Origin of the sequence: Acinetobacter sp. MYb10 (genome assembly GCF_002980175.2) — a bacterium.
Lineage (GTDB): Bacteria > Pseudomonadota > Gammaproteobacteria > Pseudomonadales > Moraxellaceae > Acinetobacter > Acinetobacter guillouiae.
Map to the genome: position 1 here is coordinate 864098 of NZ_CP058272.1, position 57671 is coordinate 921768.

The 57671-nt window shown below is 37.5% G+C and carries 51 protein-coding genes; 24 read left to right on the forward strand and 27 right to left on the reverse strand.

Annotation, left to right across the window (positions count from 1 at the left end):
- Positions 1-209: 209 nt before the first annotated feature.
- Positions 210-752 carry a DUF962 domain-containing protein gene (locus CQZ96_RS04155; protein ID WP_105712797.1) on the reverse strand — a complete coding sequence of 181 codons (543 nt, stop codon included), beginning with the start codon at positions 750-752 and terminating at the stop codon, positions 210-212.
- 332 nt (positions 753-1084) lie between these two features.
- Here CQZ96_RS04155 and CQZ96_RS04160 point away from each other — a divergent pair, with 332 nt between their 5' ends.
- Positions 1085-1786 (forward strand): Crp/Fnr family transcriptional regulator, encoded by a 702-nt coding sequence (locus CQZ96_RS04160; RefSeq protein WP_004720936.1) that lies wholly within the window; start codon positions 1085-1087, stop codon positions 1784-1786.
- 168 nt (positions 1787-1954) lie between these two features.
- Positions 1955-2362 (forward strand): hypothetical protein, encoded by a 408-nt coding sequence (locus CQZ96_RS04165; RefSeq protein WP_004720938.1) that lies wholly within the window; start codon positions 1955-1957, stop codon positions 2360-2362.
- Between the two features lie 76 nt (positions 2363-2438).
- Here CQZ96_RS04165 and CQZ96_RS04170 read toward each other — a convergent pair whose 3' ends face one another.
- Positions 2439-2921 (reverse strand): hypothetical protein, encoded by a 483-nt coding sequence (locus CQZ96_RS04170; RefSeq protein ID WP_004720940.1) that lies wholly within the window; start codon positions 2919-2921, stop codon positions 2439-2441.
- A 102-nt stretch (positions 2922-3023) separates the two neighbouring features.
- On the opposite strand from CQZ96_RS04170, the gene CQZ96_RS04175 reads away from it, so the two are divergent.
- The 6 genes from CQZ96_RS04175 to dapC all read left to right on the forward strand — a co-directional run bounded on the left by CQZ96_RS04175 (position 3024) and on the right by dapC (position 10054).
- Positions 3024-3761, forward strand: a complete 738-nt coding sequence (locus CQZ96_RS04175; protein WP_004720941.1) for an AzlC family ABC transporter permease — start codon at positions 3024-3026, stop codon at positions 3759-3761.
- 1 nt (position 3762) lies between these two features.
- On the forward strand, positions 3763-4098 hold the full coding sequence (ygaH, locus tag CQZ96_RS04180) for an L-valine transporter subunit YgaH (RefSeq protein ID WP_004720944.1): 336 nt from the start codon (positions 3763-3765) through the stop codon (positions 4096-4098).
- Positions 4099-4266: 168 nt separating this feature from the next.
- Positions 4267-4764 carry a metal-dependent hydrolase gene (locus CQZ96_RS04185; protein WP_105712798.1) on the forward strand — a complete coding sequence of 166 codons (498 nt, stop codon included), beginning with the start codon at positions 4267-4269 and terminating at the stop codon, positions 4762-4764.
- A 190-nt stretch (positions 4765-4954) separates the two neighbouring features.
- Positions 4955-6163: a formate-dependent phosphoribosylglycinamide formyltransferase gene (gene purT / locus CQZ96_RS04190; RefSeq protein ID WP_105712799.1), complete on the forward strand. Its 1209-nt coding sequence runs from the start codon at positions 4955-4957 to the stop codon at positions 6161-6163.
- Between the two features lie 26 nt (positions 6164-6189).
- On the forward strand, positions 6190-8856 hold the full coding sequence (gene glnD, locus CQZ96_RS04195) for a [protein-PII] uridylyltransferase (RefSeq protein ID WP_056510738.1): 2667 nt from the start codon (positions 6190-6192) through the stop codon (positions 8854-8856).
- A 28-nt stretch (positions 8857-8884) separates the two neighbouring features.
- A complete protein-coding gene (gene dapC / locus CQZ96_RS04200; RefSeq protein ID WP_016539515.1) occupies positions 8885-10054 on the forward strand; it encodes a succinyldiaminopimelate transaminase in 1170 nt (389 codons plus the stop codon).
- 52 nt (positions 10055-10106) lie between these two features.
- Here dapC and CQZ96_RS04205 read toward each other — a convergent pair whose 3' ends face one another.
- Positions 10107-12329, reverse strand: coding sequence for a TonB-dependent receptor (locus tag CQZ96_RS04205; protein WP_105713021.1), 2223 nt, complete (start codon positions 12327-12329; stop codon positions 10107-10109).
- Between the two features lie 413 nt (positions 12330-12742).
- Between CQZ96_RS04205 and CQZ96_RS04210 the strand changes: the two genes are divergently transcribed.
- Positions 12743-13936: an efflux RND transporter periplasmic adaptor subunit gene (locus CQZ96_RS04210; protein WP_016539514.1), complete on the forward strand. Its 1194-nt coding sequence runs from the start codon at positions 12743-12745 to the stop codon at positions 13934-13936.
- A 1-nt stretch (position 13937) separates the two neighbouring features.
- A complete protein-coding gene (locus tag CQZ96_RS04215) occupies positions 13938-17108 on the forward strand; it encodes an efflux RND transporter permease subunit (RefSeq protein ID WP_105712800.1) in 3171 nt (1056 codons plus the stop codon).
- Between the two features lie 99 nt (positions 17109-17207).
- Here CQZ96_RS04215 and CQZ96_RS04220 read toward each other — a convergent pair whose 3' ends face one another.
- The 4 genes from CQZ96_RS04220 to msrB form a co-directional block, all read right to left on the reverse strand.
- Positions 17208-17828 carry a LysE family translocator gene (locus tag CQZ96_RS04220; RefSeq protein ID WP_105712801.1) on the reverse strand — a complete coding sequence of 207 codons (621 nt, stop codon included), beginning with the start codon at positions 17826-17828 and terminating at the stop codon, positions 17208-17210.
- Between the two features lie 72 nt (positions 17829-17900).
- Positions 17901-18746 carry an AraC family transcriptional regulator gene (locus tag CQZ96_RS04225; RefSeq protein ID WP_105712802.1) on the reverse strand — a complete coding sequence of 282 codons (846 nt, stop codon included), beginning with the start codon at positions 18744-18746 and terminating at the stop codon, positions 17901-17903.
- Between the two features lie 35 nt (positions 18747-18781).
- Entirely contained in the window at positions 18782-19264 is a 483-nt protein-coding gene (locus tag CQZ96_RS04230) for a glutathione peroxidase (protein WP_004720960.1), read from the reverse strand.
- Entirely contained in the window at positions 19261-19680 is a 420-nt protein-coding gene (gene msrB, locus CQZ96_RS04235; RefSeq protein WP_004821128.1) for a peptide-methionine (R)-S-oxide reductase MsrB, read from the reverse strand. Before msrB ends, CQZ96_RS04230 begins: the two co-directional genes overlap by 4 nt.
- Positions 19681-19831: 151 nt before the next feature.
- Between msrB and CQZ96_RS04240 the strand changes: the two genes are divergently transcribed.
- Positions 19832-21067: a pyridoxal phosphate-dependent aminotransferase gene (locus CQZ96_RS04240; protein ID WP_004720962.1), complete on the forward strand. Its 1236-nt coding sequence runs from the start codon at positions 19832-19834 to the stop codon at positions 21065-21067.
- 308 nt (positions 21068-21375) lie between these two features.
- Complete coding sequence (locus CQZ96_RS04245; RefSeq protein WP_004720964.1) at positions 21376-22434, forward strand: type II asparaginase; 1059 nt, start codon at positions 21376-21378, stop codon at positions 22432-22434.
- Between the two features lie 126 nt (positions 22435-22560).
- On the opposite strand, the gene CQZ96_RS04250 is transcribed toward CQZ96_RS04245, so the two are convergent.
- Positions 22561-23907, reverse strand: coding sequence for an esterase-like activity of phytase family protein (locus CQZ96_RS04250; RefSeq protein WP_105712803.1), 1347 nt, complete (start codon positions 23905-23907; stop codon positions 22561-22563).
- 110 nt (positions 23908-24017) lie between these two features.
- Here CQZ96_RS04250 and CQZ96_RS04255 point away from each other — a divergent pair, with 110 nt between their 5' ends.
- Positions 24018-24557: a hypothetical protein gene (locus CQZ96_RS04255; protein WP_105712804.1), complete on the forward strand. Its 540-nt coding sequence runs from the start codon at positions 24018-24020 to the stop codon at positions 24555-24557.
- Positions 24558-24625: 68 nt separating this feature from the next.
- Here the strand turns inward: CQZ96_RS04255 and tsaD are convergent, their stop codons facing one another.
- Positions 24626-25642, reverse strand: a complete 1017-nt coding sequence (gene tsaD, locus CQZ96_RS04260; RefSeq protein ID WP_105712805.1) for a tRNA (adenosine(37)-N6)-threonylcarbamoyltransferase complex transferase subunit TsaD — start codon at positions 25640-25642, stop codon at positions 24626-24628.
- Between the two features lie 145 nt (positions 25643-25787).
- Here tsaD and rpsU point away from each other — a divergent pair, with 145 nt between their 5' ends.
- Positions 25788-26003 (forward strand): 30S ribosomal protein S21, encoded by a 216-nt coding sequence (gene rpsU, locus CQZ96_RS04265; protein WP_001136722.1) that lies wholly within the window; start codon positions 25788-25790, stop codon positions 26001-26003.
- A gap of 38 nt (positions 26004-26041) precedes the next feature.
- The gene (locus CQZ96_RS04270) at positions 26042-26488 is read left to right on the forward strand and encodes a GatB/YqeY domain-containing protein (RefSeq protein ID WP_105712806.1); all 447 of its coding nucleotides are present in this window, start codon (positions 26042-26044) and stop codon (positions 26486-26488) included.
- A gap of 124 nt (positions 26489-26612) precedes the next feature.
- On the opposite strand, the gene CQZ96_RS04275 is transcribed toward CQZ96_RS04270, so the two are convergent.
- The 6 genes from CQZ96_RS04275 to CQZ96_RS04300 form a co-directional block, all read right to left on the reverse strand.
- Positions 26613-27137: a GNAT family N-acetyltransferase gene (locus tag CQZ96_RS04275; protein ID WP_228722805.1), complete on the reverse strand. Its 525-nt coding sequence runs from the start codon at positions 27135-27137 to the stop codon at positions 26613-26615.
- A gap of 74 nt (positions 27138-27211) precedes the next feature.
- The gene (locus tag CQZ96_RS04280) at positions 27212-27571 is read right to left on the reverse strand and encodes a hypothetical protein (RefSeq protein ID WP_105712807.1); all 360 of its coding nucleotides are present in this window, start codon (positions 27569-27571) and stop codon (positions 27212-27214) included.
- Between the two features lie 150 nt (positions 27572-27721).
- Positions 27722-29119 (reverse strand): M48 family metalloprotease, encoded by a 1398-nt coding sequence (locus CQZ96_RS04285; protein WP_228722806.1) that lies wholly within the window; start codon positions 29117-29119, stop codon positions 27722-27724.
- Positions 29120-29291: 172 nt separating this feature from the next.
- Positions 29292-30257 carry a 2-hydroxyacid dehydrogenase gene (locus CQZ96_RS04290; protein WP_105712809.1) on the reverse strand — a complete coding sequence of 322 codons (966 nt, stop codon included), beginning with the start codon at positions 30255-30257 and terminating at the stop codon, positions 29292-29294.
- Between the two features lie 34 nt (positions 30258-30291).
- A complete protein-coding gene (locus CQZ96_RS04295) occupies positions 30292-30999 on the reverse strand; it encodes a hypothetical protein (RefSeq protein WP_105712810.1) in 708 nt (235 codons plus the stop codon).
- A 152-nt stretch (positions 31000-31151) separates the two neighbouring features.
- The gene (locus CQZ96_RS04300; protein ID WP_004720981.1) at positions 31152-31364 is read right to left on the reverse strand and encodes a hypothetical protein; all 213 of its coding nucleotides are present in this window, start codon (positions 31362-31364) and stop codon (positions 31152-31154) included.
- Positions 31365-32094: 730 nt separating this feature from the next.
- Here CQZ96_RS04300 and CQZ96_RS04305 point away from each other — a divergent pair.
- Positions 32095-33723: a long-chain-fatty-acid--CoA ligase gene (locus tag CQZ96_RS04305; protein ID WP_105712811.1), complete on the forward strand. Its 1629-nt coding sequence runs from the start codon at positions 32095-32097 to the stop codon at positions 33721-33723.
- A gap of 364 nt (positions 33724-34087) precedes the next feature.
- On the opposite strand, the gene CQZ96_RS04310 is transcribed toward CQZ96_RS04305, so the two are convergent.
- Positions 34088-38629: a translocation/assembly module TamB domain-containing protein gene (locus CQZ96_RS04310; protein ID WP_105712812.1), complete on the reverse strand. Its 4542-nt coding sequence runs from the start codon at positions 38627-38629 to the stop codon at positions 34088-34090.
- A gap of 35 nt (positions 38630-38664) precedes the next feature.
- Complete coding sequence (locus CQZ96_RS04315; RefSeq protein WP_004720989.1) at positions 38665-41409, reverse strand: autotransporter assembly complex protein TamA; 2745 nt, start codon at positions 41407-41409, stop codon at positions 38665-38667.
- A 176-nt stretch (positions 41410-41585) separates the two neighbouring features.
- Here CQZ96_RS04315 and CQZ96_RS04320 point away from each other — a divergent pair, with 176 nt between their 5' ends.
- Together CQZ96_RS04320 and coq7 are read left to right on the forward strand one after the other, a co-directional pair.
- Entirely contained in the window at positions 41586-42905 is a 1320-nt protein-coding gene (locus tag CQZ96_RS04320) for an MFS transporter (RefSeq protein ID WP_004720991.1), read from the forward strand.
- 1 nt (position 42906) lies between these two features.
- Entirely contained in the window at positions 42907-43542 is a 636-nt protein-coding gene (coq7, locus tag CQZ96_RS04325; RefSeq protein WP_004720993.1) for a 2-polyprenyl-3-methyl-6-methoxy-1,4-benzoquinone monooxygenase, read from the forward strand.
- Positions 43543-43664: 122 nt separating this feature from the next.
- Here the strand turns inward: coq7 and CQZ96_RS04330 are convergent, their stop codons facing one another.
- From CQZ96_RS04330 to CQZ96_RS04350, 5 genes are all read right to left on the reverse strand, one after another.
- A complete protein-coding gene (locus CQZ96_RS04330; RefSeq protein ID WP_105712813.1) occupies positions 43665-44189 on the reverse strand; it encodes a hypothetical protein in 525 nt (174 codons plus the stop codon).
- 27 nt (positions 44190-44216) lie between these two features.
- A complete protein-coding gene (locus CQZ96_RS04335) occupies positions 44217-44648 on the reverse strand; it encodes a 2-amino-4-hydroxy-6-hydroxymethyldihydropteridine diphosphokinase (protein WP_105712814.1) in 432 nt (143 codons plus the stop codon).
- Positions 44605-44985 carry a dihydroneopterin aldolase gene (gene folB, locus CQZ96_RS04340; protein WP_004720998.1) on the reverse strand — a complete coding sequence of 127 codons (381 nt, stop codon included), beginning with the start codon at positions 44983-44985 and terminating at the stop codon, positions 44605-44607. Before folB ends, CQZ96_RS04335 begins: the two co-directional genes overlap by 44 nt.
- A gap of 107 nt (positions 44986-45092) precedes the next feature.
- Complete coding sequence (locus CQZ96_RS04345; RefSeq protein ID WP_004721001.1) at positions 45093-46391, reverse strand: ABC1 kinase family protein; 1299 nt, start codon at positions 46389-46391, stop codon at positions 45093-45095.
- A 39-nt stretch (positions 46392-46430) separates the two neighbouring features.
- On the reverse strand, positions 46431-47213 hold the full coding sequence (locus CQZ96_RS04350) for a HesA/MoeB/ThiF family protein (protein ID WP_105712815.1): 783 nt from the start codon (positions 47211-47213) through the stop codon (positions 46431-46433).
- 298 nt (positions 47214-47511) lie between these two features.
- Between CQZ96_RS04350 and CQZ96_RS04355 the strand changes: the two genes are divergently transcribed.
- Positions 47512-47985: an Lrp/AsnC family transcriptional regulator gene (locus tag CQZ96_RS04355; RefSeq protein ID WP_004721004.1), complete on the forward strand. Its 474-nt coding sequence runs from the start codon at positions 47512-47514 to the stop codon at positions 47983-47985.
- 164 nt (positions 47986-48149) lie between these two features.
- Positions 48150-48623, forward strand: a complete 474-nt coding sequence (locus tag CQZ96_RS04360; protein ID WP_105712816.1) for a GrpB family protein — start codon at positions 48150-48152, stop codon at positions 48621-48623.
- 246 nt (positions 48624-48869) lie between these two features.
- Here the strand turns inward: CQZ96_RS04360 and CQZ96_RS04365 are convergent, their stop codons facing one another.
- The 3 genes from CQZ96_RS04365 to CQZ96_RS04375 all read right to left on the reverse strand — a co-directional run bounded on the left by CQZ96_RS04365 (position 48870) and on the right by CQZ96_RS04375 (position 52668).
- Positions 48870-50324, reverse strand: a complete 1455-nt coding sequence (locus CQZ96_RS04365; protein ID WP_004721014.1) for a hypothetical protein — start codon at positions 50322-50324, stop codon at positions 48870-48872.
- Positions 50325-51248: 924 nt separating this feature from the next.
- Positions 51249-51998 carry a YebC/PmpR family DNA-binding transcriptional regulator gene (locus CQZ96_RS04370; protein ID WP_004721018.1) on the reverse strand — a complete coding sequence of 250 codons (750 nt, stop codon included), beginning with the start codon at positions 51996-51998 and terminating at the stop codon, positions 51249-51251.
- A gap of 106 nt (positions 51999-52104) precedes the next feature.
- Positions 52105-52668, reverse strand: a complete 564-nt coding sequence (locus tag CQZ96_RS04375) for a 1-acyl-sn-glycerol-3-phosphate acyltransferase (protein WP_105712817.1) — start codon at positions 52666-52668, stop codon at positions 52105-52107.
- A 748-nt stretch (positions 52669-53416) separates the two neighbouring features.
- Between CQZ96_RS04375 and CQZ96_RS04380 the strand changes: the two genes are divergently transcribed.
- From CQZ96_RS04380 to CQZ96_RS04390, 3 genes are all read left to right on the forward strand, one after another.
- A complete protein-coding gene (locus CQZ96_RS04380; protein ID WP_105712818.1) occupies positions 53417-53845 on the forward strand; it encodes an MAPEG family protein in 429 nt (142 codons plus the stop codon).
- Positions 53846-54310: 465 nt separating this feature from the next.
- On the forward strand, positions 54311-55417 hold the full coding sequence (locus CQZ96_RS04385) for an OmpW/AlkL family protein (protein ID WP_004721026.1): 1107 nt from the start codon (positions 54311-54313) through the stop codon (positions 55415-55417).
- A gap of 211 nt (positions 55418-55628) precedes the next feature.
- Entirely contained in the window at positions 55629-55862 is a 234-nt protein-coding gene (locus CQZ96_RS04390; protein ID WP_004721027.1) for a DUF2171 domain-containing protein, read from the forward strand.
- Positions 55863-55977: 115 nt separating this feature from the next.
- Here the strand turns inward: CQZ96_RS04390 and CQZ96_RS04395 are convergent, their stop codons facing one another.
- Together CQZ96_RS04395 and CQZ96_RS04400 are read right to left on the reverse strand one after the other, a co-directional pair.
- Positions 55978-56262 (reverse strand): hypothetical protein, encoded by a 285-nt coding sequence (locus CQZ96_RS04395; RefSeq protein ID WP_004721029.1) that lies wholly within the window; start codon positions 56260-56262, stop codon positions 55978-55980.
- Positions 56263-56687: 425 nt separating this feature from the next.
- The gene (locus CQZ96_RS04400) at positions 56688-56855 is read right to left on the reverse strand and encodes a hypothetical protein (RefSeq protein WP_004721030.1); all 168 of its coding nucleotides are present in this window, start codon (positions 56853-56855) and stop codon (positions 56688-56690) included.
- Positions 56856-57163: 308 nt separating this feature from the next.
- Here CQZ96_RS04400 and CQZ96_RS04405 point away from each other — a divergent pair, with 308 nt between their 5' ends.
- Positions 57164-57310 (forward strand): hypothetical protein, encoded by a 147-nt coding sequence (locus tag CQZ96_RS04405; RefSeq protein ID WP_004721032.1) that lies wholly within the window; start codon positions 57164-57166, stop codon positions 57308-57310.
- Positions 57311-57671: the final 361 nt, after the last annotated feature.

Below are 57671 nucleotides of genomic sequence, written 5' to 3' on the forward strand. Positions count from 1 at the left end.
CCATATGACGATGCCAATGTTCAATTCTTCACTGATTAAAAAAATAAAATTTTATATTGGTTGCGCCATTTTTTTCTTTGGTTTAGTGATATTTATCAAAGAATTCTTATTCTAAAACAAACAAAAATATAGAAGTCGATACCCTTTAAGTCAGTTTAAATTACTGACTTAAAGGGTTTTATCATAAACTAGATTCTTTATCTTTCAAATTATTTCGCGTGTAAAGCGTCTAATGATTTTTCATCCATTGCAGTACGTTGCTTTCTGGCTTCTGCTAGCATTTTTTCTTGTAAATCTTTACGAAAACCCAGCAAGAATACAAACTCAGCTAAGACAAATAATGGACCAATCGCTAAACCGACTAAATCATCAACAAATGCAGGTTTTTTCTTTTCATAAAAATGCCCTACAAATTGGAATACCCATCCTACAACAAAAGTACCAATACTGATACCTAGCCAAGTTCCCATGCCTAATTGAGCAATTTTATAGGCAAATGGATAGGCTACTGCATAAATAAGCAACATTAAAAAGCCGAATAATTTATCCAGACTAAAATAATAAATCACACTTAAAACCAATAGAATCAATGCCAAAGTGATTTCAAAACCTGAAAGCATCACCCCTGCTCTAGCCGTTAGACACATGATTGAAAATACGATCATCGGAATACCAATAAAATGCGTAAATACATTTTTATGGTCTAAATGATAAGCTGCGTACTGGCTAAGAAGTTGCTCTAATCTGTTCATTTTCAGCGTCCTTGTTAATCTCTTCATTTCACTATATAAAAGCGCTAAGATAAAAGTTGTCGTCTAGCTGACAAGTTGAATTGATTTTTCATTTAAATTTGCAAAGAAGTAAATAACAACAGCTTTCACAATAAATTTATTGATACATTATGGCCAGTGACTCTGTCATATTTACGCTAAATTGCTGCCCTTAAAGGAGGATTGTAAATGGTTCTACTCAGTGCTTATCGCAACTGATTTTATCTAAGGAACTTTCTATCCTACTGACTATGCTGTTAGATATATTTGAAAATCAAAGCAAAGATTAACAATGATACATAAAAGGACATATTGTGCTGAATTCAACGGACCTTGAATTATTATCAAAGAATTTATGGTATTCACAACTGCCTATTCCTTTTCAACAATTGATTCAACAACAAGCCCATTATCAAAAATTTGAGCGTGATCAAGCGATTTTCAGATCAGGCGATCTATTTAATGGCATCTATGCGGTCTTAGATGGTCGGGTACGCTTAGGCTATATTGATATTGAAGGAAATGAATCCGTTGCTGCTATTGCAGAACCGATTATGTGGTTTGGAGAAATTTCTTTGGTGGATCAGCAACCACGTTCTCATGATGCCATTGCTGTTGGAAAATGTTTAATTTTACATCTCCCCAGCCAAGCGATTCAGAAAATTTTAAATGACTATCCGCAATATTGGTTCCATATCGCCCAATTGACCAGTCAAAAACTTCGCTTTGCTTTTTTAGAACTCATTTCAATTCAAACCCAGCATATACGACAACGATTGGCTCAGCGTTTGATGTTTATCTTAAACGGCTATGGCAATCATATCTGTATTGAAAATAACATCATTCATTTATCTCAAGAACAATTGGCATTGCTGCTCAAATGCTCACGTCAGACCATTAATCAAGAATTACATTTACTCGAACAACAAGGTGTTTTAAAAATTGCCTTTAAAAAAATAGAAATATTAGATATCAATCAATTACATTCTATTGCTCACTCACTAGGCCAACTCTAATTTAACTCATCACTTTTCCACTTTTAGACAAATATTAAATTCACCTTAAACAGCTGGAATATATAATCATTTTATAAATAAAATATACAAATTATTTATTCTACTTTGTGAAAAATACAATTATATTTTAGCGAGGCGCTAATGCCATCTCAATAAAAGTTGAAATAAATGAAAAAAATCACAACATTGCTCACAGCGGGATTATTCACTGTACTTAGCGCTTCTGCATTTGCATGCCCTAAAGGTACAACATTGGTTGGTGGTACAGGCCCAAACCATAAAGGCGGCAAATGTGTTGCGGCAAATCCAGCAGCTCAAGCGACTCAAAAAGCAACAGCTGCAAGTACAAAAGCCAAAGCTGATGCAACGCAAGCAAAAGACAAAAGTGTAGCTGCAACAAAAGCTGTTGAAGCGAAACCGAAAGAAGCAGCGACAAAGCTAAAAACTGAAACTGCTGCAAGCAAAGCAAAAGCTGAAGCAACAACCAAAGCAGTAAAAAATGACGCCGCTGCAAAATCAACTGCTGCTAAAGACAAGGCCGTGAAAACTGCATCAACCAATCCATTAAAACCTTAAGTAACACTGAACGTACTGAACATAGATCTGTATCAATAAAAAAATGGCGCATATTTGCGCCATTTTCTAGGGTCTGTTAAAAAATATTATTATTTGCTTTGGTATTGCCTAAACTTGGATTTTCAATAGCATCTTTGCACTGGGCTTTATCACGTTCATATTGCGCTTGATTTTTTTGCATTTCACCATCTTTTTCCAATGTCGATCTTGCCCAAGTATCTAAACTGGTCATGGCTTTACGACACAAAGCGTATTTACCTTCTGTCACTGAATCGGTCATTTTGACATTGATACGCCAGTCGGTACTTAATTTCCGTAAAGGTTTACGTACATTGTCTTCAATCAAATTCAATTGCTTACGGTAGACAAAGGGTTCCACCTGATTAATCAGTTTCCATGCTTCATTGGCATAGGTTGTCGCATCATTGGTTAGTTTTGGCGCAGCTTTAATTTCAACTTTTTCTTTAGGTTCAGAAGATGAATTACCACATGCTTGTAAACCTAAAACACCTAACACCAAGGTCATACTCAATAATAATTTCGACTGATTTGCGAACATAAAGTTACGCCTAAATAAACATTTCGCTACTATGCTAGTAAATTCAGGTAGAATACACAATCTTGATTTTACCTTTTGTTTTACTCTCGTTTTAGGTGTCCTGTGTCAGAGCACAATCCCTCAGTCCAAACTGCTGGCTTTTGGCAAGGCGCTAAAGACAGTCAAGCCATCATCTTTACTTATCTGCCTGTATCTTTTGCCTTTGGTGTATCTGCGACCCAATTTGGTTTTAGTGCATGGGAAGCCTTATTTCTATCTTGTTCTATGTACGCTGGTGCTAGCCAATTTCTTGTGGTTGCATTATTGGGCAGTGGCACATCTATTTGGATGACAGCACTTACAGTCATTGCACTGGATATTCGCCATGTACTTTATGGGCCAGCCTTACAAAACCTGATTCAAGACCGTTTAAACCTAAAAAAGACCGCAGTATGGGCATGGGGTTTAACCGATGAAGTTTTTGCGGCTGGAATGATTAAACTTTCCCAACGTCGTCAGGAATGGTCAGAGTCTTGGATGTTAGGACTCAGCTTGTTTAGCTGGATGTCATGGGCCTTAGGTTCATTTTTAGGTGGTTTATTTGCAGATCAAGTCAGCGACTTGCCGCAATTTTTACAAGCCGCTTTAGACTTCTTGTTACCTGCATTGTTCTTAAGCTTCTTACTGGCAGCCTTTGAGAAAAAACATACTTTTGTGGTTGCCGTATCTTTAGTGGTTTCCGCATTGGCCTGTTATTTTATCAACATGTCGGCAGCAATTTTTATTGGGATTGCATCTGGGATTTTAGCGGGATTATTTAAACATTATGTTTTAAAGCAAACTGATGAAGTGAGTATTTAAAATGGATTTACAGATTATCTTGGTGGGGATATTGGTCGGTATTGCAAATTTTGCTTCACGCTTTGGTCCATTCTATCTGCTGCAAAAAAGCCAACAACACACACAAACTCGTGGCGCAACATGGTTAAAAATTGCATTAGGCAGTATTGGAGTTGCAGCAATCAGTTCAATGTTAATTGTCGCCACTCTTCCACCATTGATCGAAACTCCAAATAAAAGTTTTGCGATGTTGGTGGGCTTTCTTGTACTCACAGGATTGTATTTTAAATTTAAAAGAATCGTTTTGGCGACACTCACAGCAGCATTGGCCTATGGCTTGGTCTATACCTATCTGTAGTTTTGTTGATTAAAGCATATTTTAATGCATCAGCAGATCAGCGTGTAAATTTAAAGTCTTTCGGATTTAAAATGCTTTCATCTAATTAATTTACAATAAAAAACCATGTGAATTAATTAGTTGTGTATGATTGCTTTCAAATAAAATATTTAAAATACGCAACTTGATATGTTTATCGCACACTTACCTTCTGGCTATATACTGGCTAAACTTTTACTCAAGAAATTTAAACAGACAAAAATCACCAATAAAGCTTTTTTTACGCTGATTATGCTTGGTGCAGTTTTTCCTGATATTGATCTATTCTATTTCTATTTATTCGATCATAGATCGGTACATCACCATAAGTATTTTTTACATTGGTTTTCATTTTGGATTCCAATCTTTCTAATCGCTTTATTTTATTTCATCCATTCAAAATACACGGCTAAACCTGCCCTGATGATCAGTCTTTTTTCGGGTGCTGCCCTGCTACATATCGGCTTGGATACTTTTGTAGGTGATGTTTGGCTTTTTGCACCGTTTATTGATCAATCCTATGTGTTTTTTGAAGTCAGCTCACGTTATCAGCCGTGGTGGCTAAACTTTATTCTGCATTGGTCGTTTTTTGTAGAATTACTGATCTGCCTCATTGCGTTGATTCTGTTGGTTCGTAAAAAGAATTGATCAAAAATTATTGATCAGTTTTCTTGCGCAAATTCAAAGCCACTTCATTTGTAGTGGCAAACCGCCTATAAGCTAAAAACTTTATAAAAAAATCTGTTAGACAATATCATTATTTTATGTCAATCAGCCCTTAACACACGCCTGAGTTCTGCTATGCTAACAGTCCATAAGACAAGCATGGAAGAATAGCATGAGCGTTACTATTGGTACCCCACTTCAATCATCTGCATTTAAAGTTTTACTGTTAGGTTCAGGAGAGCTTGGTAAAGAAGTGGTGATTTCATTACAACGACTTGGTGTTGAAGTTCACGCGGCAGACCGCTACGAAAACGCACCTGCCATGCAAGTTGCTCATTTCTCTTATGCCTTAAACATGGCAGATGCAACAGAATTAAAAGCTTTAATTGAAAAAGTAAAACCCAATCTTATTGTTCCAGAAATTGAAGCGATTGCTACTCAAGTATTAGTCGAAATCGAACAACAAAATATTGCAACCGTGATCCCTTCGGCAAAAGCAGTGAATTTAACCATGAACCGTGAAGGGATTCGTCGCTTAGCGGCGGAAGAACTTGGTTTACCCACTTCCGCTTACCGTTTTGCCAATACCTTAGAAAGCTTCCGTTCTGCATGTGATGACATTGGTTATCCGAACTTTGTTAAACCTGTAATGTCTTCCTCTGGTAAGGGGCAATCTCGTGTCAAAGAATATGCTGAAGTAGATGCAGCTTGGGAATATGCTCAAACTGGTGGTCGGGTAAATCAAGGTACAGTCATTGTTGAGTCACAAATTGACTTTGATTTTGAAATCACCTTACTCACTGTACGTTCGAAAAATCCAGAAACAGGTGAAATTGAAACCACTTATTGTGACCCAATTGGGCATCGTCAAGATTCAGGCGACTATGTAGAAAGTTGGCAGCCCCAAGCAATGACAGAAGCAGCTTTAAATGAAGCCAAACGCATTGCCAATAAAGTCACTGTAGCACTTGGTGGCTGTGGGATTTTTGGGGTAGAACTGTTTGTAAAAGGTGATAAAGTATGGTTTAGTGAAGTATCACCGCGTCCACACGATACAGGCTTAGTCACACTTGCATCACAATTCCAAAGCGAATTTGAATTACATGCACGTGCAATTCTGGGTTTACCTGTCAATACTGAACGACATAGTATTGCTGCAAGTGCTGTAATCTATGCAGGTGTAGATGCAAAGAATCTTTCATACGCTGGCTTAAATCTTGCTTTGCAAAATCCTGCGACAGACTTACGCCTGTTCGGTAAACCTGAAGGATTTAAACGTCGTCGTATGGGCGTGGCAACAGCACGTGCTGAAACAACAGACCAAGCACGTGAACTTGCACAAGAAACGGCTGCAAAAGTCACTGTTCATTTAAACAACTAGCCAATATATTTGCGGACAAGACATCCATGATCAACACCTCTCCTCTATTGGAATATGTAACTGATATACATGACATTAAAGCGATTAATCAATGGCGTAGCGATGTTGAGCAACAGTTAAATGAGGCCTATGATCATGGTACAACAATACGCGAAATTGTCCGTACCCGTTCAAATGTGGTAGATGAAGCCCTTATGTTTCTCTGGAAGCATTCAGGGCTAGATCAAACAGATCTCGGTTTATTTGCTGTTGGTGGCTATGGGCGACGCGAAATGTTGCCCTATTCCGATGTCGACATCATGATTCTTTCAGAAGAAGATCTTTCTCCTGAACAAGAACAAACGGTGACGCAATTTATTTCTACACTTTGGGATGTGGGAAATTTTAAACCGGGTGTCAGTGTACGTACCATCCGAAGTTGTTTTGAACAAGCCACCAATGATCTCACTGTGGCAACCTCGCTGATTGAAGCGCGATTAATTATTGGCAATCAACATCTGGCAAGATGGCCTCGTCGTGTCGTTTCCCAAACTTGGACAGATAAGACTTTCTTTGATGCCAAGATGGATGAACAAGCGCAACGCTATGCACAACATAACAATACTGAAAGCAATTTAGAACCCGATATTAAAAATGCACCCGGTGGTATTCGAGACATTAACCAAATTGGCTGGATTGCCAAACGGCATTTTCGGGTCAATCGTATTTACGACCTAGTTCATTTGGGTTTTATTTCTGAATTTGAATTGGGCGTCCTAGAAGAAGCTGAAAACTTTCTTTGGGAAATTCGCCATCATTTACACCGTTTAACCAAACGTGATGAAAATCGCCTATTGTTTGATTATCAACGTGATATTGCAGCTAAATTTGGCTATACACGAGAAGATGATCATCATCCAAATTATCCAATTGAACAGTTCATGAAGCGTTATTATCGTACCGCGCAACAGGTTTCGACCTTAAATGAAATGTTATTGGCTTATTTTAATGAATCGGTGATTACCCCACGCTTACCCGACTATGAACGTAAAATCGAAAATATTAACGAACATTTTAAATTGGTTGATGGCAAGCTTGCCGTTCAACAACATAAAACCTTTTCAGAAAATCCAAGCGCTATTTTAGAAATTTTCTATATCTTAGCAAATCGCCCTGAAATCGAGGGTATTCGTGCACGTACATTGCGTCTTTTGACTTTAGCGGCAAAACGTATTGATCAAGCATTTCGAGATAATCCGACCCATCAAGCATTATTCATGGCGATCATTCGCTCTCCATATCGTTTATATGAAACCATGGTGGCAATGAAACGTTATGGTGTATTAGGAAATTATATTCCTGCATTTGGGCAAATCATGGGACTGATGCAATATGACTTGTTCCATATTTATACCGTTGATGCACATACCTTACTGTTAATTCGTAATTTAAATCGTTTTAAAGAACCTGGCTTTGCCAAAGACTATCCTGTTGTCAGTTCTGTATTTCAACGCTTAGTCCGCCGTGACATCGTATTCCTTGCTGCATTATTCCATGATATTGCCAAAGGCCGTGGTGGAGATCACAGTGAACTTGGCGCTGAAGATGCAATTGAATTCTGTCTTGCGCATGGGTTTACTGAGCGCGAATGTAATCTGGTTGCTTGGCTCATCCAAAACCATTTACTGATGTCGATGACCGCACAGAAAAAAGATATTTCAGATCCAGATGTGGTGAAAGAGTTTGCTGAAAAGCTTGGTGATATGGAGCATTTAGATTATCTCTATACGCTGACGGTTGCCGATATCAATGCCACCAATCCAAAACTTTGGAATACATGGCGCTCTTCTTTGATGCGTCAACTCTATACCCATGCGCGTGATGTAATTCGTTCTGGTTTGGGTCGACCTGTTGATTATCAAATGCTGATTGAAGATACCAAATTCTCTGCAAGCGAAGTCTTGGTGGATGAGTTTCCACTCGATCAAGTTGAAAAGGTTTGGCAAGAGCTTGGGGACGAATACTTCCTTAAAGAATCCGCAGATGAAATTGCATGGCATACTCGTGCCATTTTGCAACACGGCGACAACCCTGCACCATTGGTGCTCATGCGTGCGCACCGTAAAGCAGCACAAGATGCTGTACAGATCTTTATTTATACTCAAGACCAACCCAATCTGTTTGCCACCACAGTGGCAATTTTGGATCGTATGAATCTGGATGTCCAAGATGCACGGATTATCACTGCAACCAAAGCCTTTAGTTTAGATACTTATGTGGTCTTGGATCGTTTCGGTACCTTATTAACCGATCCTGAACGTGAAGAAACAGTCAAACAGGCGTTAATTAAAGCCTTAAGCGAATCAGATAAATATCCGGGTTTGATGCAACGTCGTATTCCACGTCAACTTCGCCACTTCGATATTGAAAATACCGTGGATGTAACACTTAACGAAGCTTTGCAGCAAAATATGGTAGAAATCTCTACCCTCGATCAACCGGGCTTACTTGCACGCGTTGGTGGTTTATTTATGATGCAAGGTTTAGACATACATTCTGCTAGAATCGCCACACTGGGTGAAAAAGCAGAAGATATTTTCTTTGTCACCAAAAAAGATGGCACCCCCCTCACTGAAGCTGAGGCTGAAGTCTTTACCGCAAAATTAAAAGCGGCATTAGATGAAGCATCCAATCAAATCTGTGGGCAACATTAATCTTACTTTCTATCGTGGTAATTGTTTCATGAACTCTAGTTTGTCTTTATTACATCCTTATCCATTTGAAAAGTTAAGCCAGCTTTTTCAGGATGTAAAACCTGCAGATTTACCTTTGATCCCACTTTCAATTGGAGAACCAAAGCATCCTGCTCCTGAGTTTGTGAAGCAAGCGATCATTGATAATTTTCAGCACCTTTCAACTTATCCAAACAGTAAAGGTTTACCAGAACTTCGTGAAAGTATTGCTCAGTGGCTAACCCGTCGTTTTAAACTGAATGCGATCAGTGCCGAAGATCATGTTCTTCCAGTTACAGGTACACGTGAAGGGATTTTCTCTTTTGTACAGGCCTTGATTAATCGTGATGATGCACCTTATGTAGTAATGCCTAATCCGTTCTATCAGATTTATGAAGGTGCGACACTTTTAGCTGGTGCCAAGCCATACTTTGTCAACTGTACCGAAGACAACAATTACCTCGGTGATTTTGATGCTGTACCTGCTGAAGTTTGGGAAAAAACTGCACTTTTGTTTGTTTGTACGCCGGGAAATCCTACTGGTGCGGTACTTTCAAAAGCACAATTTAAAAAGCTCATTGCACTTTCTGACCAATATGACTTTGTGATTGCTTCTGATGAATGTTACTCAGAATTGTGGTTTGATGAAGCACCGATCGGCTTATTGGAAGTCTGTGCTGAATTAGGTCGTGACGACTATAAAAATTGTATCGTATTCCATTCTCTGTCTAAGCGTTCAAACCTACCGGGTATGCGCTCAGGTTTTGTTGCTGGGGATGCAAACTTACTTAAACCTTATTTAAAATTCCGCACTTATCACGGCGCTGCAATGCCAGTCCAACATCAATTGGCTTCAATTGTTGCTTGGAACGATGAAACACATGTTGAAGAAAATCGCAGACTGTATCGTGCCAAATTTGATTTGTTCCAAAATGAACTCGGTCATCTTTTACCATTACAAAAGCCTGATGCAGGCTTCTATTATTGGTTAAAAGTCGATCATGATGAAAACTTTGCCAAAATGTTAATGGAAAAAGCCAACATTAAAGTTTTACCGGGGCGTTATTTGTCTCGTGATACTGAACAAGGCAATCCTGGTGAAGGTCATGTTCGTATGGCATTGGTCGCAGATATTGCTCAATGTGAGCAAGTGATTCAACGTCTAAAAACCATTTTATAAAAATATACTGTTATAAAAAATGCCCCAAATTTGGGGCATTTTTTTATGGTGTTTAAAAATCAAATGCCGCACTTAACATGAATGTACGAGGTTGCCCAGCAACCAAATAGCCGTTCTCGGTATTGGAGCTACTATTGATGTTGTCGAATAGACCAACTGATGACCAATAGTTTTTATCGAAGACATTATTTACACGGAAATTAAAAGTTGTCGGTGTCTGCCCCAACTGAGTTTTATACGTCGCGCCAAGATCTAAAGTCGTCCAATCACTAACTTTCAATTTATTGTTTAAACTCGCATAAGTCGAACCTGTATAAGTAACTTGAGCATTTAAAGACACATCTTGGACTGTTGGCAATTTCCAATCAGCACCAACATTTGCTTGAAATTCTGCAACACCCACTTCCTTTTTATTATCGTAGTTAGCATTACCTGTATTTTTTTGCTTTGCATCAATCCAAGTTGCACCACCCAACACTTTTAAAGAATCCGTCAATTGACCAAAAGTATTGAGTTCAACACCACGATGTACATATTTACCCGCATCACTAAAAACACTGTTTTCAAGTACTGCACGTTGTTTATCGATATCAAACAAACTTAGGCTTGCGCCAAACTGATCATTTTCATATTTGGCACCAATTTCTTTTTGTTTAGCAACGAATGGTTTGAGTGTTGTAGTTTCTTTCGTCGTTGAATTGGTATTACTCAAACCTTTAGCTAAAGATTCAATATAATTTGCATAAACCGAAACTTCAGGCAGAATTTTATAACTTAGCCCCAAAGCAGGGGTAAACTTACTTTCATCATACCCACCTGATTTAATTGAAGTTCCATAATTATAATTTTCTTGCATGATGGTTTGATAACGTCCACCGAGCATGACTGTTAATTTATCATCTAAAGCTTTGAGGTTATCGCCAATGGCAATACTTCTTAAACGCGTCCGAGTCGTTAATTTAGGTGTATCTAAGTTATTCCCAAACAACGCATTTTGTGAATAAGCAGGTTGATCATACTGGATTGGATTATAGATATTGTTGGCTAATGTATTTTTATAGTCCATCACATAAGCATTGCGGGTGTTCTGTTGAAATGCCGATGCAGATAGCACTAAATTATGTTCAATTGAACCTGTGTTTACTTTACTACGCACACCAACTTCACCAGTATTGACCATATCTACACGCGCATTGTCAAATCGATAAATGGTTCCCGCGCCTGTTGTCTGATTGGTCAATGTCATATTTGCTAAACTGTTTTGCTCTTCGCCATGTCGAAAACCATAAGCAGCATAAGCTGTTAAATTATCTGCTAAATCATATTCAGCACGATAACTTCCGAAGACATCCTCTTCATTTGAATACGTCCATTTTTGTGCAAAGTTATCTGAGCCATCAATTGCTTTCGGAATCTCGGTAATACCCGCGCCTAAAGTCACGTTTGGACGAGTCGCTTTTAAACGATTATTCACATAACCCATATCTCCAGAAAGACGTAAACGATCACCACGGTAATCCAAACCTATAGAAGCTAAGCTTAAAGATGCTTCTTCATTATCTACAGCAGTATCACCGCCATGATATGCTGTGTTTACTCGTACGCCGAATTGTTGATCTTCACCAAAACGGCGAGAAATATCATTGGCAATATAACCGCCATTAAAGTCCGTACCTACTGTGACACGATTAAGTGGTTCGTTACTTGCACGTTTCGGCAATAAGTTAATTGCACCACCAATCCCACCATTACTTGGCATTGCTCCATTTAAAAATGAGGATGCCCCTTTTAATACTTCAACACGTTCAAACAGCTCTGCAGGAATATACTGACGTGGTAAAATTGAATATAAGCCATTATAGGCTGTGTCGTCTGAGCCCAAGTTAAAGCCACGAATATAATAATTTTCTTGGAAATTACCAAAACCGCGTCCGACACGAACACTTGGATCCGCTTTTAAAACATCCCCAACACTTTTTGCTTGTCGCTCTTGAATATATTGATTGGTATAGCTGGTTAGATTAAACGGTGTATCTATATTTTTCTGATTGCCAAATATCCCAACTTTACCACCAGAAGCCACCTGTCCTCCAGCAAATGCTGGCATTAAACCCTCTGCTGATGCATCTGCACTCGCGACTACTGTAATCGTACTCAGTTGTTTTGCATTACCATTGCTCGACTGAGACAATGAAGCATCTTGTTGTTCAGCATGCGCAATTGCAGCACTTGTCGCCACTGCCATCATCACAATTAAGGGTTTAATTTTTCGCATAGGAGGCTCTAAAACAGTCATCTAAATTAAGCCGCCATATTAAATGATAATCACTCTTACTTAAACTTACTTTCTCATTTTATAAGCATGTTTTTTTAAATAAAAAAGCAAGATCTCATGGTATTTATTTATTAAAAAATATTATAAATTGTGAATGGTCTTGTAGTTTTTATACAAAATTATGCTGATCTTGATGGTTTCTATATTAAAAACATATAAATAATTTTAACCGCTCAAGCCATCTAATAATCAAGGCCTTAAAACAACAAATATCACTAACTTCAACGGCCTCTCTATAGCAAAATTTAACCGCTTAACTTTCAAAAAATCACATTAAGCGCTGTATTGCAACTTGACCAAACATAGAGCCTTTAGAGATACTCAACTTATCTCTACTCATTTAAAAAACTAAAATGAAATCGCATGACCCAATGAAAAAAAAACGCATAAACTCAAAACTCGGGATCATTATTGCAATTATTTTTATTGTGCTAATCGTCGCTTTTATTGGATGGAAATCTTCAAATAAAAAGCAGCCTTCTCCAGAAAATGCAGCAACATCCGCTTCTAGCGCAAAACCAGCACTGACTGTAACGGTGATACAACCCGAGCTACAAAACTGGAAGCAAAACTTTACAGCCAATGGCAATATTGCTGCATGGCAAGAAGTGGTGATTGGCAGTGAACTTTCGGGGCAACGAATTACCAAAGTCAATGTCAACGTTGGAGATAGCGTACAACGTGGGCAAGTTTTGGCTGAAATTAACAGTGAAAGTATTCGTGCTGAATTGGCGACAGCAAAGGCCAATTATGCAGAAGCGAAAGCTGTGCTAGCTGATGCCAGTATCAATAATCAACGTATTCAACAACTCAAAAATACCGGTGCAATTTCACAACAAGAAGCGACAAAATACCTGACTTCTCAAAGTACAGCACAAGCCCGCTTAGATGCAGCCAAAGCCCAAATTGACAGTAATCAGCTTCGTTTAACGCAAACCCAAGTGATTGCACCCGATCATGGGGTTATTTCAGCACGTACAGCAACAGTTGGCTCATTGGCACAAACGGGACAAGAACTGTTCCGTTTGATCCGTGATAACCGTTTGGAATGGCGTGCCGAAGTAACCTCGACAGACTTATATAAACTTAAAAAAGGCATGACAGCGCATATCACCTCACCTGATCCTAGCCGTTCAGCCGTTTCAGGTAGCGTTCGGATGATTGCACCAGTCATTGACCCGCAAACACGTTATGGTTTGGTCTATGTGGATATACCTACCACTGATGCTGTTCGTATGGGTATGTTTGTCAAAGGTGAGTTTGATCTAGGCGAAAAGCCAGCACTAACAGTGCCTCAAACCGCAGTACTCTTACGTGATGGTTTCTCTTATGTGTTTATTGTCAATAAAGATAATCGAGTAACTCAACAGAAAGTCACACTTGGTCGACGTTTAAATGATCGTGTTGAAATTGTTGATTTAGCAGCAAACACTCAACTGGTTGCCTCTGGAACAGGATTCTTGTCAGATGGTGATTTAATCAAACGTGGTCAAGCGATTCCAGATACACCATTGACCAAACAACTCGTTAGCACGCAGGAGAAATAACATGAATTTCTCCGCTTGGTCGATTAAAAATCCGATTCCCGGTATCTTGCTTTTTATCATGCTTGGTTTAGCGGGTTTGATGTGTTTTCATTGGATGAAAATACAACAATTTCCCGATATTGAATTACCAATGGTCACGGTCACAGCGGCTTTACCCGGTGCAGCACCACCGCAACTGGAAACAGAAGTTGCACGTAAAATTGAGAACTCGATTGCAACTTTACAGGGACTTAAAAATCAATATACCAATATCCAAGATGGTGTAGTCACCGTAACCGCAGAGTTTCAACTGGAAAAACCACTGCAAGAAGCTGTTGATGATGTCCGTAACGCGGTTTCACAAGTACGTTCAGATTTACCTGCGGATCTTCGTGATCCAATTGTCAGTAAAATCAATCTTTCAGGTTCACCGATTCTCACCTATACCATTCAGTCCCCTCGTATGGATGAGGAAGCATTGTCTTGGTTTGTGGATTACGATGTTGCACGTGCAATGTTAAAAGTCAAAGGCGTTGGTGCGGTTTCTCGTGTAGGCGGCGTCACGCGTCAAGTTGATGTTGAATTAGATCCTGAAAAACTCTTAGCATTAAACGCCACAGCAACAGACATCACCCGACAATTACGCCTTGTTCAACAAGATGCATCTGGCGGACAAACCAAAATAGGCGGCAGTGAACAGTCTATTCGTACCATTGCCACAGTAAAAACTGCTGCTGAAATTGCAGCAATGGATATTGCCTTGAGTGATGGTCGCCATATTCGGCTGGATCAAGTTGCCAACATTCGCGACGGCATTGCTGAACGACGTTCTGCTGCACTGTTAAATGGCCACCCTGTGATTGGCTTTGAAATTACCCGCAGTAAAGGTGCAAGTGAAGTTGATGTTGAAATCGGAGTAAAAGAGGCACTTGAAACATTAAAAGCGGCGCATCCTGATATTAAAATCACTGAAGCATTTAACTTTGTAAATCCTGTGGTTGATAACTATAAAGGCTCAATGTCCTTGCTGTATGAAGGCGCACTTCTTGCAATCTTGGTGGTTTGGTTATTTTTACGAGATTGGCGTGCCACGATCATTGCGGCAACTGCCCTGCCTTTGTCCATTCTACCTGCCCTAATTGGCATGTATTACTTAGGTTTTACTTTAAATATTGTCACACTGTTAGCCATGTCGTTGGTTGTGGGAATACTGGTTGATGATGCCATTGTAGAAATTGAAAATATCATCCGGCATCTTCGAATGGGGAAAACACCTTATGAAGCGGCCATGGAGGCAGCCGATGAAATTGGTTTAGCCGTGATTGCCACCACTTTTACCTTGATTGCAGTGTTCTTACCCACTGCCTTTATGAGTGGTATTGCAGGTAAATTCTTTGTGCAATTTGGCTGGACAGCGGCTTTGGCTATTTTTGCCTCACTCTTGGTGGCACGCTTACTGACGCCTATGATGTCAGCCTATATACTTAAACCTTGGGTTGGTAAAGTTGAAAGTCATCATGACAATCAAGTATTAGATGATCAAAGCCAACCAATCAAAGATCATGGTGATCTTGAACTTCAACATGATCGTGCCAAAGATGGTCGGGTGATGCGCGCATATATGCGGATGGTCACGTGGTGTTTAAATCATCGTTGGATCACCTTAAGCAGTGCCATCATATTTTTTATTGCGTCTCTCATGCTCATCCCTTTACTCCCTACGGGCTTTGTTCCACCACCTGACACTGGGCAGACCCAAGTGCGTGTAGAGCTTCCACCAGGTTCACAATTTCCAGACACCTTAAAAGCAGCAGAATACGCCCGTAGTTTAATTAAAGATCATCCTGAAATTAAAAGTGTCTATACCACGATTGGTGGTGGTTCAGCAGGTACAGATCCTTTTGCGGGTGGTGCATCAAGTGAACCAAGAAAAGCAACCTTAACCATTCAAGTCACAGCACGTTCAGACCGCGATGCGAGTTTGCAAAAAATTGAAAATGACTTACGCCAACGTTTAGCTCCACTGCCTGGTGCACGAATTCAAGTCGGTATTGCAGGCAATAACAGCCAATACCAAATTGCGCTGTCAGGTGATGACCCTGATGTACTAATCACGACAGCACGTCAAGTAGAACGAGAAATCCGTACTATTCCAAATATTGGTAGTATTACCTCAAGCGCAGCATTGATTCGCCCTGAATTGGTGATTCGCCCTGACTTTGCAAAAGCTGCGGATTTAGGCATTACCACACAAAATATCGCTGAAACTGTGCGTATTGCCACGGCGGGAGATTTTGATCAGAACTTGGCAAAATTAAACCTTTCGCAACGACAAATTCCAATTGTCATCAAACTGCCCCTGTCTGCACGTCAAGATCAAGATCTGATTAAACGCTTGATGATTACTGGTAGTAAAGGTCCAGTGATGTTAGGCACCATTGCACAAGTTAATATTGAAAGTGGTCCTTCACAAATTGACCGTTTTAACCGTTTACGTAACATCAACTTTAATATTGAGCTCAATGATCAGCCTTTAGGCGATGTTTCGGCTGCTGTAGATAAACTTCCAACCATCAAAAACTTACCTCCGACAGTAAAACGTACCAATCTGGGTGATGCCGATGTGATGGAACAGCTCTTTGCAAGCTTTGGTTTAGCTATGCTAACAGGCGTATTGTGTATCTATGTGGTTTTAGTGCTCCTGTTTAAAGACTTCTTACAACCGATCACCATTTTAGTGGCATTGCCTTTGGCACTGGGTGGTGCGTTTGTGCTACTGCTTTTAGCAAAAAGTAGTTTTTCGATGCCAAGTTTGATTGGCTTAATCATGTTGATGGGAATTGCCAGTAAAAACTCGATTCTTTTGGTCGATTATGCAATTATCGCCCGTAATGAACGACAGTATTCACGTATGAATGCGCTCTTAGATGCCTGCCACAAGCGTGCACGCCCCATTATTATGACCACTTTAGCGATGGGTGCAGGTATGTTTCCAATTGCCTTAGGAATAGGTACAGATCCAAGTTTTAGAGCACCGATGGCAATTTCTGTAATTGGTGGACTGATTACCAGTACCTTCTTATCGTTATTGGTTATTCCTGTTGTATATACATTTATTGATGATATTCACAACATGTTATTCAAACGCAATAAAGCCAATAAATCGAACGAAGCAAGCGTATCTCATTCTTGATTTTTAAAATTGAATCAGATGACAACATAATGTAAAAGAGAATGCCTATCTAGATCTTTATTAGATAGGCATGTTTTTATTTGAGCTAATTTTATTTGATTAATTCAGCAACAAAGCCGCAGCAAATAAGCCAAAGCAAAAGGATGAAAGATAATAAATATATTTGATTTTGGTTTTAAACCAATGCATAGCTTTATTTTGAGTCATCAATCGCACCAAAAACAAGTTCCAGATCAAAACTACACTCACCATCCACAGACAGGTTAAAGTCAGTTGAACAACATTATAGTGTTGATAAATTGCCATAATAATACTGCTATAAAACAGAATATTTTTAGGATTTAATAAACTCGACTGTACCCCCAGTAAGACATATTTCATCCATGCAAAGGTTGGTTTATTTTGGTGTTCTAGATGATAATCCCCTATTAGCTTAGCTTGTTGTGCAAATATGAAACACCGATAAGACAAATAACTTAAATAAGCAATACAGCCCCATTTTACCAGCTTTAAAATTTCATCATCGAGTTTGCCAAGAAAAAACAATGAGCTCAAAATAAGACCAATCACGGCAACATTTCCCAAGACGATCCCTAAGCAAACAGCCCTCGCTGCATGTGGTCCATTTCGAAACAACGAAGTTAAAATAAGAAAAAAATCAGGGCCCGGTGAAAGCAAAGCAATGAAATGGGTGACAATCACAATAATGAACAGTTGCATTACTCGATCCAAAAAATATTTAGATAAGCTTAAATATTTTTAGAACCTATTATCTTGTAGATAATTGCGCAGTTAGAGCATGACAAACTGAGCTTGAAACTGCTTCGGTGTGATTCCAGTATGCGATTTAAACACATGATGAAAATGACTTTGGTCTGTAAATCCCAAATCATGTGCAACTTGAATAATTGCTTCTCCAGACTTCAAACGCTTTCTGGCTATATTTATTTTTTGATTTAATTGATACGCATGTGGTGTTAAGCCAAAATTATTTTTAAACAAGCGAATAATGGCATAACGACTAATCCCTAGACTTTGACTGAGATCTTCTAAAGAAAGCATCTGTTTACTGTGATTCATATCATCAATCATTGCACCCAAATGCTTTTGAAAATAATCAGACTGCTTTAATAACGTAAATTCAAAATTGGGCAATAATATTTCACTCAGGACTTCAATTAATTGTTGTTGTTTGAATAAAATCGATATGGTTGGATCAAATAACAGCTGATTTAACTGCGTAAATGCTTGGTATATATGTGAGTTTGTTAAAATTTGTGGTTTTAGCAACGGAATATGATGGGGATAAAGCTGCTCAATATCTTTGACTAATTCTGAAAAAAGTTGAGCAACCCAATGTGCATCTAGATGCATCATTTGATAACTCCATGCTTGATTTTCCAGTGGATTACATGCGTGTTCCACCTCAGCAGGAATGATTACTACGCTTCCTGTTTGAATTTGCTCTTCGCTGGCAAAATAGCTACTAAAGCGACTTATTCCACAATCCACAGCACCAATCGAAAAGGTCGGATGGCTATGTGATTTATAGCAAATACGACTTTGACATGCCCTACGTGTTTCGACATAGGGCATTTGCGGATCAGTCCAAAATTCAACTGCAGTGTCTAATTGCATCATATCCTCAGTCTTATTTTGGTCTATACAACAGGTTATTCTGCTAAAGCTTTTTCAATATCCTGTTCTATATCCTCAGGCTTCGTGGTTGGTGCATAGCGGTTAATCACTTCACCTTTCTTATTTATTAAGAATTTGGTGAAATTCCACTTAATGCCACTGCCGAGTATGCCCTTACTGTTATTGGTTAAATAACGGAATATCACATGCGCTTCAGGTCCTTTTACATTCACTTTAGCGAACATTGGAAAAGAAACACCATAATTGCGTTGGCAATAAGTGCCGATTTGCTCATTTGTACCGGGGTCTTGTCCACCGAACTGGTTACAAGGAAATCCTAAAACTTCAAGACCTTGGTCTTTATATTTCTCGTAAACCTTTTCTAATCCTGCAAATTGTGGAGTAAAGCCACATTTACTTGCAGTATTTACAATCAATAAAACTTTTCCTTCATAATCAGAAAAAGATTTATTTTCACCCTCTAACAGCTCAGCCTCAAACTGATAAATGTTGGTCATGGATACGTTTCCTCGTCGCCTTTTTCTTGTGATTTTAATTCTAAAGAAGCGGAATTTACGCAGTAGCGTAAGCCCGTTGGTTGTGGTCCATCTTCAAATACATGCCCCAAATGAGCGTCGCAATGATGGCATATAATTTCTACACGTTCCATACCATGTGAATGATCATCTTGTTCTTCTATAACAGTATTATTGATCGGTTTAAAAAAGCTCGGCCAACCACAACCACTGTCATATTTGGTTTCTGAAGAGAATAATTCTTCCCCACAACATCGACATACATAGGTTCCATGCTGCTTGGAATTCCAATACTTTCCAGTAAAGGCAGCTTCAGTGCCCTTTTGTCGAGTGATTTTAAATTCCTCTGGTGATAACTCTCTTTGCCATTCTCGGTCTGTTTTATTGAGTTTTCCCATCATTAAACTCCTTTAAATCTTTGACATTCAATGTCATGCTTCAGTACTTCCATATTTACGCTAGAGCTTGGAAAATTTCTAGCTAAATTTCAACATAGATTGTGATATTTCAGTAATCTATTTTTTTAACTCAAAATAATTGGATAAAATTATGTCCGTTTTAGGTAACACAACCCCACGTGAAATCAAGAAATCGTCAAAGCTAGAGCATGTTTGCTACGACATTCGTGGACCAGTGTTACGAGCGGCCAATGAGATGGAAGAAGCCGGTCATAAAATTATTAAATTAAATATCGGTAACCCCGCCCCGTTCGGCTTTGAAGCCCCGCAAGAAATTATCAATGATGTGGCTTTAAATTTGCCTAATGCTGTCGGTTATACAGATTCAAAAGGAATCTTCCCTGCGCGTAAAGCCATCTGTCAGTATTATCAGCAAAAAGGTATCTTGGATTTACATGTTAAAGATGTGTATATCGGGAATGGTGTATCTGAACTGATCGTTATGGCGATGCAAGGTTTATTGGATGATGGCGATGAAATGCTGGTTCCAATGCCAGATTACCCATTATGGACGGCAGCCGTAAATCTATCAGGTGGTACAGCGATTCACTATAAATGTGATGACCAAAACTACTGGTATCCTGATATGGCGGATATGGAAAGTAAAATCACCCCGAATACTCGTGGTATTGTGGTGATTAACCCAAACAATCCAACAGGTTCAGTCTATCCACGCCATGTTTTAGAACAGATTGTCGCATTGGCAAAAAAACATGATCTGATTTTATTTGCAGATGAAATTTACGACAAAATTGTGTATGACGGTATCGAACATGTCTCTGTTGCAGCATTAGCAGGAAACCATTTATGTGTTTCTTTTAATGGTTTATCTAAAGCCTATCGTATTGCAGGTTACCGTTCTGGTTGGATGGCGATTACGGGTGATAAGTCACGTGCAATGGATTACATTGAAGGCTTGGACATGCTTGCCTCTATGCGTTTATGTGCCAACCATCAAGCCCAATATGCGATTCAAACTGCTTTAGGTGGATATCAATCAATTAATGATTTGATCCGCCCAGGTGGTCGTTTATATGAACAACGCAATATTGCTTGGGAAATGCTTAACGATATTCCTGGCGTGTCGTGCGTAAAACCAGAAGGTGCAATGTATTGTTTCCCTAGGCTGGATCCTGAAATCTATCCAATTGAAGATGATGAAAAATTCATGTTAGATTTCCTCAAAGCTGAAAAAGTTTTACTGGTTCAAGGAACAGGTTTTAACTGGCCTACACCTGATCATTTCCGTGTGGTATTCCTTCCTGCAGAAAATGAATTACGTGAAGCAATGAACCGCTTAAGTCGTTTCTTGGCAAAAATGCGTTAATCTTTATAAAGTAAAGATAAGCTAAAAAAGGCATTCAAAATTGAATGCCTTTTTTAATTGCTCAATTCATCTGTACAACTAAAAACTTAGTCATTGACGTTATATTGCACAACATCTTCATTGAATGCTGAAAAAACGCACTGGCAAGCACTTTATCCAGTTTTAATAGTATGTAACTATAAATTTGAGTGATTATTTGAAAAATTACATTTTTAAATAAGTATGGGCAACAGCTCAGTATTTATATAGATTTAAAAACTGGTACAAAAAATGCTTATGACCAGAACAATGATTGAAAAGGATAGTTTATGAAAAAGACGGTTACTGCACTTACACTTGCAATTGGCATGCTTTTACCCTTTACGAGTTATGCAAAAAATAATGTCGTTGTCGTCGCAACTGGCGGTACGATCGCGGGTGCTGGAGCAAGTTCTACAAATAGCGCAACATATACTGCTGCGAAAGTTCCTGTAGATGATTTGTTGAATGCAGTTCCGCAAATTCAAAATCTTGCTAATGTTACAGGCGTACAGGCTTTACAGGTTGCTTCAGAAAGCATCACTGACAAAGAGCTTTTAACCATTGCACGTAAAGTAAATGAATTGGTTAAAAAGCCTGATGTGAATGGCGTGGTGATTACCCATGGTACAGATACTTTAGAAGAAACTGCTTATTTTCTAAGTCTTACGGTTCATACAGATAAACCAATTGTCGTTGTTGGTTCTATGCGTCCACCTTCAGCGCTTTCAGCTGACGGCCCTTTGAACCTGTATAGTGCTGTTGCGCTTGCTGCCGCAGACAGTGCCAAAGGCAAAGGCGTTTTTGTGTTAATGAATGATGATATTTTTGCAGCACGTGATGTGTCAAAGACCATCAATATTCATACCGATGCTTTTGTCAGCCAATGGGGTGCTTTAGGTACACTGGTTGAAGGTAAACCTTATTGGTTTAGAAACGTTGCAAAACGTTTTAACAATAGCTCTGAGTTTAATATTGAAAACATTCAGGGTGATGCGTTACCAATCGTTCAAATCGTTTATGGTTCAGGCAATATGCTTCCAGATGCCTATGTGGCCTATGCGAAAGCGGGTGCTAAAGCCATTATTCATGCGGGTACAGGTAATGGTTCCGTTGCCAACTATATTGTTCCGACATTAAACCAACTCCAGCAACAAGGTGTACAGATCATTCGTTCTTCACGCGTTCCACAAGGTTTTGTGTTACGTAATGCTGAACAGCCTGATGATAAATATGGTTGGGTGGTTGCTCACGATTTAAATCCGCAAAAAGCAAAACTTTTAGCTGCTTTAGCACTGACCAAAACCAAAGATGCAAAAGAAATTCAACGGATGTTCTGGGAATACTAGTTTAATATCTGAATCAAGCTTAATACTTGAATCAAGTTTAAAACCAGCACAAAGTTAATCGTAAATACATTCATTAAACCGCCAAATTAATTTGGCGGTTTAATTTTATCTTGAATGAATAAATACTTAATCTACTGTTAAATCCAATTGATCAAGGATATAAAGTGTATTGCCATCAATGATATTTTTATCGTGATCCAAATACTTTTGTTCCAATACTCCATCCGTTTCAGAAAAAGCATAATCATCATCATTGAGAAGCCCTAAATGCTGTTCATCAATCACCCATAGACCTTCAATTTTATCGTGCGGATAGTGTAAACGCGCAACCAAATCCACCACTAAGGTTTTTTCTACTGGGTAGATACCCTGTTGAGCCAGACCACTCCAGCCTGCTGTTAACACATATTGTTCTAGGGTTTGTTCCGCTATCAACAGACCGAATTGTTCATCTTGCCGAATCGTTGAACTTGGCTTTAGCTTTTCCAAATCAGTGGCATGTTGCAGATTGATTTTATAAATCCGTTTAAATGCTTGAGGATTATCTTTATAGAAATCATCATCACGTTCTGCGACTAGAAATTGCGTGGAACTCAAGGCTGTAATTGCTGTATTTGAATAGGTCTTTGCACCCCCTTCTTGTTGATACAAATACTGAGAAACGACTTTGCTTTCTAAATCAATCATCACAATACGCACAAGATCTGATTTGCTTACTGAAGCATCGGGATTGCTCATGGTGGATTGCATAATGCCCACCAGCTTTTTTTGATCGGGTGTAATGGTTAAACCTTCCATTCCTCGATTCTGGCGTCTATTGGCATATTCTTGAGGCAATAAATAACCCGATGTTCTTCGCTCATCTAAAACATAGGCATTGATACGATCAATTTCTAGCCCATCTGCATTAAAATGCACAATATGAGGACCGTATTCATCACTGACCCAAAAAGTACCATCTTTGAGTGCAACCAAACCTTCAGCATCCAATCCAAATTCATCTGTCCCTATGGCTAATTTCTTTCCATCTTGGTCATAGGCGATTTCTTTACTTGCGCCAAAATGCTGATTAGGCAAACCTGTAATATTTCTGCCCGTTGGATCTTTTAATAAAATTTCTTTTATTTTCTGAATAGTTCCATCTTTTTTTAACTCAAATAATCCAATTTTAGGGGTATAGTCAGGATCTAAAAAGATTTTGCCATGATCTTGATTAACGTTATACGTGGTGTTCGGCCCACGATCTGTAAGTGCATAGAATTGATACTTTTCTGTGGGGTGTGCTGAAATTTCTGAACCAAACCCACCACAACGAACCTCGATAAAATGGCCGGGTTTTGCACCATCAGGAATATTGCGAATGTTTAAAACCTCATAAGGTAAACGCACGCCTTGGCTAAATTTTTTATAAAGCTGAAGATCTGTGTCAATATTGTTTGGGTTGATATGCTGTTCAGAAGACAATAAGTCCATATGCCAATCTCATTTTTTAATATTCTGATTATTTTCTATCATGAAATCAGATAAACCACAGTAAAAGAAATGCGATAAACTGTATAAATACACATTCAAAGTCAGTATAAATGAAAAGATTTTTTGCCCTATCGCTGATTGTTTGTTCTGCATCACTACAATTGGCATATGCTGGGACGACGTTTAAAAAAGTTTCTGAGTGTCAGAGTGATTATTTTAATGGCGATTATTGTTCTAAAGCCAACCTTGCCAAATACAAAAATGCGCTTAAATCAATGCAGCCTAATTTTGATAAAAAATATATTTTACTCAATACGGGAACTTCAGATTCTTTAGAAATGGTTGCTATAGATACTCAAACAGGGATTGTCTATCCACTCAATTATCAGTTCACGGGTTGGGAAGATAATGAAGGCAATGTCAAAAAGAAGCCCACATATACATTTGGATTGAATGACGCCAAATTATGCTTAATGGGTTCGCAATTCGATGGTGATCATCCTGGCACACATGAAACTTATAGCAATATCAAAAATTGTTTTAGCATCAGTCATCAATATGGCCATACAAAATTTGAATCAAATTACGATGATCAGGTTCAATATAACTATGATAACAAAAGCAAAACGTGGAAGCCTTATTCGCGTTAAATTTTAAATCCATAAAAAAAGAGGCTTTCGCCTCTTTTTTAAATTTAACAATCCGTTAAATACCAGACTTAAACTAATTCAGGTTTAGTCAATTCAGTCATTGGCCAACGTGGTGTTGTCGTCACCGATAAACCATCTTTTTGTCCAGCTTTTAAACGCTGATAACCTGCAAACGCTATCATTGCGCCATTATCTGTACATAAAGCAGGTTCTGCATAATAAACCGTTGCTTTAATTTTAGCTAAATCTGCTTCTAAACGCTCTCTTAAACGTTTATTGGCACTGACACCGCCCGCAATCACCAAACGTCTTAAACCCGACTGTTTTAAGGCTTTAATCGACTTTTTAACCAAAGTATCCACCAAAGCTTCTTGGAATGAAGCCGCAACGTCTGCATCACGTTGTTCTTCACCTAATTTTTTTAACTGCACTGAAACAGCAGTTTTTAGACCACTAAATGAAAAATCTAGCCCTTGATGCAACATTGGACGTGGAAATTCAAACGCGTTTTTGTCACCTTGTTCCGCCAATTTTGAAATATTTGGACCACCCGGATAAGGTAATTTCAACATTTTTGCGACTTTATCAAAAGCTTCACCAGCGGCATCGTCAATCGACTCACCTAGAATTTCGTACTCACCAATTGCGTGTGCTGCCATCAATTGAGTGTGTCCACCTGACACTAATAATGCGACAAACGGAAATTCAGGTGGATTTTCGGATAATAATGGAGCAAGCATATGACCTTCCATATGATGCACGCCAATCGCGGGTTTATTCAGCGCAAAAGCCAAGGTGCGACCAAATAATGCCCCTGTCATCAATGCACCCATTAAGCCAGGGCCGCGCGTATACGCCACTGCATCGATCTCTGATTTTTTCACACCGCTTTGCTCAAGAAGTTGATTAATCAAAGGAATTAACTTTCGAACATGATCACGAGAAGCCAACTCAGGAACGACACCACCATACTCTGCATGCAATTTAATTTGACTATATAACACCTGTCCTCTTAAGCCGACTTCATTGTCATAGAGCGCTAATCCTGTTTCATCACATGAAGTTTCTAAGCCCAGAACGATCATTAAATTGCCTTTTACCCATTTCAAAATATTGCTAAAGCTATTATAGACTTGTGGTATGAGATGTAAATGAGTAAAATACTGACCTTCACTTGTGATCTAGGGTAATTCGACCCTGATCTTATCCATAACTTAATGAGGATTCTTCATGCCACAAGTTAAATTGAAAGAAGGCGAACCAGTAGACGTAGCTATCCGTCGTTTCAAACGTTCATGCGAAAAAGCTGGTGTTTTAGCTGATGTTCGTAAACGTGAATTCTACGAGAAACCTACTCAAGAACGTAAACGTAAAAAAGCTGCTGCTGTTAAACGCTACCAAAAGAAATTGGCGCGTGAATCAGTACGTACTACTCGCCTTTACTAAGATTAATTTGTGATTGATTGACTCACCTGGACAGATAAATGACTACTTTAAAAATCCAAATAACTGATGTTTTAAAAGCAACAATGCGTGCTAAAGAAATGGGTAAGTTAACGGTAATTCGTGGTCTACAGGCAGCAATCAAGCAAATCGAAGTCGATGAGCGCATAGAGCTTGACGATACTCAGGTTCTTGCGGTCATTGAAAAGCAAATCAAACAACGTAAAGAATCGGTCAAAGCCTTTGAAGGTGCAGGCCGTGAAGATTTAGCTAGTAAAGAACAAGCCGAAATTGAGGTGTTATCTCAGTTTCTACCTGAAGCTATGTCAGAGGACGAGCTTGATTCTCTCATTGCGCAAACTATTACTGCGCAAGGTGCAACTAGCATGAAAGATATGGGTAAGGTGATGAATTCTCTACGTCCGATCATAGCCGGACGTGCCGATCCAGCACAAGTTTCTGCAAAAATTAAAGCAAAACTTGGCTAAACCCAACGTTCTTAAATCTGAATTTCTGTTTGATTTGGTCTATTTAACAACTTTAATAAAAATTATTTTGCAATGAAATAGTTTCTTGTTAAATAGCCCAAAATCGTCAATCTACAATATCACTTCATTTATTTTCTATCTGATAATGGCAAATATCTCTAAAACCACCATCGACTGGATTTTGTACAGATTGATATTGAATATCTTTAAGTAAAAACCCTGCTTTTTCACATAAATTTCGTGCCAATATATTTTCTACATCGACATAAGCATTTAAACCCAAAAAATTCCATTTCGAGAATAAACTACTTACAAATAGTATTAGCGCTTGTGACATGTAGCCTTTTTGCTTAAATTTTGAGTTTCCCCAAAACCCAATAGATGCAGTATTTTGCAACCAATCAATTGCATGGATATCAACAACCCCTAAAAAATCATCAGTTTCTTTTAAACGGATAATAAATACAAAGTTCTCTTTATTTAATAACGCCACCAAACGAGATTGGCAAAATGCCATTGAAGCTGGTAAATTAGGTTCTTCCAATGCCCATACTAAACTTGCAGGAAACTTTCTAAGCTCTGTTAAACTATTTTTTATTGCACTATATAAATCTTCAGCATCAGATACTTGAATGATGTTGAGAACAATCTGATCATTCTAAATTTGAAATTGGTTAAAATCCATAAATAATGTGGCTCAGATGTAAGATGTTAAAGATAAACCTATTTCAAATCACACTGAATATTATATTTTTTAAGTAACTGCATTTCAGGTGACAACATCACTTTATCAATCACATTTTGTTTGGTCATAGATTGCGCTGATGGTGGGAGGTATTGACGATTTTCATCTGTCGTTTTATACATATCATCGACATATTTTTTAACAATGCCACAGAATTGTGACTCTTGTTGCGGGTTAAACTGGCTCAATTTCGGATCTAGACTACGTAAAAAAAATTTCATATCTGCACTGTATTGCGCCGAAATACGCTCAACTTCTCGAACATAGCTTTCTGGTACTGCTGCAAATGTTGAGTGAGCATAGAAAAAAATGCTGAATGCGATTAAAATTTTCTTCATGTGAATCAAATACTTTATTATAACTTTAAGTGATTTTAGCTTAACCTGTTCACGCAAGAATAGAAAGTAAATTTTCTTTAATGGCTCATTTAAAATCACCCATTATTTTTAGTTTTTTAACTCAAGTTTTAAGTTCTTTAAATCAAGCTTTTAAATTTTTAACTTTCGTTCATCTTGCATCACCTTTAAGCGTGTATCGATACGGGCACTCATCGCATTATTTTCTTTAGCTAAACGCTTGGCATGTAAAAGTGATTTAATTGCATTTTCTTCATCACCAGACCAATATTGAACTTCCGCCCTATTTCTCAGCACATTGACTGTACGCATTGGATTCTTTTTATCTAAATTTGCCGCTTGTTGTAACAATTGCCAGCCAATAATGTCCTTATTATTTTTATTCACAAAACGATTGACCAATTGCTCGGCTTCTTTGGGTTTCTGCTGTCGAATATAAACTTCGGCTAATTTATAACTTAATGCGCGATTTTCTGGGGTTATGATTTGCTTGCTGATGATGGTTTGATAGGCATCATCTAATTTATTTCGCCCTAAATAAATATCAGTTTGAATCAAGGTAACCAAAGTATGTTCTGCGTTAACCTTCTTGGCTAAATTCAGCTGCGTCTGCGCATTGTCATAATCACCTTGCAGCAAATAATATTCGCTTAAAGCCAATAAACCCGCTAAATTATTCGATTGTGCTAAAGCCAGCAATTGACGGTCAGTGGCTTGTCCCGAAATTACTGCGGTATACCATTTAATAATATCAAAATCAGATTGCTGGGCACGAAAAGGAACTTTTGGGAACTGATTTGCCCTTAATCTTGCTTCACTCATACGCTCTGTTGTTAAGGGATGAGTTAACCAAAAATCAGGTAAAAAACTTAAACGACTGGTAGAACGATGCATGGTTTCAAAGAAATCAGCCATACTTTCTGGGTCATATCCAGCCCCGTACATAAACTGCATACCGATCCGATCAGCTTCACGTTCTTGATTTCGGCTATAACTGAGTTGCTTGTCCATCAATGCAGCTTGTGTACCCATCATCACCGCACCACCAATATCACCATCCGCTTTGGACGCCAATGCAGCACCGACGATAATTCCTGCAAGCGCCAATAAACCTTGACCTTTAAATGCTTCCTGCGAACGGCTGTAATGACGTTGTGTGACATGGGCAATTTCATGTCCCATTACACTAGCAACTTCATCCATATTACTTGAAGCTGTAATCATCCCACTATTTAAAGCAAACATGCCCCCAGGTACTGCAAATGCATTGATCTGAGCATCTTTGATCACCACCAAGCCTACTGGCTGTGAAAGCTGGGTCTGACTGAGAATTTTTGAAAAAACCAGCATAAACTGATCTTCCAGCCAAGGATCTTGCAGAACTGGCATTTGCTGTTGAACTTGACGATAAACTTTTTCACCAATGGTTTTTTCTTTTTGTTGATCAATAAATCCCACCCCACTGCCAATTTCAGGTACTTCAAATTGAGTACTATTTTGAGTTTGCAGAAAATCATCAGCTGAGCTAATTGAAGTGCTTAAGCAGAGACAAAGGCTGAGGAAGGTCTTGTTCAATTGATCGTCCCAATTATTTTAATATTCTAAATATAACATTGAATTTAGTACAAATTCGCAATGAAGTGTTAGGGGGCTGTAAACATTTCATATGTAATTTGCATTGTCAGCAAACATTCAACATCCACTAGAAGTTTTCATTGACTAAATATCTTGGTGTGCGTTGTTCCAAAGCATCGACTAAATTTTGAAAAGCCAGTTCCGCCATTTTCTTGCGCGTCTCGGCAGTTGCTGAGCCGATATGCGGTAAAGTCACGACATTATCCAACTCAAACAATGGCGATTGTTGCAATGGTTCTTTTTGGTATACATCTAGACCCGCAGCAAAAATTTGACGGTTCTGTAAAGCCTCAGTTAATGCCTGTTCATCCACTACTGAACCACGCGCAATATTGACAAAAACAGCATGCTTTTGCATCAAGGCAAACTCTTGAGCACCGATTAATGCTTTAGATTGGCTATTTAAGTCTACTGCAACCACAACAAAATCAGCTTGTTTTAACAGTACTTCAAGACTTTTATATTGTGCATTAAACTGTTGTGCAACTTCGATTTTTTCACGGCGATTATGATACAAAATATTCATATTAAAGCCATAAAATCCACGTCGTGCAATTGCTGCACCGATATGACCTAAACCGATTATTCCTAAAGTTTTACCAAAAATTTCTTGACCAAATTGTGTCGCATTGACTGTACGTTGCCACTCACCTTGTTTGGTCCAGTGATCTAGACTCGGTACTTTACGTGCAGCACTCATCAACAAAGTAAACGCTAAATCCGCAGTCGTTTCGGTCAATACGTGTGGTGTATTCGACAACCAGATTTTCTTTTGATTTAAATAATCAACATCGTAATTATCATAGCCTACACTGACAGAGGAGATAATTTTTAATTTTTCTGCAGTGGCTATATTGCTTTCATTAATCAAACGACCCGCACCAATCATTGCGTCTGCATCAACAACCGCTTGACGAATTTGTGCATTGATATCGCCTTGCTTAGGATTCAATACAACCAACTGATATTTTTCTGCTAATTTTGCTTGAACTTCTGAGTCGATTTGACTAAATACAACCACTTTTTTATTCATATCCCAGAAAACCTCTCAGTACAGATCTTGAAAACTAATTCAGTTTATTTTGCATAAATTGCCATAGACGGCGTTTTAATAAAGGTTGCTCAATCATCTCTTGTAAACTTGCCAATTCAAACATTTCAGTATTGTTTAAATAAGGCAATTGACCAAGACTGATGACTTTACGCTCTTGCCTTAAAGCATCAACAAACCCTTGGATATACATCGCAGCCCCTCTTCCATCTTGAAGCTGCAACATTGGAAAAGGCCATTTTAAATCATAAAATTGCCCTACAAGCGCCTGCTGTATATTGCCCCATAGTGTTAATTGGTCAGCGCTGATTTGAGTACAATCGACAAAGATGACACAGCTTTCAATGCAATAGGCTTGGATTTCAAATGGCGCAATTTGTAATGCAGGCTCGACAATAAAGTTTGTCTGTTGCTGAATTTGTTCAGGCGCTGAAATTTCTTCAGTTTGCTGTGTTTCTGGATTTCGTTTTAATAAAGAAACTTCAGGCTGATGTGTTTTTTCAATCTGTGACGGCTGTACATTTTGATTTTCTAATTTTGCATCAGATTGAGTTGAATGCGTGTTCAACTCAGGCACAACAGCAATATCCCGTTCAACTTGAGCAATATCACGGTATAGCGCATTTTCATAATGACGTGTTTGAACATCAACCTTGGGGATCCAAAGCTCTATTCCCATCGTAGCCAAAATGCTACGTTGATGTTCCGATACATTCATATTCATTATGGATTCAATACACACTATTCAAGCTATATTTTAGCTGTGTTTTGACTTTTTTGTCGCACTAATCAAAGTAAAAAAACACGATAAATTAAATTTATGCGCAAGAATATGTTACATGCTGATTTTAGCGACAATCATTGAGCACCAACTCACTATAAAGATGTGATTAAAATTCCGTACTTTGCCGTAAGATACATCCCCTGACGAATGATATCTGTACCATTGGCATGATGAACTTTGAGTTCTTGAGTCAACACATCAAATTGAAAAGCATCATAACAATCTTGATGTTGGCATAACCAATTTAAAGTATCAGCAAGATGTTCATCGACAATATAATTTTCAGCTAAAAAATCTTTAGACATTATGATTCAAAGACAATAAAACAAGAGTAGCATTATTCTAACGTAAATTTAGCAATACTTAAAAAACCAAGACAGCCTTAAGCAATATAACAGCCATATGCAATCAAACGAGGACATCTACCACCATAAGATTGAATGAATCAGCTTGCAAAACTAGATTTTTATTATTTTCATTTAGAGATATAACACTTTCTAAATATCACCATATTTTATCGAATGATCATAATACAGTGATATTTTGCGATCGCTTCTAGAAAATTAATGATGAGCACCACACTTACGGCACTCTTTAACCACAATATTATGTCCAATTTCATATTCAAAACTGTGGATACACAATAATTTTCTGATCTTTTGAAACATTCTAAAACTCCTTTTAATATCTCACGTCAATATAGTTTCATCCTAAAACATCAATGCCTTAACAAGACATGTAATATGTTTAGCACATATACATATATCTGAATAATACTTTCTCCTAGTTCTTTAGTCTGATATCCCAAATTTCATCATCAAATTTTCAAATTGTGATAATCCAACTAAGCTATTGTTTTTTATTGGTTAAAAGAATAAAAATGTTGCAAAAATATATTGTTTTTAAGCTTGATTTAATCTGACTTTTATATAGGATGAAATGATAGCTTTTTCTATTTAACAATTTTTTTCACTTAGAAAGCTTCTGAGAAAAATACAATTTAAGCCTATCAACAAGATTATAAAGGAATTTTATATGCAAGGACGTATGATGCAGCAACCATTATTAATCAGTAGCCTCATTGAGCATGCTACGCGTTATCATGGTGATACTGCGATTATTTCAAAAAATACCGATGGCACGATTACAAAGACAGATTGGACACATGTAAGCGAAAACGCTAAACGCTTTGCCAATGCACTTGCTGGACTGGGTTTAGGCTTAGGTGACCGAGTTGCAACGATTGCATGGAATAATCATCGTCATCTTGAATCTTGGTATGCAATTTCCGGAAGTGGCTTGGTCTGTCACACCATCAACCCTAGACTCTTTCCTGAACAATTGATCTTTATTATCAATGATGCTCAAGACAAAGTGGTGTTATTTGATAAAACATTTTTACCGCTAATCAAAGCAGTGAAAGCCCTTACCCCTCATGTAGAACATTTCGTTTATCTGGGTGCTTTTGACCAAGATATTGCCGATGCCCTCCCAGATGTTAAGTTCTATGATGTGCTGATTGCAGAACATTCTGTACAGTACGAGTGGCCTAATTTTGAGGAAAATACTGCAAGCTCTCTATGCTATACCTCAGGGACAACAGGCAATCCAAAAGGCGCATTGTATAGTCATCGCTCAACCATTTTACATACCTATGCGATCGCGCTACCCGACTCTCTAAATTTATCTGCAAAAGATATTATGTTACCTGTGGTTCCCATGTTCCATGTCAATGCTTGGGGTACACCTTATGCCGCAGCAATGGTTGGTTGTACGTTGATACTCCCGGGGCCAGGTTTAGATGGCGCCAGCTTAGTACAAATGATTGATGAATATAAAGTCAGTATTGCACTTGGTGTACCAACGATTTGGCAAGGCCTGCTTGCAGCAGCAAAACAATCTAGCAGTACTCTTGAAAGTCTTAAACGGAATGTCGTTGGCGGTTCAGCCTGCCCACCAGCAATGATGAAAGCATTTAGAGACATCTATCATTGCGAAACTATTCATGCATGGGGCATGACTGAAATGAGCCCATTGGGTACAGGTAATCAGCTCAAAGCCAAACACTTAAATTTAAGTGAAGAAGAACAATTTAAAGTTCGCCTATCTCAAGGTCGCCCACCTTTCGGCGTAGATTTACGTATTACCGATGAAGAAAATGGCTCACATGAAGTTGCTCGTGATGGACATAGCACGGGGAATCTGCAAGTAAAAGGCCATTGGATTATTGAATCTTATTATGGCAAATCAGAAAAAGCATTAAGTGCCGATGGTTGGTTTGATACTGGTGATATTGCCACGATTAATGAAGATGGCTATTTGCTTTTAAGCGATCGTGCCAAAGATTTAATTAAATCAGGTGGTGAGTGGATTTCTTCTGTTGAGCTTGAAAACATTGCTATGAATCATCCTGAAATTGCGATGGCTGCCGTTATTGCAGCAAACCACCCGAAATGGGATGAACGCCCAGTGGTGATTGCGATTAAACAGCAAGGTACTCACATTACTGAGCAAGACCTACTGGATTACTATGCTGATAAGATTGCAAAATGGCAAATCCCCGACAAAGTCATTTTTGTTGAATCCATTCCTTTAACAGGAACGGGTAAGATGTTAAAGCGTGATTTACGTGAACAATATGGTGATGTGCTATTAACTGAATAACACCATTGAAGTGCTTTAGCGTGTAACGCCATCTTCAAATCAGTTTTAAAAGCCCAATATTTCATTGGGCTTTTCTATTTCTAAAAAATTTGATATTCACCCCATGATCAGCCTTAAATAATCAGTGTAAATCAGCAAAACAAATGCATATAAAGATCCTTAATATACTCACCTATTAGCTTTGCAATAGCATGTACAAAATCTTTGCACTACTCATATTCCATGCATTTTACGATGCGCTTTGCTTAGCTCAATGATTCATCTCATTTGATATAAGCATAAAAAACTCGGATCGTAATCCAAGTTTCCAATATTGATCAACTACATTTCAATGCCAATTGCATCTAAAATGTTTTATCCATAGCTAGAATCTCCAATGATAGAACACGTCAATGGCTTTTTCTAAAGACTGGCTGGCTTCCAGATATAAACGTTTATTCATTTGATAACGTAAAGTCAGTTTATTCACTGGTGTAAACACCCCCACACCATAACGAATATACAAGTCTGGCGTAATATAACCCGTCAAACTGACCTGAGTATCATCGCCTGTACCTTGTGCATCAAATGACAAACCACTTAAACCAAATGTACGTCCAATTTGGTTGGTAAATGCACGTGTTCCACCTAGCCCCAAACTGATCCCTGCTGCTGCAATCGTATTGTTTACATCCGATTTAAATCCTTCAGCATTACTTAAACCACTGGACCCTTCATTAATACGTCCTGTAATTAAAGCATTCATCGCTTCCTGATCAGACAAACCAGCATCATTATAAACTTGAATGTTTGGACTAGAAGCTGTGCCTGTAATACGTAGACCTACGGTACTGCCAGAAATACTCTTATTGGTATCGACATCCAATGTAGGATTAGACAATGGGCCATTAAAACGAGCAATGGCACGATTTAAGTCTAAGCGCTGACCATAAGCCTCAACGGTTACTTTTTGACTAACACCAATCGCACCATTGGCACGCATTGCAGTTTCCAAACCACGTTGAGAAAGATAAAGACGACCCACCAATGGAATACGACTGTTAAAGCCTTGGAAAATAACTTTATCGCCCAAGTTTACTGAAACATCGGCACGTATAGACCACGGCTGTGCTGCTTTAAGCACGGCCAGCTGATTTTGACCTTCTTTTACAATACGCACATCAGGTGACACATTGACTACGGTTGCACTGGATTCAGGCATTGAAATTAATGCACTAGGTACATCAACTTTACCTTTCACGGTCAGTTTCTTACTTAAAGGTAAAGCATCCAGTTCAATATCGGTATCGACAACCGCAGTAATCAACGGTGCTTGACGAATCAGCAATTTATCGCCATTGAGACGTAATTGTATATGTGGATCATTTTTCCAATCGATACTACCATTAATTTTACCGACACCACGACCACTGTTAAATGCACCATTAATTGTTGCAACGTCTTGACGAATTGAAGTGTAAATCTGAACATTATTCAAATTCACAGGCAGTGAAATCATACTAATTTCACCATTTTTCAAGCGCATTTCACCATCAAACAATGGTTGTGTCAGCGTACCGTTAATTTTTCCTGCAAGCGACAAAGTCCCATCGAGTTTACGTACATCGGCAATAAATGGCTTTAAGATTTTCAACTGAACTTCATTAAATGCCACCTCACCACGCATCGGCTTAGACTCGACATATGGGTTGACAATGACGCTGGCATAGCCTGTTCCGACATTCGGTGCTTTTAAATCAACACGCAACAACAAGCCATCTTTTATGCTTTTCGCAATTACACTGGCTTCGTCATAGTTCATCGAAGTTGAAGGGTCATTTGGATCTTCTGCAGCAATACCAATTTGCCCATTCCGGGTAACCAGCTTAGCATCTAGCTTAGGTTGTGCACCTTTCGCCCATGATGCTTTTGCATAACCATTTAACTTACCTGTCAGTGCCAAACCTTCTGGCATAAACGCGGCAAAATCATTCAGATCTAAATTTTTAGTAACAAAGGAAACATTACCATTTTGCTGACTTGCGCGGATCGGTTGATCAAAACACAATTGGCTTTGCTGACTTGACCAACAATGCTGTCCAACATATAACTCCGATTTTGACGCGTTAAAAATAACAGGAGCATTTTGTTGTTGTAATAAGTGTGCTCTTACTGAGTCAAACTCACCTTTTTGAATCTGCCCTAACCAATCATTTTGCGCATTAAATCCACCTGCAAGCTGTACATAAAACTTAGAATAATAGTTCCATGCCTGAAGCTGTAATAAATGTGCTTTACGTGTGCCAGAAAGTGTAATTCCTGCATGCTGAATTTCACGGTTTCCACTGCGTAAAGTATTCATTTGCGCCACCATTTTCGACGCTACAGTTTCAGAGGTTGGCAATTCACCCTTTAAGCTTAATTTTTTAATGCTTAGACTATCATTAAAACTAAAATTATCGACTGTGAGGTTTGCAGTTGCACTCAAACGTGGCTGTGCTTGTAGATTCAAATAACCATATGCTGTGCCACGTAATCCCGGATAAAGCTCATATAATGCAGGTGCATTGACTTTTAATCGTAGATTCTGTGCATTTCCTGTCGCCTGAACTTGGTTATTGGCATAAGACAAAAATAAGTTATTGGCTTCAAATTGCTGTGGCATCAAGCCTTTTAAATCAGAATTTAAAACAACTGCAAGGTTACCTCGTCCTCTCAATGGTTTGTTATTGATCATGCCTGCAATATTCAATTGTTGAATATTAATTCTCTTCAGACGATCTGACCAATTCCCCTGAGTCTTCACATTCCCAGAAACTTCACCACGCACAGAAGAAACAAAATATTGCGGTTTAAAACGCACCAAAGATGCGTTGATATCCCAACCGATGCCATTGCTGATATGCACCAAGCCATTGGCTAAGATTTTTCCTGCAACACCATCATGCTGTAGCTCAGATATTTTAATTAGCTCTGGTGTACCCGCAACTCTAATCTTTAATAAGCCACTGCCTTGTTTCAGCTGTGACGCATTTAATGCGCCATCATAATTCACTGCAAAGCCTTTAAAAGCACCACCTGCATTGGCATCGTTAAAAATAACTGCGGCTGTACTTTTACCAGTCAATTGGATTGTTTCAGGGTTGGCTTGATTTGCAAGTCGGCCGGTTAAATTAATCGCATCAAAATTAATCAATTGTTGATTTGGTTTTGCAAAACCATTGGCTTTTATCTGCCCATTGATTAAATCTACTGGTGCTGTTGCGACAATACTTTGTGGATTAAAATCTTTTGCATTGAGCAAGGCATTCCATTTTAACTGGCGTTTTTCAGTAGGTAATTCAACGATTGCATTTCCAGATAAACTACCTTTCGTTGCCACATATTCAAATGCTGGTACGTGTAGATCATTGCCTTTTAGGTCTAACTGAGCTGTGTATTTGCCCTCAGGTAAACTGCCTTTTTCATGTTGACGTACAACGGTTGCCACATGAATATTTTGCTGATCGTCAACCAGTGCAACTTCAACCTGACCTTGTTCACTGCTCAACCAGCCCACATAAGGCACTGCTCGGTCAATATTTTTCCAGTTAACACCCAATAACATCGGTTCAGGCTTTTTACCCTTTTGTTCAGCTTGATCTAATTTAACGTTCCAAGCTTCATATTTATCAAAATCAACATTGGCGGTTAAATGCATGCCTTGTTTTAATTCGCCCACTGAACCAATTTTGGCATCAAGCGAAACAGGTAAAAAGTCTTGAATCACTTGTGGGATAATTTTGTCTTTTGGATTGATTCGATCTAAACGGCCTTGCACATCCCAATGCACATGATCTTGCCAACTGACCAAACCTGCAAGATTTAAAGCACCACTCATCAATTGGCCATTTAAATTATTAATATTCAACTGATTGGTTAAATCGGTATGTGCTAAAGCAGTATATTGACCTTGTGGGATATTTTTACCACTAATGTCTGTATTAATATCTAAGTTTAGGCCTTTAACATCGCCTTGAAATTTCGCCAAGCCATTTTTAGACAGTAATTCTTGTTCCTGCAACAACGGCCAATGATAATCTTTAAAAACCAAAGCACCATTCATTGGAACATCATGACGCATCGGATGGATCACCGCCCAACCCGTTAAAAGATCGGGCGTTTTAGTCGCAACACCTGCTTTAATTGTGTCGAGTGAGCCACGCGCATGTACATAAATATCTTCAACATTTAAACTTTTTAAACTTGGGATCCGCAAAATTGCCTTGGCATTCAGCGGATAATCGCCTTGTTTAAAATTCATATTACCTGTCGCGTCTTTTACAGATAAATAGCCCATGTCCATTTTAGAGTTTTCAAACTTCAACTCTGTACCAGACCACAATGCATTTTCTAAATGAATATCGTTAAAATCAATTTTTGTAGATGCGGTTTGAAACTGCATATGATCTACATTTGCTTCATCTAAACGTAAAACAAAGGGTAACTTGATTTCGCTAAACTTAAAGGGTTCATCGCTTGGTGGTGTTTTGCTGATAATTCTTAAATTGTTAACATCAGCATGGCTCAAATGAATTTCTTTATCTAATATTGCGCGCCAACCCAAGGAAACATCCGCACGATCAATTTTGACATCAACCGCAGCGAGAGTGACCAAAACATTTTTAAGTATGATCCCTTGAAGCAAGTTACCGCTTTCATATTGGTAATCAATAATTTTCTGGCTTGAAGCAACCCGATCCAATAAAAACTTACTGCCTTTATCGGTACTAAACATCACAGCCAATGCAGCAATCAATAAAATAATGACCAAAAGCAATGACATCAGAATATTACGCAATATATTGCGCTTCTTCGGTGTCTGCTCTTGCTTTAGTTGATCATTTTGCTGTTCATTTTGAACATCTTGATGTTCTTCATCAGCCATAATATTTCCAGTAATTCTCTTATATTTTTAGTTAATTAAAGTTGTGAACCAATAAAGAAGTGCAGTCGAATTGGGCGAGCAGGATCTGAAACACCTGATGCAACATCAATTCGAATCGGACCAATTGGTGACTTCCAACGGATTCCTAAGCCTAAGCTATATTGGGTATCGTTACTAAATGATTTATCGTAAGCATTACCAAAGTCACTGAATATTGCGCCACGCCAACCCTCTTTAAATTGGTAATTGTATTCCAATGAGCCGACAGCCAAACCTTGACCACCGACTTTATAACCATATTCCGTTGGAGATAAGCTCTTATAATCGAAGCCTCGCAAACTCTGATCTCCACCAGCAAAATATCTTAAATTATAAGGAACTTGTTCAAAATCTTTGGCAAAAATATAGCCGACATTCAAACCACCAACCACCTGATGATTATCATTTTGACCAAAAGAATATAAACCTTTCCAATCTGCACTGGTGATCGCCATATCCGTATCTGAAAGTAAAGATTTACTGCCAAGCTGAATTTTATAACTTTGCTTATATCCGCGTGTTGGATTGATCCGATTATCACTGGTTGTTTTGGTTGCTTCATAACCCAACAACAATGACTGCTGTTCTTGATTTGAACCAGGAATTAAAAAAGCATCAGGAATATTGGCAATATCTACAGGACCATTTTGAGTAACACGGTCTAAGCGGTAACGCACACCAAGAATATGCTGCCACTCTTTTCTTGAACCTTTAATAATACGGTCTACCCCGGCTACCGCAGACTCAATAACCAAATCCATGTCATTACCAATACCATCACGGGTTTCTCGTTCATAACCCGCAACCAAACTGAAATAATCATTTAATGGATGCTTATAAGGAATGTTATAGCGAGCATCAATCGCTTGACGAATTTGTGACAATTCCATATTGGCATCAAAAGAATGCCCTAAATGGTTAACAATCGCACGTCTATATTGGCTACGTAAACGTACCCCTGTATCGGTCCCATAACCAATACCTGTCTCTAAACTGTTTAAGCGATCTGCATTTAAAGTCACAATCACAGGAATCTTTTTATTCTCACGTGCCTGATCTTTTAATAGATCATCATCAGATTCTTTTTCTTTCTGCTGCGCTTGAAGCTGCTTTAAGTTCGGATTGACTTCTTCACCTTGCGTTCCAGCAAACTGATTTTCATTGACCACATTTTGGGTCACTTCTTTATCTGACAAATGTGCTTTATCGGCATTGGTTTGCGCAGACAATGTCGTTTCAGTGATTTTTTGCTGATCTACTAAAGCTTGCAGATCTGCAGGAAGCTCAAGTGGTTTTACAATTGCATCCGGTTTAATCGCATCAACCAAGGTATAGTTAAAATAACGTGAGTTGGTTAAGTTATTGGCCAAACCATTGACACGCCATGCGGTGTAATCTGCACCATCTTCCCACGGCGCTAAGGTTTTTAAGATTTTTAAATCGATTGGGAGCGGCTTAGAAGGATCACTCATCCTGAACTCTACATCTTCGAGTTTATAACGATCGCCCGTTTCGTATTTTAAATCAATTTTGGCTTTGTTTTGTGGTTGTTCAACTTTGACATCATGTAAACGCCAATAACCATCAAAAAATCCATTATTCGATGCTGCATCCACAATTCGGTTTTTGGTAGATTCATAAGCACCATGATTGAGAATATCACCTTCTTCTAAATCAGGAAGTACGCCAATAACTTGGAACTGTGCCAGTTTAGAGCCAGCCCCTGTAAACTCAATATTTTGTTCAGCCACTTTGACTGGATCATGTGGAGTAACTTTAACCCCTAAATGAGTATCATCAATTTTAGTAAACTTGAATTCTGCATTGTAATAACCTACTGCTTGGGCAGCCTGTACCGCCAATGTTCTTAACTGTGGCACCGAGCCATTAAAATCAGAATATGCTTCTTGGGTAAAGGTTCCTAATTTTGCTTTTAAGTTAGTTGCAAGAACCGTAGGCGCACCTGTTACGGAAACACCGATTTTTGGAATTGGTACACCGTTGTCTTGCGGTCCACGGATTTTATTGACTAAACTTTTAAAGAAGCCAGGTTTAGCTTTTTCTTCATCAGTATTGCTCTGTGTATTATCAACCAAGGTTTTACCCGATTGATTTTCTTCTACAGAAATTTTATTGTCCGCACGAATGGTTTGTATAAGCTGATCAACATTGACTGGTGCTTGCGTAATTTCATTTAATTCTTGTTGAGTCGCATTAGTCACTTCGACTTGAGGTGCTTTGGTCACCCCATTACGAAAATTTTGCGCATCCGTTTTCGCATCTTCTGCAACTTTATAAATTTCATTTGCTAAAGACTGATCCACAGCAACAGCAGGTAACTCTTCAAGATCTTCAAATTGGATCGGCTTAAAATCATCTTGCACCCCCATATTTTTTTCTTGTTGTTCAAGCATTTTAACGCTATCGACTTGATCAGTTTGTTGAGCTTGTTGAATTTTCTGATCTAACTGGTCGATCTTTTCGTTGGGTACGCCTTGTTGAATGGCCGCTGATTCTAATTGTTCTTGAGTATTGCTGATTTTTTCAGAACTTGTGTTGATGGTTTCAGAACTTGACGGCAAGTTCTGATTGCTTTGTATTTGATCGGCATAACTGACAGGGATCGCAAAAACACTTAAAAAAACACTTGAACATATCAGTTTATTGATATGATAACGGTCAAAGTGTAAATGTACACTATGTGAAAGCACAGATTTTTTAAAATTAATTTTTGCTGGCATACCAAGCTCGAATGACCTAAATTTATTTGTAGAAAGATCAATTATTAAAAATCTTTCAAATACCCAAACCAATTGGTTTTACACATGATTTAAGTTAAAAAACATGATACATGATTTTGAGAGATAGTTACCATTTCAACACATTTCTTATATATAACTAAATGAAGTCGTCTACAATGGAAAAAAATGAGCATATTTTAGGGACAAGACGTTTTTTACCGATGTTCCTTACCCAGTTTTTTGGCGCCCTGAATGATAATGTTTATAAACAATCATTATTACTCGTCATTACCTATGGTTGGATTCATCATCAGTCTGCCAATATCAGTACACTCAACAATCTCGCTGCGTTACTGTTTATTCTACCCTATTTCATCTTCTCTGCGACCGCAGGTCAAATTGCAGATAAATACGAACGCTCATTTTTAGTCCGAAGTATTAAAATTTTAGAAATCATCATCATGCTGATCGCCTCAGCGGGTTTTTTATTGGGTAATCTTTGGATTTTACTCTTCGCCTTATTTTTAATGGGCACGCATAGTACTTTTTTTGGGCCAATCAAATATGCGATTTTGCCTGAAATTTTAAAACCCAATGAACTGATGTCTGGTAACGCCCTGTTTCAGTCAGGCACATCCATTGCGATTCTAATTGGGATGATTTTAGGCGGCGCAGTCATTTCGCTGTCACAAGGCAATATGATCTGGATTTGCTTAACCATCGTATCTATTGCAGTAGTGGGTTATTTATCCAGTCGTTTTGTCCTTAAACAATCTACTTCAAATGAAGACTTAGAGATCGATTGGAATTTCTTTCGTACCAGTTTCCAAACCATCCGCTATGCTAAAAGTTTACCGTTAATTTTTATCGTACTTTTAGGCAATTCTTGGTACTGGTTTTATGGTGCAACTTATCTCACACAAATCCCGCAGTTAACACAGCAAAACCTACATGCCAATGAAAATGTTGTTAGTTTATTGCTTACATTTTTTTCTGTCGGCATTGGCGTAGGTTCGTTACTGTGCCGTAAAATTGGCGGTGCAGAAGTGAATATCAAAATGGTACCGCTTGGTGCGATTGGCTTAACGCTATTTGCACTCTATTTAGCAGCTAGTTTGGCTTTTGTTCCAGAACGTACCGGTGATCTGATTGCGATTTCTGATATGTTTAATTCAGGGGCAATTTATTATCATGTCATGCTTGCAGTCACCTTATTGGGCATAAGTGGAGGTTTTTATATCGTTCCACTTTATGCCATGATGCAAGCCTATGCCCCAAAATCTCACCGTGCACGTGTGGTTGCGGCAAACAATATTTTTAATGCAATATTCATGGTTTCATCGGCAATTTTTTCTATTCTCATCTTAAGTATTTTGAAAATAGATATTAAAATCTTATTCTGTATCACAGCTGTGCTGAGTGCTATTTTTAGTACTTGGTTATTAATTCGTTTAAAACCATTAATAGCGACAACTCAGGTTTCTTTGGAGGACTAATATGCGTCAATATACTGGCATCGATAAATTGATCAATTCATTTGACCAAGCTTTAAGAAGTTTAGTACCTGGTGCAACTTCGGCACAAAGAAGCAATCCGTCCAATGCAGTAGAAACTAAGCTGGCTGTCAGTGAAGCACGTCATGTTGCAGGCTTAATGCGCGTTAACCATAGTGGTGAAGTCTGTGCTCAAGCGCTTTATCATGGGCAAGCATTAACAGCCAAACTTCCAAATGTACGTCGTGAAATGGAATTTGCAGCAATTGAAGAACAAGATCATTTGGCTTGGTGTGAAGATCGTTTAAAAGAGCTCGACAGTCATACCAGTTTGCTGAATCCTGTATGGTACGGTCTTTCTTTTGGTATGGGTGCGCTTGCTGGCATTGCAGGTGATAAATACAGTTTAGGTTTTGTGGCTGAAACTGAACGCCAAGTCAGCTTACATTTACAACACCATATCAGTCAGCTTCCAGCTCAAGACGAGCGCTCACGTAAAATATTGGTGCAGATGAATGAAGATGAACTGCATCATCGTGATACAGCATTAACTGCTGGTGGTGTAGAGCTGCCTATTCCAGTGAAGATCACCATGACTGCTATTTCTAAACTGATGACCAAGACCAGTTATTTTATCTAATTTATCTAACAGTCTGATTTAACTGATTTACAAGCCCACTTGCTGGGCTCGCTTTTTTAGTATTTTAATAAGGTCTGCTTAACCCACATTTTGATGTAGAGATGTAGGTTAAAAATAAAAAATTACTCAGCAACGCCCAAAAGTAATTTAGCTGTATTCGGTGGCAATTTTGCAGTTGCGACAGGCAATAAAGATGGATTGAGCGGATATTGAGTTCCATCAAATTTCAACATCACTTGCCCATGCTTTCGGCTATAAACCAGCACTTGCTTCCAACCATTATGCATATATGTTGTAGAGTAAACTGGCGTATCCACCAAGGTTGTTTTACTTAAAAAGTCAAACTGGTGATTAGATTTTCCTTGAAAGATCAGCATTGTACAACCACCAGACCCACACCAATCTTGCCCTTTTAAAAGCACGATGGCTTCATCTTGCCCATCTTGATTGAGATCATCAAATGCCACATCAAATAAAGCTTGATCTTGTGTATAAGCATTCACTTTTTGCTTAAGATTGCTATCCCGCTGTTGTAAGCTTTGCACTTCACTTACAGCTTGTACTGGTGTAACAGATTGTTCAGGTAAATGGCGACATGCACTAAATAAAAGCACACAACTGAATAATGCCAAGGGCTTAAAATACATTGTTTTTTAACCTATTTATTTTAAAGACTATAAAATGATAACTGGAAATTGATCTGCGGAATGTTTGAATAATGCATCTTCCCAAAGATCAGACATCGGCACTTTAACATCCAACGCCAATGGTAGTTTCTTTGGATTAAATTGCATTGCAGTTAAATGAGATCCCCATGCAATGAGATCAATATCCAAGGAAATTTGATGTGATGGGCGTACACGACCTGATTCTGCTTCCATCTTTTTTAATAAAGACAGCATTTCATCTACAGACAGCTGACTTTGAACCAAACATGCAGCATTCCAATAATCTGCACCAATTCCATCACGGCATGGAATCAAATAGATTGGAGAAAATGACACCATTCCCAAATGGGCAATCTGAGCAAATGCTTTTTGAAAATTTTGTTGTGGATCGCGATTACTCGCTAGAGCTAGGGCGAATATCATTTCGGTGTCGTTCAAGACGAATTCCTACAGAATTTGCTTGCGGGATAATGGCAGGCTTACGGATCGTAATCATAATCGATTCAATAGGCGGAAAGGTAGAGAAAAGCGTATTCAACACCAATTTGGCCGCATGTTCGATCAATTTTGGCGCAGCATCCTGAATCACTTTGGCAGAAATTTCACAAATTTCTGCATAGTTCAACGTATCGACCAATTCATCTGAGTTAGACGCTTGTTCTAAACTGGTTTGAATGTGGAGATCCAACATTAAAGGTTGAATAATTTGCCGTTCCCAATTGAAGCAGCCAATCACCGTCTCAACTTTCAACCCTTCAATGATAATTGCATCCATGACGTTTATAAATTCTCAATTTAAATAAAAAATACCCTTTTAAAAAGGGCCAAGTAAGATTTTACAATCAAACTCAACCAGCTTTTCACAAAGGGGAAACATCTATATCAATGTTTTAACAGCGACACAGGATCAATATTTTGCACCATCTGTAAACGTTGGTCAGCATAAATATCGGTATATGGCGCAAGAACACGCATAAAACGATCAAAATAGAGCATTTGCTTAAATAATAAGGCAAAGTCACGCGGGAAACGAATACCATGACGCTCGCCTACACCCACCATATCCATCATGATGTCATTTAAATCCGATGGATTAGACGTCATAATTTTTTGTGGATCTGCAAGCAGTACCCCACTAAATAAACGCTCTAAATCTTCTGCTAAAACCTGTGTATCGACTTGAGTGCTGGTCATGCCCATACCCAACATATTTTCAGCCATCAACTTGTAATCAGTCTTTTGCAAAGCATCCATAAATGCCATACATGCTTGCCAAACTTCAGGTTTTAACTGTCCAACGATACCAAAATCAATAAAACCAATACGGCCATCTTCAAGCAACATCAGATTACCTGCATGCAAATCAGCATGGAAAGACTGGCATAACATCAAACTACCAAACCAAGTATTCATGGCGGTAATCAGCACTTGAGATGGATCTTTCGCGACCTTTCTCACCACATCAAAATCAGTCAGTGGCACACCATACAAGCGTTGCATGGTAAGTACACGACGTGTTGAAAATTGATGATAGACCTTTGGTGCGGTTGCTGCAGTGTTTTGCGACACATTGAGATAATTCACAAAATCATCTAAATTTTGTGCTTCTTCAATAAAATCAACTTCACGTACCATCCGTGTTTTAATTTCATCAACAATATCGGCTAATGAAGCGAATTTTACTTTTGGAATTGCTTTTTCCAACACCTTTGTTGCCCAATGCAATACATTTAAATCGGTATAAAGAATAGTTTCTACACCTGGTTTTTGCACTTTAATTACAACATCTTCACCGGTCACCAATTTGGCCGCATGAACCTGAGCAATGGACGCTGAAGCAAGAGGCTTTTCATCGATGGATGCAAAGATTTCACTTAAATTACGTCCAGCAAATTCTTGTTCCAACACGTCTTGAACATAGCTAAAAGGTAAATAAGGCGTTTGATCTAAACAGCCTTGAAACTCTTCAACATATTCACGAGGAAATAAAGATGGTGTACTGGCAATAAATTGACCCAATTTAATATAAGTTGAGCCTAATGATTCAAAAGTTTCACGCATCAGTTTGGCATTACTTGGTTTTTCAGTGGCGTATTTAATGCCAGCTTTGGCTGCGATAACGGCAGTTTCCCCAACTCGGGCAACTGAACGCAGACCATCTAAAAAGATATTATTTTTCATAATGTCAACATTAAATTGAATTTGTATAAGTGTAGCAAATTAATCAGCATTTGCAGTATGGCTTGCCTGACAGTTTGTACAATCTCTATCTTTTTCAAAGGCTAAAATTCGTTGTTTCATTGTTAATCCATCCCAAAGCATCAGTTTTTGTTTCAATGGGGTTTTTGCTAAACCTAAATATAGAAGTGCATGATGTGCCTGTAAACTTGCCATGACATTGGGTGTGGTGGCCAATACACCTGAATCAGCACAACGTAGACTTTCATTATGTTGTTGCGCTTTGGGAAATAAGCATTCATAACAAGCTGAGCCACCTTCAACCATAAAAAGCTGACCTTGGAAACCAATCGCAGATGCACTAATCAGCGGGATATGCAGCTGGGTACAGATGTGGTTCACCAGATAACGGGTAGTAAAATTATCGCAACCATCTAAGACTAAATCTTGCTGAGCAATCAATGCCTGCGCATTATTTTCATCCAATTTACTGGTATAGCTTTCTACTTGGATAAAAGGATTAATTGTTTGCAATCTCTTCGCCAAGATCTCCGATTTATAAAACCCGACATCTTGCGCAATATAGGCAATTTGTCTTTGTAAATTACTGATTTCAACCGTATCAGCATCGATCAGACTAATTTTTCCAACACCTGCACGCGCCAACAATTCGGCAGTGGTACACCCTATTCCACCGCAACCAACAATCAGCACATTGGCGAGTTTTAATTTTTCCTGTGCCTCAATATCCCAACCATCCAGCAGAATTTGACGGGAATAGAGATGCATTTCAGATTCGGTAAGTTCTAGATCGTGTTCAAGCATTGGTGGATAAACTTTTCAATTTTAATCAGTATAAAGTAAAAATTTTATAGAGGAGCAATTACTAAAATAATCTTTAATCCTTTGGGTTAGGTTTTATCAATTCGCTCAATGTTTTCAACAGGTCATTTGCAAAATCATCGTGATATAGCTCAACACAGAATACAGTTAGACTTAAACTCATTCCTTTTCTATAACCTAGCATTTTATGATATTTATTCTCAAAAATGATTCAAATATTGAAAAACTATAAAAATCAATCTACATTAATACAGAAAATTTTTTCAAGCTGGATAAAAATATGGAACTGGATCGTTACGACAAACAAATTTTAGAAATTTTAACCCATGAAGACATCAATCTAAATGAATTGTCAGAACGTATTAACCTGTCGGTAAGTTCTGTCCATCGTCGTATCAAACACTTGATCGAAACCGATATCATGACCAATCTAAAGCGTGATATTAATTTTGAAAAATTAGGTTTTAAATTACATGTCATTTTACAAATTTCCCTAAGTAAACATGATACTGATACCTTTGCTAAATTTTTAGAAGAACTCGAAAACATCCCTGAAGTGATTAACGCCTTTTTAGTGACTGGGCAAACTGCTGATTTCCTTGTAGAAGTTATCGCAAAAGATATGGAGAATTACAGTGAAATTTTACTTAAACGTATTGGTAAAATTGAGCACGTGGTTGCACTACATTCAAGCTTTGTGATTAAAGAATATAAACGCGTGTTTAATTGTACTGGCCTACTCAATCGAATTTAAATTATGTATTGAGTCCGTTTAGTTTCCACACGATGAATAGAATGGACTTAAAAGTTTACGAAGCAAAGCTACTCTCATTGGTCTTAAACATTGGTTTTATGATGTTTTAAATAAGTAGAATTTAAAAATCAAAGATATCACATTGTATTTGAATGGATCTTTTTATGAGATTTTATTTAGCCGAAGAATATCAACCACTATGTCATGCACGGTTTGCGTATTATCAAACTCAAATCAAAGCACTTTTAACCAATGCAGAGATTGAGCACATTGGCGCCTCTTCGATTCCAAATGCAATCTCTAAAGGAGATTTAGACATTTATATTGCAGTGGATCAATCTGAATTTAATGATGCAATTCAAAAACTTTATGGCTTAAATTTTCAAGAAAAATTAGCAACACTGAGAACGGATCAACTGTGTATGTTGGAATCGCTCAATGGTGATGATGTCGCCTTTCAACTGGTTGTCAAAGGTTCTGAATTTGAGTCATTTATTAAGTTTAGAGATCGACTCAGGCAATCGCCTGAACTGGTGCAAACGTACAATAATCTAAAAAAGCGTTGTGAAAATTTAGATATGATCGATTATCGGATTGAAAAAAATAAATTTATTTCCGCTGTTTTAAACCAGCAATAAATTCTCTCAATAAAAAACGCACCAAAAGGTGCGATTAACATTCAATTAAATCAATATGTTGTAATTTTATTGCACTCAATATTTTCATTTATTAAATTTAAAAAATAATCATGTTTTATTAAAAATTTTATCATCATTGCACTGCCTGAATCACTCTTAACTAGATAAGATTTATTACTGATGCTCAGATTGTCAGTATCAGTAATGTTCTCTTTTAAATTCTGTACGAATTCCAGTAAATTAAGATTAACAAAATTTGAGGCTACCATAACAATTTGGGGCAAAATTTTGTCCATTAAGCTGAAGGTTAGATAGATTCATTTGTAGGGGAGCAACATTTGATAAATTTACATTTCCAATATTTGCATCAAGGCCATTTCCACTAATAATTCCACCAAGATCATTTGTTCTGGCAGGATTTTGCTGTAAATAATCTCCAGCTTTCGTAGCAAATTGACCAAGCAATGGCTCAATACTTAATTTTTGGGTTGGTTCTACTCGACCTATACTGATAGGATCTGCAAGTGCTAACCACCAACCTGGCTGTGCAATATTTAAGGATTCAGAACCTGGCCACAATAAACTCTGATTTTGTAAGCTTAAAGATGCAGCCGAATTCACCTGTAAGCTATGAATAAAGCCAAGAGCTTCTTGAAAATTTACAGTCGCTTTTGCACCACTTACTGAACCACTCATTTTGATATTAGTAAATTGACGCCCTGTTGGTGCTGCTAAACAAGCAGGAATTAAAAAAACCGTGTTTTGACATCCTGTTATCTTAGCGTCTACGGGATTACCAGCTGTGTATACTGCTGTTGTGGTTCCATTTGCATCAAAGGTTGTTCTACCTATTGCTGGATAATCATTTCCTGTCCCTAAATTGATAGTTGGAATATCAACAGATGCAGATAAGCCAACTGATGTCTTACGATTTCCTACAACAACAATTTGGGAAGTTTCAAAAGGAAGGTTATTCATTTCTGGAATACTGAATCCCCCTCCAGTTGTGATAAAACTTGCATTTGCTAATCCAATTGCAACTAAGTTGCCTTTAATTGGATATGTAGCTAGATTCATAAACTGTGCAGCAGTATCGGCATATCCTTTAATTTTACTTTGTTCTGCAACAGTAGTACCAATACCTGACTGTACTTTCATGTATCCAGAGAAACTATTTAGTCCATTCGCAACAGATGAATTTTCTGTTCCTAAAGTCAGCAGACCTAGTATTTTCTCGGCACTCAGTCTCAATCCTACCATTTCTCTTGTTGATGACTGACCAGGATTTTTAATTGCAAACTCAATGAAAGGGTTAGTTAATTTTGCACTGGAACTTGCTCTGCCAGAATTAGTATCAGAAATACCACTTAAACTTAAATTATCAATATCAAGGTCACATCCACCAGCCCCGTTCAATCCCCCACAACCTAGTTGTAATTTTTTAATATTAGCATTCAACTCTAGTTCTGCTTCCAAACCTAAGCGATAAAAACCGATATTCTGGCTACCGCCAGTGCGCTGTCTTTCCAAGTTATCTGAATCATTAGGTGCAATAAAAGACATACTCATTAAAGCCTGACCAGTAGTCGCTGACATTTCACTTTCTGACATAGGTTGAAAAGTTTCAGAACTTGCATAAACTGAATAGTTGCTAAAACAGATTAATCCCAAAAAAGCATTTGATAAAAATACCTTTTTCATTATAAAAATCCTTTTTTCATTGTAAGAATGCTTATTAGTTTAAAAATTCAAACAATTACTTTTATTAATAATCGTAATGCAATTTTGCTGTAATTGTATACTTTTTTTTATTCTTCTCAAACTCTTTTTAATTTACCTAAACATTCTAATGTATAAAAATTTTGACTATTGAAGACTGTGGTCTATAACTAAAAAGAGAACTCCAGCATTGCCCACCGTGAGTGGGTTTTTATCTCAAAATCCGATCTTAAATTCACCATACGCAAGCTTTATAATTGTTTTGTCAAAATTTTCATTATAGTTTTTGCATTTTTAATAGTTTTTTCCAGCATTATTCCTAAGGATAAAACTCTATCCAAAGAACCTTAGTACATCATTCAAACCACTACACTCGTTGTATTTAGCAACGGTATAACGATCCTTAGCGTGATTTCTTTACCCTGCCCTAATTTCAATTTAAGGAGTTTAGGGCAAAGTATCATTTAGATATCTGTAGTTTCAAATATGCTGTATTAAAGTAATTTTAGAAAATATTAACTAGTAGAAAAAATTAATTTCATTAAGTATTCGTCTTCCCTCTCAAGAAATTCTTTCTCTTCTAAATTACATGAAAATGCTTCAAAATATGATTAATTACTTGAATTACACTCTCTTTGTTAAAATTTTCAATGTTAACTAAAATCGACAGTGCATCAGAAATTTCATTCAGGCTAAAAGAGTATTCAAATCGTCCAATTTCAATTAGATCTTTGATTGATTGATCAACAGAAGCAATATTGATCTCATCTTGTTGAAGGATTTTATTTAAATTTAGTCAAATGAAAAATAACTTATAAACTATTGTTTTTTATTTAATAAATTAAATTAAAACGCGTAATAATAAAAAACGCACCCAAAGGTGCGTTTTATCAACTCAAATCAGACTTAACTGTCTAATTCAGCCAATACTTCATCTGTGAATTCAACATTGGTATATACGTTTTGAACATCATCAAGATCTTCAAACATATCAATCATTTTCACAATGAGTTTTGCTTGATCCACATCAGCAATCAATGCTTTTGTTGATGGGCTCATGACCACTTCTGCATTATCAGATTTTAAACCAGCAGCAGTCAAAGCATCTTGTACATCACCAAAACTTTCTGGTGTAGTGATTACTAAGATTTCATCTTCGTTCACTTCGATATCTTCAGCACCAGCTTCCAAAGCCACGTCCATGATTTTATCTTCCAAAGAAACATCTTCAAAAGTAATCTCACCACGTTTGGTAAACATGTATGCCACTGAACCCGCAGTACCTAAGTTACCATTGGTTTTAGAAAAACAATGACGTACATCAGGCACAGTACGATTAAGGTTATCTGTCATGGTTTCTACGATAACCGCAACACCACCCACACCATAACCTTCATAAGTGACTTCTTTTAAGTCATCGTTATCTTCACCACCAGCACCACGCTGGATAGCGCGGTTGATCGTGTCACGTGTCATATTCACTGAAAGTGCTTTTTCGACAACAGCACGTAGACGAGGGTTACTTCCCACATCAGGACCGCCAAGTCTTGCTGCTGTGGTTAATTCACGAATATATTTGGTAAAGACTTTACCACGACTTGCATCTTGTTTTGCTTTGCGATGCTTAATATTGGCCCACTTGGAATGACCCGCCATGCGAAATATGCTCCTGTAGATTGGCTTTATGCCATATCAAATTGCGACAATTCTACCATAAGCACTTTTTTATGAGAAAGTGCTTATTTTTTAGATTTAATGCAAATTAAGAATTTTTTGCTTCAGGAATCACAATATCGAGTCCTGTATGTTCTTTATATAGACGTTTAATTTCTGCTAAGTCTTGATCTAGATCTGTTGGGTAAATTTTTCCAAAGATCCCGCCCTGTTTTGTTTTGGAGTTTGCATACATCAAAACAATAGGAACACCGGCTGCTTTTGCGATATGCCAAAAACCAGTACGGATCGGTTTACGTGCTTGCCCACGTTCTGCGCGAGTCGCTTCTGGCGCAATCACCAAATTAAATTCTTCATTACTCTGAAACAGATCAACCATTTGTGAAACGATATCTTTGTTTGACTTACGGTCTACAGGAATACCACCAATTCTTTCTAAAATCGGTTTTAAAGGACCTTTAAATAATTCTTTTTTAATTAAAGTATGGATTTTAATGTCATGAATTTGAAAAATTGCCAATGACAACACAGCATCCATCATGGATGTATGTTCAAAACCGATGATGACTTGTTTTTTTTCTAATACACTTTGATCAACTTCATATGACCAACCTGAGAGCTTAAAAGTAAGTTCTCCCAACATCTTTTTCATAAATACCTGACATCATAAAATCATAATTTGCGAATTGTCCGAGTAAAAGCTTAAAAAGACAATCTCTATTGTGCTTATTTTTTACATTTGTATATTTATTTTTGTCATTTTAAACACTTGTTTTGCTACACCAAAATGTATGCTTAAAATAGAAAACCGTTAAACGCACCAATATCATCTAACTTCCTCTAGAACAAAAATATAAATTTTTCATAAAAAACATCCATATAAATCATAATCTCAATAATAAGGTTCAAATCAATATTTTTTATCTGGTTAAAATCATTTAGACTTTAGTCTTGATTGCGCCATAAGCTCAAAAATTTTACCTGCAAAAGGATTGCAATATGTTGATGCCTCTCTTTGGCGTAAGTGCCTTAGTCTTTGTTTTGATTTGCACATGGAGCATATTTGAAATTTATTTAGAAAAACGAAAAAAGTAACACTGCATACTATTCCCGCTCAATAGCCACAAACTTCGCTAGATCATCGTATACCGCAACACACTCAGCAGCAGCTCTCATTGACTCAAAGCTTAGATCATCGTTAAAAGCACTCGATTAATTTTCAATTGTGTTTAAGTTTCTAATCATTCGATTCTATTTCAGTCATTCTCACCAAAAAATAAATCAGAGCCATCAAGCATTAAAACTGCTTCTAAAAATTTCTCTCGACAAAGTTTAAAAATCACTTTAAATAGATACACTTAATTAAATACATCTAAAGCATATAAAATAAATGGGGATCTATGAATAATCTACTACATATCTATGCATTTTGTGTGGTTTTGCTTTTTTTTAAAATGCTTGCAATCTCTTGTTATCAAGGATTTTATCGTATAAAGAATAAAGCGTTTAAAAATACCGAAGATGCTAATTTTGTCAGTGTCCAAGCCCGACCCGAAGAGCTGCCACAAGTAACCAGAGCCAGCCAAGCTTGGGCAAATGATTTAGAAAATATTCCCGTGTTTTGGGTGCTTGGAGGGCTTTGTATTGCATTAAACCTAAGCAGTGATTTTATTGTCTGGATCTTTTGTATTTTTACGATTGCAAGAATCACACATACAATCACCTATCTCAGTGCAATGCAACCATGGCGCAGTATTTCTTATGCTGTTGGAATAATCTGTCTTATTATTTTGGCGATTCAAATCATAATCACATGTATTGGATTTTAAATAAATGCAAATCAATAGGCATTAACTGATCATTTTATGCTTTATTCGCTATTTTATAATAGTTAATTTCTTTATAAGTTGTATTTTATAGTTGGAAAAATAATACAACTTATATCGATAATTCACCAAAATATTCTATGAATAATAATTAAATTTAGATTTACTAATCTATGCTGTAATTTTTTTAATATAATCAAAAGTAAAGTAAATTTATCAAAAAGTAAAACTATGTCACTATTTTGTAATACTTTATTTATATAAAAAATATACTTAAAAATACATTATTTTCAAACAACTCTATGATTTTATGTTTTTTATATTACTTTTCGATCATTATTAATTAACTTCTAAGTCTTAATACTGTTTTTAAATTAGAGTTTTTACTCTACTTATTGGTTGTTTTATGTAATTTTAATAATCTCATTGTCAAGAAGACAGTGATTGTATTTAAAAGGATGAATTCAAGTGAAAACAAAAAAGATCTTTCAAAAAGCCGTCATTACAACCTCACTCATTTGTATTGCGGGAATAAGTCAAGCTGAAGATTTTAAACGCTTCTCGGTTTCTTCAGGTTGGTTACATATGTCATCAATGGGGAAAGCACAACCTTTTAGGATTAATACCTCTGTAGGTAATGGTACTAAAGCTGCGGTGGGTGTAATTTCAGGCAAAACGATTATAGATAATCTCGATCAATCGCGTATTGATGCGATGGATCCCAACCTTATTAGCATACTCAACATGCCGAGTAATGAGGAAGGACGGTATGTATTTGATGATCTGTTGGATGCAATTATGGCAGATGACCCAACATTAATAGACCAATTAACAGGAATTGCTGAAATCAATGGGATTGCCCATTGGTCAGCGGATGCTGGTTTGGAAGTTGAGGATGTAGACACGTTAGGTATGATGTTTACTTATAATGTCACCGACAATGTTGCTGTTCAATTGATTGCAGGGATTCCACCAAAAGTTGATCTAAAAGGAAAAGGTACTGTTTATGCACCCTTTTCAGCAGCTTCTCAACCACTCGGTGGCATTGCAGGCGATTTGTATTTAAAAAACAATCTTTTAATTACAGATTTGGATAGTTATAACACTGCTGCATCTGCTAGAGCTTGGACGCCTGCCATACAAGCGCAGTACTATTTTGGTAAATCTGGTGTCAATAAGTTCAGACCATTTGTAGGTGCTGGTTTAATGTATGCCTACTTCAATGATATCGAAATCAATTCAGGAATTGAAAATGATTTGATACGTGCTGGACATATGATTCAAAACATTCATGATGGTAAAGCAGGTGCTTCTTTAGAAGGAAAGCCATCGAGCGGCAACATGAAAGTTAAAGTAGATGCAACTGATGCCATTGCTCCGATTGTTACTGCTGGTTTTACCTATGACTTTAAACAAAACTGGTTTGCTACAGCCTCTATTTCTTATGCGAAGTTAGACAATACGGCAACCATTACTGTCCTAAACACCAACAACAATGCAAAGCTCATTCAGGCTAAAACTAAAATTGAGATCGACCCACTGATCACTTACCTTGGTGTAGGTTATCGTTTCTAAGTCTATCTGTTAAAACCTAAAGCCATTACAGTGACTTAAATACTGTAATGGCTTCATTTATAATTAATTTCAAAAAATTACCATGTATAAAATTTAATTCATTAAGTAATTATTTTGGCTGTCTTGTAGCCTTTTCATTTCAGACCAAGACTCACCTATCTATTTCATATAAGGTAAATATTCAAATCACATTTCAATAGGAAAGTATCAAATGACTTCTATCAATGTTGAAAGTATTAAGAATCATGCCGATGTTATTGCGTCTTGTGGAACCAAAGTTGGTGAGGTAGATCACCTTGTTGGAGCAGACCAAATCAAACTGACCAAACATGGCGATGGACATCACCATCTCATCCCAACATCTTGGGTTGGTGAGATAAAAGGCGAAAAAGTGATCTTAACTAAAGATTCTCAAGAGGTTAAAGACACTTGGCTAGAAGTATAGATTTTGCCTATTACAACTGAGTTTTATTCAATTTATGTGTGTCACGTTCTGAAGTAGATTGACACTTATTCCATATAAAACGCTCGATGAGTTTCATCGAGCGTTTTATATTTGATTAAATCTTATTTTTTAAGACTTTCGTATCTTCATCCAATCTTAATTGGCGTTGTCTTTCGCCTTCATTGATAAGATCGAGGCGTTTGCCCCAGTATTGAATTGCATATTGATATTTTGCAAAAAATGCAAAAAACATAAAGGTTAAGGCTGGACCTAAAACAATTTTATCTGCTTGACCTATGAATTTCTCATAGATCGCCATGCCGAGCGCACAAAAGGTTAAAACCATAAACATAAAGAAGCTAAATTTTAAAAAATTATCGAAGCTTTTACCTTTAAACATAATCAAGAATACATATCATTATCATTTGATAGCTTATTATAGGAGATAGGATCTAATTTTCAAGTGATCACTATTGGTTTTGTATTGATGGCTTTGTATTGATATTGAGCAACCTTATTTCTGATTTAGATCCTTCATCAATCATTGTATTTTGATTGGCATGCTGATCTAAGAATTTGCTTTTTAAAATCTGTCTAATAAATTACACTTTGATATTCGCCCGGTTTGCATGTTGATATATTTTCTATTCTAGAATTTATGAGTAGTAATATGGGTAATGAATAACGGCGTAATGTTTTAAATAACGAGCACAGATAATCCTATAGGCAAACTTTAAAAATCATCTTTATAACTCTATTATTTAATTTTTCAAAGTTAGCAGTTTATTTAACAAATAAAAAATCCACCGAGGTGGATTGAATCAGCTAAGAGTGGCGTAATTTTTTCCCACCTCCATCCTGCTTATTTACGGTCGCCCAAGCAATACGTTGTGCATCTTCATCCGAACGGCCTTGTTTTTTCTCACTTTCATAAATATGTTGGGCTTGTCTTTTCTGCTTTGCTGTATATGCAGATTTATCTCCTATAGGCATAATCACGTCTCCATATAACGATAAATATAAGGATTATCTTTATAACATGGATTATTTTATTCGCTGTTTAGTGTAAGTTCTTGTGAATTTGAGTCATGCTTATTTATTTTAACTCAATATAGAATACCAATTAACACTATGTTTTTATTTTTAAAATAACTAACCCTTATTTTAAAGTATCATTTCATTTAATACTTAAAATTTCACTTAATCTACATTGATCACTTTTTAACAACATTTATTCACACAGTATTGATGAGATTAGTCCACCATATAAATTAATCACTTGATAAATCTTAGAGGTTAATATGCAACCTGATAACAACCCATCAACAGCTCAAGAAAGATCAGAAAAAGCACAAGAAAAGCGTAGAATCCCAAAATATATTTTACTCATAGTGGGTCTATTTTTGCTTGCGATTGTGATCTATATGCTTGCGAGTTGGCAAGGCTAAGTTAGAGTAATTTGCAGCTATTTTTATAAGCTTAGCGTTTTAAAATGTTTAAAGCAGATTAAGAAAAGCAAGGTGTTTCCTTGCTTTTCTAATAGTGAATTTAATTAAAATCCTATTTAAAATAAAAAATCTTAAATTAAGATGCTAATCACACTTCCAAATACCGCCCTCTTTTTAAACGATCTATTTTTGATTGTATAGTCTATGATTGATCTTGCTTGAAAAGACTCTAAATTGAGGTAATCCATAAAAACTTCGTTTGCTCTAGCTACTGTAGACTTCTTCTTCTCGATATTTAATTGTTGTTGCTGCTCTGATATTTTTGCTTTTTCTCTGGGTTGGGATTTATCCCTTATGCCAT

Bases quoted from the DNA above. Each gene is read 5' to 3' on its own strand.
- CQZ96_RS04155 (WP_105712797.1), bottom strand. From the start codon at position 752: ATGAACAGATTAGAGCAACTTCTTAGCCAGTACGCAGCTTATCATTTA.
- CQZ96_RS04165 (WP_004720938.1), top strand. From the start codon at position 1,955: ATGAAAAAAATCACAACATTGCTCACAGCGGGATTATTCACTGTACTT.
- CQZ96_RS04170 (WP_004720940.1), bottom strand. From the start codon at position 2,921: ATGTTCGCAAATCAGTCGAAATTATTATTGAGTATGACCTTGGTGTTA.
- ygaH (WP_004720944.1), top strand. From the start codon at position 3,763: ATGGATTTACAGATTATCTTGGTGGGGATATTGGTCGGTATTGCAAAT.
- CQZ96_RS04185 (WP_105712798.1), top strand. From the start codon at position 4,267: ATGTTTATCGCACACTTACCTTCTGGCTATATACTGGCTAAACTTTTA.
- purT (WP_105712799.1), top strand. From the start codon at position 4,955: ATGAGCGTTACTATTGGTACCCCACTTCAATCATCTGCATTTAAAGTT.
- glnD (WP_056510738.1), top strand. From the start codon at position 6,190: ATGATCAACACCTCTCCTCTATTGGAATATGTAACTGATATACATGAC.
- dapC (WP_016539515.1), top strand. From the start codon at position 8,885: ATGAACTCTAGTTTGTCTTTATTACATCCTTATCCATTTGAAAAGTTA.
- CQZ96_RS04205 (WP_105713021.1), bottom strand. From the start codon at position 12,329: ATGCGAAAAATTAAACCCTTAATTGTGATGATGGCAGTGGCGACAAGT.
- CQZ96_RS04210 (WP_016539514.1), top strand. From the start codon at position 12,743: ATGAAATCGCATGACCCAATGAAAAAAAAACGCATAAACTCAAAACTC.
- CQZ96_RS04215 (WP_105712800.1), top strand. From the start codon at position 13,938: ATGAATTTCTCCGCTTGGTCGATTAAAAATCCGATTCCCGGTATCTTG.
- CQZ96_RS04220 (WP_105712801.1), bottom strand. From the start codon at position 17,828: ATGCAACTGTTCATTATTGTGATTGTCACCCATTTCATTGCTTTGCTT.
- CQZ96_RS04225 (WP_105712802.1), bottom strand. From the start codon at position 18,746: ATGCAATTAGACACTGCAGTTGAATTTTGGACTGATCCGCAAATGCCC.
- CQZ96_RS04230 (WP_004720960.1), bottom strand. From the start codon at position 19,264: ATGACCAACATTTATCAGTTTGAGGCTGAGCTGTTAGAGGGTGAAAAT.
- msrB (WP_004821128.1), bottom strand. From the start codon at position 19,680: ATGGGAAAACTCAATAAAACAGACCGAGAATGGCAAAGAGAGTTATCA.
- CQZ96_RS04240 (WP_004720962.1), top strand. From the start codon at position 19,832: ATGTCCGTTTTAGGTAACACAACCCCACGTGAAATCAAGAAATCGTCA.
- CQZ96_RS04245 (WP_004720964.1), top strand. From the start codon at position 21,376: ATGAAAAAGACGGTTACTGCACTTACACTTGCAATTGGCATGCTTTTA.
- CQZ96_RS04250 (WP_105712803.1), bottom strand. From the start codon at position 23,907: ATGGACTTATTGTCTTCTGAACAGCATATCAACCCAAACAATATTGAC.
- CQZ96_RS04255 (WP_105712804.1), top strand. From the start codon at position 24,018: ATGAAAAGATTTTTTGCCCTATCGCTGATTGTTTGTTCTGCATCACTA.
- tsaD (WP_105712805.1), bottom strand. From the start codon at position 25,642: ATGATCGTTCTGGGCTTAGAAACTTCATGTGATGAAACAGGATTAGCG.
- rpsU (WP_001136722.1), top strand. From the start codon at position 25,788: ATGCCACAAGTTAAATTGAAAGAAGGCGAACCAGTAGACGTAGCTATC.
- CQZ96_RS04270 (WP_105712806.1), top strand. From the start codon at position 26,042: ATGACTACTTTAAAAATCCAAATAACTGATGTTTTAAAAGCAACAATG.
- CQZ96_RS04280 (WP_105712807.1), bottom strand. From the start codon at position 27,571: ATGAAGAAAATTTTAATCGCATTCAGCATTTTTTTCTATGCTCACTCA.
- CQZ96_RS04290 (WP_105712809.1), bottom strand. From the start codon at position 30,257: ATGAATAAAAAAGTGGTTGTATTTAGTCAAATCGACTCAGAAGTTCAA.
- CQZ96_RS04295 (WP_105712810.1), bottom strand. From the start codon at position 30,999: ATGAATATGAATGTATCGGAACATCAACGTAGCATTTTGGCTACGATG.
- CQZ96_RS04300 (WP_004720981.1), bottom strand. From the start codon at position 31,364: ATGTCTAAAGATTTTTTAGCTGAAAATTATATTGTCGATGAACATCTT.
- CQZ96_RS04305 (WP_105712811.1), top strand. From the start codon at position 32,095: ATGCAAGGACGTATGATGCAGCAACCATTATTAATCAGTAGCCTCATT.
- CQZ96_RS04310 (WP_105712812.1), bottom strand. From the start codon at position 38,629: ATGGCTGATGAAGAACATCAAGATGTTCAAAATGAACAGCAAAATGAT.
- CQZ96_RS04315 (WP_004720989.1), bottom strand. From the start codon at position 41,409: ATGCCAGCAAAAATTAATTTTAAAAAATCTGTGCTTTCACATAGTGTA.
- CQZ96_RS04320 (WP_004720991.1), top strand. From the start codon at position 41,586: ATGGAAAAAAATGAGCATATTTTAGGGACAAGACGTTTTTTACCGATG.
- coq7 (WP_004720993.1), top strand. From the start codon at position 42,907: ATGCGTCAATATACTGGCATCGATAAATTGATCAATTCATTTGACCAA.
- CQZ96_RS04330 (WP_105712813.1), bottom strand. From the start codon at position 44,189: ATGTATTTTAAGCCCTTGGCATTATTCAGTTGTGTGCTTTTATTTAGT.
- folB (WP_004720998.1), bottom strand. From the start codon at position 44,985: ATGGATGCAATTATCATTGAAGGGTTGAAAGTTGAGACGGTGATTGGC.
- CQZ96_RS04345 (WP_004721001.1), bottom strand. From the start codon at position 46,391: ATGAAAAATAATATCTTTTTAGATGGTCTGCGTTCAGTTGCCCGAGTT.
- CQZ96_RS04350 (WP_105712815.1), bottom strand. From the start codon at position 47,213: ATGCTTGAACACGATCTAGAACTTACCGAATCTGAAATGCATCTCTAT.
- CQZ96_RS04355 (WP_004721004.1), top strand. From the start codon at position 47,512: ATGGAACTGGATCGTTACGACAAACAAATTTTAGAAATTTTAACCCAT.
- CQZ96_RS04360 (WP_105712816.1), top strand. From the start codon at position 48,150: ATGAGATTTTATTTAGCCGAAGAATATCAACCACTATGTCATGCACGG.
- CQZ96_RS04365 (WP_004721014.1), bottom strand. From the start codon at position 50,324: ATGAAAAAGGTATTTTTATCAAATGCTTTTTTGGGATTAATCTGTTTT.
- CQZ96_RS04370 (WP_004721018.1), bottom strand. From the start codon at position 51,998: ATGGCGGGTCATTCCAAGTGGGCCAATATTAAGCATCGCAAAGCAAAA.
- CQZ96_RS04375 (WP_105712817.1), bottom strand. From the start codon at position 52,668: ATGAAAAAGATGTTGGGAGAACTTACTTTTAAGCTCTCAGGTTGGTCA.
- CQZ96_RS04380 (WP_105712818.1), top strand. From the start codon at position 53,417: ATGAATAATCTACTACATATCTATGCATTTTGTGTGGTTTTGCTTTTT.
- CQZ96_RS04390 (WP_004721027.1), top strand. From the start codon at position 55,629: ATGACTTCTATCAATGTTGAAAGTATTAAGAATCATGCCGATGTTATT.
- CQZ96_RS04395 (WP_004721029.1), bottom strand. From the start codon at position 56,262: ATGTTTAAAGGTAAAAGCTTCGATAATTTTTTAAAATTTAGCTTCTTT.
- CQZ96_RS04400 (WP_004721030.1), bottom strand. From the start codon at position 56,855: ATGCCTATAGGAGATAAATCTGCATATACAGCAAAGCAGAAAAGACAA.
- CQZ96_RS04405 (WP_004721032.1), top strand. From the start codon at position 57,164: ATGCAACCTGATAACAACCCATCAACAGCTCAAGAAAGATCAGAAAAA.